Source organism: Allokutzneria sp. A3M-2-11 16 (assembly GCF_024213555.1).
Lineage (GTDB): Bacteria > Actinomycetota > Actinomycetes > Mycobacteriales > Pseudonocardiaceae > Allokutzneria.
On sequence record NZ_JANAVO010000005.1, the window covers coordinates 110,300 to 165,369 of the forward strand.

The following is a 55,070-nucleotide window of genomic DNA, read 5'->3' on the forward strand; positions in this document are numbered from 1 at the left end:
TGATCACGTCTCCGGTCCGGAGGTCGGGGCGGCGGTCGGGCGCAGGCTGCTGGACGAGCTGGGCTGCGCCGATGCCGAAGCCGCCCGCGCGCTCCCGGCCGACGAGGTGGTCGCCGCGCAGGAGCGGATCCAGTCCGGGATGGAAGCGCTGTGGTTGTGGCGGCCGACCATCCACCCCGACGTGCTGCCCGCGGTCCCGATCGAGCTGATCGCGGCGGGCAGCGCGGCCGGAGTGCCGTTGCTGGTGGGCAACAACGGCAACGAGGCGGGGCTGTACGCCGCGATGTACGGGGCGGAGGAGGTGACCGCGCCCGCGGCGGCGGTGATCGGGTCGATCCTCGGCGCGGACGGGTACGAGGCGCTGCTCAAGGCGTATCGGCGCACTCGCGGCCTGACCAGCGACGTTGCCGCGATGGTCGCGGCGATGGGGGATGAGCGTTACGGCATCCCGACGCAGCGCCTCGCCGACGCGCAGTCGCGGTTCGCCACCGTCCACCGCTACCGGGTCGACGTGGCCGCGCCCGGCCTGACGCGCGAGCTCGACGGCGGTCACGGCACGGAGACGGCGATGGCGTGGGGTGTCCCGGAGCCGCTGCCGGGGATGCGCGCGCCGCGTTCGCCCAAGCCGGAGCGCGTCGAGCTCGGCGAGCAGATGCACCGGGCGTGGGTGTCGTTCATCCGCGATGGCGATCCGGGCTGGCGGGCCTACGACGCCGAGAAGCGCGCGGTGCTGGTCCTCGGCGAGGCCGGTCCCCGGCTGGAGTTCGACCCGCGACGCGAAGAGCGGCTGGCGTGGGGCGACGCGACCTGGCCTTCGAGCACCTGGTTTACCTAAACCTTCCCTATCGCTCCCTATCTGTCCCTCAATGAGGTACGTTGGGGAACATGACGGAAGAAATGTACTCGGTTGAGCAGGTCGCTGAGCGGCTCAACCTGCACGTGCGGACGGTGCGCAACTACGTCCGCGAGGGGCGCTTGAAGGCCGTCCGGATCGGCAAGCAGTACCGCATCAGCCGCTCCGACCTGGAGGAACTGACCGGGGGCGGGGTGCCCGCGACGCCACGGGAGTCCGCGCGGCGCACCCGGCACGTGGAGGTCTCCGCCGTCGTCCAGGTCGACGCGATCGGCCAGGCCGAGGCGAGCCGGGTGAGCATGGGCATCACCGGCTCGCTCAACGGCCGCGGCCCCGGTGGCGGGATGCTGCGGGTGCAGACGATCTACGACGAGCAGCGGGCCAGCCTCAAGATCGTCGTGATCGGCGAGCCCGAGCTGACCGCGGACGTGATCAAGCTGATCGGCGAGTTCCTGGAGGGGAACCGATGATGATCTACCGCACCACCGGCGGTGGCGAGCAGGTCGAGAGCAAGTACCAGGAGGTCCTGGACCGCTGGCCGGTCCCGGCGGAGCGCGTGCTGCTGCCGACCAGCGAGGGCGAGACCTTCGTGCTGGTCTTCGGCAAGGCCGACGCGCCGCCGCTGGTGGCCCTGCACGGCTCCGGGGCCAACGCCACGAACTGGCTGGCGAACGCCGTCGAGATGGCCGAGCACCACCGCGTCTACGCCGTCGACGTGATCGGAGAGCCCGGGCTGAGCGCGCCGAACCGCCCGCCGCTGGACAGCGAGGCGTACGCGCGGTGGCTGGACGACGTGCTCACCGGCCTCGGCCTGAAGAACCCGGTGCCGGTGATGGGGATGTCCCTCGGGGGGTGGTTCGCCATCGACTACGCGTCGCGGCGGCCGGAGCGGGTGTCCCGGCTCGCGCTGCTCACGCCCGCCGGGGTGGGCAGGCGGCCCAGGGGCCTGTTGCTCAAGCTCGTCGCGATGAGCCTCGCGGGTGAGCGGGGGCTGCGGAAGTCCGTGAAGACGGCCATGGGCGGCGAGGTGGACCCGAAGGTGGTGGACGCCGTCGTGCTGATCTTCAAGCACTTCAAGCCGCGCATGCGGATTCCCACGTTCTCCGACGAGGTGCTGCGGCGGCTGACCATGCCGGTCGACGTGATCGTCGGCGAGCACGACCCGATGCTCGACTCGGCCGACACCGCCCGGCGGTTCCAGGAGGTCCTGCCGCACGCGTCCGTCCACGTGGTCGACGCCGGTCACGACCTGTCAGCGCACGTCCCGGCCTCGATCGGGTTCACAGCTTCCGGTACATGATGTGCAGCCCGACGTAACCGTGCGCGGAGGACCGGAAGCCCTCCGGCACGGTGCCGATGACCTCGAAGCCCAGTGACCGCCACAGCGACACCGCGCGCGTGTTGCTCTCCGCCACGGCGTTGAACTGGATGCCCCGGAAGCCCGCGGTCCCGGCCCAGTCGATGACGTGCTCGCCGAGCGCCCGCCCGACGCCCCGGCCGGAGTGGGCGGCATCGACCATGAAACTCGCGCTGGCGATGTGCGAGGCGGGCCCCATGTGGTTGGCGTACATGCGCGCGGAGCCGAGCACGGTGCCGTCGGGGTCCACCGCGACGGCGGTGCGGCTCTTGGCGTCGGGCATCCACATCTCCCGCGCGGTGACCTCGTCCACGTCGGTCGGCCAGCTGTAGGTCTCCCCGGCCGCGACGATCTCGTGCAGGAACGGCCAGATCGACGGCCAGTCACCGTCGACTGCTTCTCTGATCAACACGGTGCCGAGTCTCTGCGAGGGGCGCCGCGCCCGCGACAGATTTTCGGGAGGTCGGAGTGTGGAGCGGCTACGACGGCAACCACTGAGCGGACAACTACGCCCGCTACGACGCCGTGCTCGCGACCGTCGCAACCCGCGACCGGGTGCTCGACATCGGCTGCGCTGCTGAGCGTGCGCAGGCTGGGAGCCCGCCTGAGTTCCCGGATGTGGGCGAATTGCTTTGAGGCCAAGACCGGAATCGAACCGGCGTGGACCGCTTTGCAGGCGGCTCCCTAACCACTCGGGCACTTGGCCGAAAAAAGGTACGACAAAGAAAAACCGCCGGTGTCGACTAGTCGACCGGCGGCTCCCAGGCATGACCGAACACTGAGGTCACGGCGGAGAGCCGGGACGACAACAGAGGAGGTCGATGCGCTGCATGCCGACCACTATGCCCTTTATCGCGGGGCGCGTCAACAATTCTCTTCTACGGTTTACGGGGCGGCTTTCCTAGGCGGTGCTTATGCGGTGCTTAACCGCACTGCGTGATGCTGTGCATCGATCGACCACCTACCCCCTGCACATCGAGGTGGACCCATGAGAACAGCAAGCATCGCCGGCGCGCTGGTGGCGTGCCTGGCGCTCGGCGCCGCCGTCCCAGCGGTGGCGCTGGCCGACCCCGCCGGGACCGCCCGGGACCTCAGCGGCGAGATCGGCGGGATCGGCCCCGAAGGGCCGGAGGCCATCCCGCACGAGGAGACCCTGGAACCCGGGGCCGAGGCCGAGCGGATCGCCAGGGCGCAGGTCATCCAGCGCGCCAAGGTGTGGCTCACCGCCAACGGCGGCCGCAAGGTCCCCTACAGCCAGGCCCGCAAGTGGCGGGACGGCTACCGGCAGGACTGCTCCGGCTACGTGTCGATGGCGTGGAAGCTGCCGAAGGGCAGGTACGGCGGCACCAACACCGTCGGCCTCGCGCAGAGCTACACCACGAAGATCACCAAGGCCGAGCTGCGGACCGGCGACATCATGATCGACTGGCACGGCACCAACCGCACCCGGCACGTGATCCTGTTCGAGAAGTGGGCCAACGCCAACCGGACGCACTACTGGGCCTACGACCAGTCGAGCAGCCAGGGCGGCACCGCCTACCGCAAGATCCCCTACCCGTTCTTCACCAACAAGGGGCAGTGGGAGCCGCGCCGCTACAAGCACATCAGCTAGCGGTTGCGTTGAACCGCGGTTCAACTGAGAGTGTCGAGCCATGGCAGTGAACCCCGACCGGATCTTCGACGGCCTCCTCGGCCGGATCTCGGCACTGATCATGGCTGGTGGCAACCGGGCCGCGGAGGCGGAGGCCGTCGCCGAGCTGGACCCACGACCGCACCACCGGGTGCTGGTCGTCGGGTTCGGTCCCGGCGTCGGTCTCCGCCTGCTCGCCGAGCGGCTCCCCGAGGGCCACATCGCCGGGATCGACCCGTCCGCGGTGATGCTCCGCGCGGCGACCAGGCGCAACAGGCGCGCGGTCGCCGACGGCCGGATCGAGCTGCACCGCGGCAAGGCCGACGCGCTCCCGTTCCCCGACAGCGACTTCGACGCGGCGATCACCGTCAACACCATCCAGTTCTGGGAGCCGCTGGAGACATCTCTGCGCGAGGTCGCCAGGGTGCTGCGGCCGGGCGGCCGGTTGGTCTCCTACACCCACGACTGGGCCATCACCCGCACCACCGGCCAGGACGTCGAGTCCTGGGTGCGGGACACGACCGAGGTGTGCCACCGCGCGGGACTCGGCTCGGCCCGGCACTGGCGGGCGCGGGCGGAGAAGGGCAAGTCCGTCGCGTTCACCGCGCGCACACCGGAATAGGGACACGATGATCCGCTCCTCCCAGGTGCTGACGATCGCCGAGGTCGTCGCGGCGACGAAGCTGCCGACCTCGACCCTGCGCTTCTACGAGCGGGAGGGCCTGATCACCTCCGTTGCCAGGGACGGCGCCGGGCGGCGCGTCTACGCCCCGGACATCCTTGCTCGGCTGGCAGTGGTCGAGCTGGCCAAACAGGCCGGGTTCACCATCGCCGAGGTGTCTGGCTGCGTGGACGCCGAGACCGGGATGCCCGGCCGGGGCTGGCGCGAGCTGGCCGAGGCGAAGCTGGTGGAGCTGGAGGCGCGGATCGCCGAGGCCGAGCGGGCCAGGGCCGTGCTCACCCACGCGCTGGAGTGCCCCGATCCGTCGTTCGGGGAGTGCCCGGTGTTCCGCGGCAGCGTGCGGGCCCAGATCAGCGCGATGCGCGGTCGAACGACCCCACCCGGTGATTCATCCGTCCGACCACTGTCTCCCGGCGTGCGCAAGACACAGAATTGACGCATGTCCGGAGCCCGGGTCCGTCCCGACGCCCAGCGAGTGCACCCGGCCGCCGAGGCGATCGGTGCCGGGCTCGACGCGTGGCTGGACAAGTTCGCGCTCGGGGACGAGCGGCTGCGGGGCGCCCGCTTCCACCGGCTGGCGGCCAGAATCCTGCCCGACGGGGCCCGGGTGAACGTCGAACTGCTCGCGCAGTGGGCGGCGTGGCTGGCCGTCCAGCCCAGCTCGGCCGCCTACGCCGAGATCGCCTCCGTCATCGAGGGCACCGTGCCCGCAGACGAGGCCGCGCCGACCGTGCTCGCCCTGGCCGACCTGTGGCCGCGCACGGCGGTCGGCATGTCGCTGTCCTGGCGGCGCCGGTGCCTCCAGCACGTCCGCGACGACAGCGGCCTGATCGTCTACGACATCGTCGAGTCGGTGCGCCGCACGGAGATCCCGATCGGCATCGCGCACTCCACGGCGTGGAAGACCATCTGCGGCACGGTCGGCGAACTCACCGAATGGTGTGAGAACGATCCTCCGATGGAGCAGGTCCAGGAGCGCCTCGACCGGCTGGCCGCGGCCCAGCTGGAGCTGCTCGGCCACCTCAGGACCTGCCACCCGGCGATCTACGCCCCGGTACTGGAGGTGGCCGAGACGATCTGCGCGATCCCCGGCGCCCGGCTGGCCTGGCGGCAGGAGATCGGGCCCTGATCCGCGAGCCGCCGGTGGGGTTGGCAGGATCGTGGTCATGACCAACGTCAAGCTGCACACCACCCACGGCGAGATCGTCCTCGAACTGGACGCCGAGAAGGCGCCCAAGTCGGTGGCGAACTTCGTCGACTACGTGAACAAGGGCCACTACGACGGCACGATCTTCCACCGCGTGATCAAGAACTTCATGATCCAGGGCGGCGGCTTCGAGCCGGGCATGTCGCAGAAGCCGACCGGGGCCCAGGTGGAGAACGAGGCCACCAACGGCCTGAAGAACAACCACTACACGGTGGCCATGGCCCGCACGCCGAACCCGCACTCGGCCACCGCGCAGTTCTTCATCAACACCTCGGACAACGACTTCCTCAACCACAGCGCGCCGACGCCGCAGGGCTGGGGCTACGCGGTGTTCGGCAAGGTGGTCGACGGGCAGTCCACTGTGGACAGCATCGCGGGCGTGCGGACCGGCAACTCCGGCGGCCACCAGGACGTTCCGGTCGAGGACGTCGTCATCACCAAGGCCGAGGTGTTCTAGCTCCCCACACGGGGAACGGCGGAGTTGGGGTCGAACCCGGAGAACGCCAGCCCGATCACGAATCCGGCGGCCTCCTCCAGCTGCCGAGCGCGGCTCAGCGGTCCCAACACCGCCGGATTCCCCCCGGCGTCGCGCACCAGGCCGCAGGCCACCCGCACCGCCTCCGGGGCGTCGCCGCACATCGCGACGGTCACCGGCGAGGCGTCGGGCCTGGTCCACTGGTCGGCGGCGAACAGGTGGAACGCCTTCACCACGTGCGCGCCCGGCGCCAGTTCGGCGACGCGCTCGGCGGCGGAGGTCTCGGCCAGCAGCACGCCGACCCCGTGCTCGACGGCGTTCGTCGGGTCGATCACCGGAGTGCCGCGCAGCGCCCCTTCGGTCGCTCCCGCGCTCCGGAGCATGTCCTCGATCCCGCTCCACGACACGGCCAGCAGCACAGAGTCCTTGTCCCGCACCACTTCTCGCGGGTGCGCCGCGTGGCCGCCGACCTTCTCGGCGATCGCCAGCGCCTTCTCCGGCGACCGGCCGCCGACCTCGATGTCGTGCCCGGCCCGCGCCCAGCTCTCCGCGAGAGCCGCCGCGAGCGTTCCAGTTCCCAGGATTCCAATTCGCATACCGGGAACGGTAGGCAGGCCGATACGTACCAATCGGTGCGTTGGTCAGCGCCGGAGGTGCCCGCGCGCGGCGACGCCGAAGGCGGAGACCAGCTCACCGCGGTCCTTCGCGCGGGTGGCGAGCACGACGTGGCACGGCTCGACGCCGTCGAGCGGCACGGTGGTGACGTCCTCGCGGATGTAGGTGGCCGCCGCGCCCGCCGGGAGGATGCCGACCGCCTGTCCGCCAGCGACGAGTTCGAGTTTGTCCTCAATGGACTCCGCGAGCGGTCCTTCCGGGGCGCGGCGTCCGTCCGGCCGGGGGTCGATGCGCCAGAAGGCGTCCCATTCCTCGTTGTGGTGCCGGGGAATCGGCTCGTTGACGATGTCGTCGAGGGTCACCATCTCCTTACCGGCGAGGCAGTGGTCGAGCGGGACCAGGAGCACGCGCGGCTCGTCGTAGAGCACGGTGACCTGGAGCCGGTCGGTGGCGAACGGCAGCCGCGCCACGGCAGCGTCCACGCGGTGCTCCAGCAATGCCTCACGTGGTTCGTGCCAGGCCAGGAACGTCGTGCGGACCTCCGCGTGCGGGTGGCGGCGTCGGAGCGCGCTCACCGCGGGCGTGACGCTGATCCCGGCGGTGAAGCCGATCGTGATGATCCGGGGTTCGGCGACCGACCTCGCCCGTGCCGCGGCCGCCTTGGCGTCGCTGAGCAACGCTGTCGCCAGCGGCAGGAAGGCGGTTCCGGCTTCGGTGAGTTCGGTGCCCCGCGGCGTGCGGTCGAGCAGCCGGGCGCCGACGCACTCCTCAAGGCGCCTGATCTGGCGGCTCAGCGAGGGCTGGGCGATGCGCAGCGACTCCGCCGCGCGCCCGAAGTGCCGGTGTTCGGCGACCACCGTGAAGTACCGGACGAGCCGCAGATCGAGATCGTGCTCCACGGGCTGACCTTATGTGATGCCTGAAACGCATGACCACATCTGAAACAGGTCTTGGACGCGCGGCGCGCCTCGGCCACAGGCTTGCGGGGCCTTGATCGTCCAGACCCGTGAAGGGGACACACCGTGTTCGTAGTCGCAGGCGCCAATGGCAGCACCGGTGGAGCCGTGGCCCGCGCTCTGCTCGCCGAGGGACACCCCGTCCGAGTGCTGTTGCGCTCGGACCGCAACGCCGAGCAGTGGCGAGCCGCCGGAGCCGAGGTGGCCGTCGCCGACGTGCGGGACGCGTCGTCGCTGACCGACGCTTTCCTTGGCGCACATGGGGTTTACGTGCTCAACCCGCCCCCGTACACCATCGATGACATGTTCGCCGAGACTCGCATGGTCACCGCGGCCTACCGCGGCGCCTTGGCGGCGACGGGCGCGCGTGCGGTGGTGCTTTCCTCGATCGGCGCACAGCTGCCCAAGGGAACCGGGAACATCTTCACCGCCCACATCATGGAGTCCGAGCTGGCCGAACTCGATGCCACTTTCGTGCGGCCCGGGAACTTCATGACGAACTGGCTGGGCGACACGGAGGCGCTGGGCAACGGGGTGCTGCCCAGCTTCCTCGATCTCGATCGGCCCATTCCGAACGTCGCGCCGGAGGACATCGCGGCCATTGTGGTGCGCGAACTGCTCAGCACAGGCACTCGCGTCGTCGAGCTGGCCGGGCCTGTGGACTACACCGCGCGCCAGATCGCTGATGGATTCGGCAGCGCTCTCGGCCACCCGGTGAAGGCGGAGGCCATTCCCAGGGAGCAGTGGTCCACCGCGCTCAGGACCGGTTTCGGTATCCCCGCGGCGGCCGTCGCCACGTGGGAGGAGCTGTGGGACGGCATGAACAGCGGCCACATCCGCTTCGAAGGCACTCCTGAACGTGGCCGGGTCACCATCGAGGAGTTCGCGGCTCGGACTATCGGCCGTTCGACGTTGACAGCGATTGAGCCTGGTCGGCTTGACCCGTAGCGACACCTCATTGAAGCTCAACACTGAAGCTCAAACGCACATTCTGCCAGCTAAGTACTGGCAGCGCGGTGGAATCTCCGCCAACTTCGAAGAGATCCGAGGAAGCGTCGCGATGCGCGAGAGGAATGTGGTTTCCGAAGACGGGACGAATATTCGCTTTTTGGTGCACGGACAGGGTCGGCCGTTGGTGGTGGTGCCCGGGACGCTGGCACCACTTGAGATGTACCTGCCGCTTGTTCGACTGCTCATCGACCAGTACACGGTCGTGCTGGTCGGCCGCCGCGGCTACGGGATGACCGAACCGGGACCGCGGCCTGCGAGGTTCGAGCGCCAGGTCGAGGACCTCGTCGCCGTGCTGAGAGAACTTCCAGGACCCGCACTGCTGTTCGGACATTCCTTCGGCGGCTTGGTCGGTTTGTCCGCCGCCCTCGCCGATCCGGCGCGAATCGCGGGGATTGCGCTGTACGAGCCGCCAATAGTCCTGCTCGGCAAGGTGCTGGGCCCTATGCTCCGGCGCTGTCGGAGCGCCGTCGCCGGGGACAGACCGCAGGACGCGGTGCGCCTCGCCCTCGCGCTGAGCGGTTCTCCCACTGTGCGCGACGCGGGCCCCGCTGACACGACCCTCGCCCAGCTGGCGCATCTCGTACCTGGCCTCATCGTCGACCTGGAGTGCACGACCGGGATGACGATGCCCGTTCGGCACTGGGCGGGGATGGCGACGCCGATGACGCTGCTGCGGGGCGAACGCAGTACCGCCGAATACGTGCGCAGCGTCGAGGCGTTGCGCACGCTCTACCCGGACGCGCGGTACGAGGTCGTACCCGGCCAGGCCCACTTCCCGAAGGACATGGACCGGGTCGCAAGAGTCTTCACCGCATGACCACGTGGGAGAAGTGTGCGATATGTTGCCTTTAGCAGCGGGAAGCCTGCCCGAGGCATTGCGGGCCTGCGCGGATTCCTGGCCCGACGTTCCCGTGGTGTTTCCCGAACAGGGAATACACATGACCATCGGCCGGCTCGCGACCGAAGTGGACCGGTTCGCCTGCGTGCTGGTCGCTGAAGGTGTCGGACGAGGAGACCTCGTCGGGTTCCTTTCCTCAACAGGTCCGCAGGTGCTCGTGGGCATCGTCGGGGTAACGGCCGCCGGCGCCGCGGTGAGCGTGATCCCGACGCCTGCCGCGATGCGGGACTCCGATCAGCTGGCCGACCGGCTCGTCACCCTGGTCGATGCGGGCCAGATGCGGTTTCTGCTCACCGACCAGGCGCAGCGGCCGCTCGCCGAGCTGATCCGTTCCCGCCGTCCCGCTCTCGTCGTGCTGGAGACGCCATCGGAATCGGGTCAAGCACGGGATCTGGATATCGCGTTGCCGCGGGCGTCACCCGAAGACATCGCCGTCGTCCAGTACACCTCGGGCAGCACCTCAGCGCCCAAGGGCGTGGTGCTGCGCCATTCCACGGTGCTCGCCGGGCTGCGGTCCATCTCCGTCTCCGCCGGGCTGAACCCCGACGACGTGTTCATCCACTGGGTGCCCCATTTCCACGACATGGGGTTGTTCGGCTGGCTGGCGTCGATGATGTCCGGCGCCGCGACGCACACGTTCAGCCCGGTCGGCTTCATCCGGCGTCCCGCCGCTTTCCTCACGTACTTCGCCGAGCAGGGCGGCACCTTGATGACCGGTCCGAACTTCGGCTACGACCTCCTGCTCGACGCCGTGGGCGAAGAACTCGTCAGCGGCATGGATCTCAGCCGCTGGCGGATCGCCTTCAACGGTGCGGAGCCGGTTTCGGCGGCCACGGTGGCTGCCTTCGCGGAACGGTTCGCGCCCGCGGGCGCCGATCGGTCGGTCATGTACCCGGTGTACGGGATGGCCGAGGCGACCTTGGCGGTCACCTTCCCGCAGCCGGGAACGCCGCCCAGGGTCCTGCACGTCGACCGCGACCGGTTGGCAGGCGCCGGGCAGGTCGTGGTGGTGCCGCGAGATCACCGCAACGCGAAGGCGGTGGTCTCGGTGGGTCGTCCCGTCGCGGGCATCGCCGTGCGCTTGGTCGACGGACCCGGTGAACCCCTGGGCGAACTGGCGCTGGGTGAGGTGCAGATCCGCGGCGCCGGTGTCACCGAGGGCTATCGAGACGACGCCGCGAATCGGGTCGCTTTTCAGGACGGCTGGTTCCGCACCGGGGACCTGGCCTTCTGGCACCTCGGTGAGCTGTACGTCGCGGGCAGGCTGAAGGACATGGTCATCGTCAAGGGGCAGAACTACTTCGCCGCCGACGTCGAAGCCGTGGTGCGCGACGTTCCCGGCGTCGACCGGCGGCGCTGCGTCGCCGTGCCCGATGACAGCGAGCACCTGACGATCGTCGTCGAGGCCAAGAACCCGGATGACGCGGTGGCCGAAGGGGTGCCGGCGCGCATCAGGGAGCGGATCTCCGAAGTCCTCGGCCTCACCGCGGTGCGCGTGCACGTGGTCGGCAGAGGAACGCTGCCGAGGACGACCAGTGGGAAGTGGCAGCGCGGGTTGGTGCGCGGAATGATCGGGACGTCGCCGTGAGCGGGGCGCACCCGATGCCCCTGCGGAACGCCAGCTGGTTCCGCTGCTTCGGCTGTGCTCCCGACAACCCCAGGGGGCTGCGGTTGGACCCGCGGCGAGTCGACGGCGGCGGTGCCGAATGCCACGTCCGCTTCGACGAGGACTTCTGTTCCTACCCGGGAATCGTGCACGGCGGGATCATCGGCGCGGCCGCCGACGACCTGATGGCGAACCTGATCCTGATGGAGTGCCGGGTGCTGGCGCTGTCCACCTCGCTCAGGACCCGGTTCGTCCGGCCGGTCCTCGTCGACAAGCCCTACCGGATCGTCGCTCGCCTCACCGGCTCGTGGGCCGGTGGTTACGCCGCCGAAGCCGATGTCTGCGACGAGACCGGTGACGCGTGCGCACTGGTGGCCGGCACGTTCGCCACGGCGAGGCCGGAACAGATGCGGGCGTTGGTCACGGTTGATCCGCAAGAACAAGAACAGCTCTCGGCCTATTTGGTCGGAGTGGACAGGTAGGGAACGCTATGACGACCGCACGAGAGAAGCTGCTGGACACCGTGGTCGGTCACCTGCGTGCGGAGCTACCGCTGGACGGGCACCAGATCGCGGAGTCCGATGTGCTGGCGGACCTGCCGGATGCCGACTCGGTCCACATGTTCCGGATCGCGGCGAGGTTGGAGCGGCAGTTCCACGTCGAGTTCGACGACGGAAGCCTGTTCGCCGTGCGCACCGTCGGTCAGCTCGTCGACCTGCTCGCCTCGGTGACGTCGTGAACGGGATCGTCGAGCCGGACAGCGCCGTCACCGCGACCAACGACCACTACGAACTCCCGGTCGAGGTGTTCGAGAGCTTTCTCGGCAGGAGGATGAAGTACAGCTGCGGTCTCTACGACACCCCGGCGACCACCCTGGACGAGGCGCAGGAGGCCAAGCTCCAGTGGGTTCTCGACCGCAACCTGCGGATGACACCGGGGCAGCGGCTGCTGGACGTCGGGTGCGGTTGGGGCAGCCTCGCGCTGTACGCGGCCGAGCGCGGCTGCCACGTCGTGGGCATCACGCCGTCCCGGCCGCAGCGCGAGTACATCCTGCGCCAGGCCCGGGAAAGCGGCGTCGACCACCTCGTTGACGTGCGCCTCGGCCGGTTCACCACCGTCGACCTGGACGGCGAGGACTTCGACGCGGCGAGCATGATCGGGTCCATCGTGCACATGCCCGACCGCGAGGACGTCCTGGCCCTGACGCGCCGCCGCCTGAAGACCGGAGGGCGGCTGTACCTGTCGGAGAGCTGTTTCCGCAACCGGAGGATCTTCGACGAGTACCGCACCAGCCCCGGGTTCCGCTTCGTCAGCGAGGACGTCTTCGGGTTCGGCGAGATGGTGCCGCTGGCGGAGTTGATCGCCGCGGCCGAGAACGCCGGGTTCAGCATCGTGCGGCTGGCCGACCTGACCGCCCACTACCCCCGCACGTTGGAGGACTGGGCCGAGCGCGTGCGGAACGCACGGACCAGGATCGACGCCGTGCGGCCAGGGGCCACCGCGCGACTGCTGCGCTACTTCGAGATCGGTGCGACGGCGTTCGGCTACACCACCAAGCACTACGCCTTCGTCGCGGAGAAATCGCGCATGGGGAGGTGGGAGAGATGACGCAGTCCGAGTTCACCGTGATGCGCACGTCGGCGGAGGCCGCCGCGCGGTCGTCGGCCGCCCACGCGTGGTCGGTCGACGAGCTGGATTGGCAGGGGCTTCGGCCCGAGCACCTCACCGATGACGACCGGACCATCGTCCGGTTCCTCACCTTCGTCGAGGACCACATCCCCGCGTACCTGACGTTCGCGCTGTCGGCGTTTCCCACGACCGGCGACATGGATGCCAGCACCTATCGGCGCAACCGCGAGTACTTCCGGTTCTTGCTCGCTTGGGGCAACGACGAGGAGAAACACGCTTCCGCGCTCGTCCAGTACCAGATTCGCGCGGAGATCGCGGACGGACACCGCTTGGCCGAGGAGCTCGCGGACGTCGGCCGCACACCGTGGTCGCTGCCGTACGAAGATCCGCTTGAGCTGTTCGTCTACACGTTCCTGCAAGAGAAGGCGACGCAGCTGTTCTACCAGCGGTACCAGCACGTCGTCGGCGAGCCGGTGCTGAAAGAACTGCTGGCGCGCCTGGCTCGGGACGAGGCACGGCACTTCGCCTTCTACTCCAGGCTGGTCGAGAGCTCGCTCCGGTCCACAGGCAGGCAGGCGCTCGACGGGGTGCGCAACGTCCTGTCCACGTTCCGCATGCCGTTGGACGGTTCCCTCGACGGCTACTGGAGGATGGGGCTGGCCGCTGTCGACGCGGTCGGGCACGACCACACGGAAGCCTATGACGCGATCGGCAAACTCGTTCGCCGTTTCGCCGACCAGTTGGGGGCGCCGGAGGTCGAGGACCTGGACCGGCTGATCCGTTCCGCCCAGCGAATGCCGTGAAGTCCACGCGCCGGGCGGGGCATGATGGCCCCATGGCCGACTGCTACGAGCTGGTCGCGGACTGCCGGCTCCGCGCGGCGACCGACCTGTTCGCCCACACCTGGAACCCGGTGGTGCTGGCCGCGCTGAGCCAGGCGCCGCGGCGGCGGGTGGAGCTGCGCGCCTCGATCGGCGGGATCAGCGACAAGGTGCTCAGCGAGACGCTGCGCCGCCTGCTGGACCACGGCCTGATCGAGCGCCGCTCCTACGCCGAGGCGCCGCCGCGGGTGGAGTACGCGTTGACCGCGCTCGGGCGGAGCCTGGTCGACGGGCCGATGCGGGCGCTCGCGGACTGGACGCTGGAGCACGGCGACGACCTCACCCCGTGAGGCGCGCCAGCACGATCCCGCCGGTGATCATCAAGCCCAGCGGTGAAGACGGCGTAGGCGGTTCCGACCGGGATCGAAGTTCTGCGTCGGCTTGGTGCTCTGGGACCAGGCCACTTCGACCAGGCCCGCTGCCACGAGGATCACCCAGTTCACAGCGCGACCGCCGCGTGCGGTCGTCACCACGAACATCCGGCCCGCGAGGGACATCTTCGGGAAGGCAGGGGCGATGTTCCCGGCTACCTGCGGGTCTTCTTCTGGTTCTACGCTTTCGCGCCCAACACGGTGCAGCGCCTGATGGCCTTGGGAGGCAACTCGCGGCGCGACTACTCCGTGCCCCACGACGGTCGTTGACGGACGTCCTCGGCGACATCGCGCAGCAACGCCAGAAAGACGTCGACCAGTGGCGTGAGCGCGGTGTCGGCCCGGGTCACCGCGTGGAGCCCGCGATGCATCCGGGGCCGGACCTCGCGGTGCACGGTGCCGGGCACGCCGGACAACGCCAACCGCGACACGAGCGCGACGCCGATCCCCGTGCCGACCAGGGCCTGGGCCACGTCGTAGGAGGCGGTCTGGAAGCGGATCTTGGGCGTGAACCCGGCCGCCCGCGCCGCGCGGTCGAACTGCTCGCGGGCGGCGTGACCGGCCAGGATCGTCACCCATGACTCGTCGCGGAGGTCGGCAAGGCGCAGCGGTTCGTCGGTGGCGAGGGGGTGGTCGTCGGGGAGGACCACCACCAAGGGATCGATCAGCAGCGGGTGCACGGCGATGTGCGGGGGCGGAACGGGCGGCGCTCCCCAGGAGGCGATGACGGCGAGGTCGAGCCGGTCCTCGCTGACCTCCTCGATTCCCCGGTCGGAGGCCACGTCCTGGACCGACACGTCGGCGTCCGGATGCCGGTGCCGGAGTGCGGTCAGGGCTGGTGGGAGCAGGTGCAGGGCGGCGGCCTGGAAGGCTCCCACCCGCAGGCGCAGCGAAAGGTGGCCGAGGAGCGCGGCCAGCCGGGCGCCCGCCTCCTCCGCCTGCTCGTCGATGACCCGGCCGTGCCCCGCGAGCAGCGCACCGGCGGCGGTGAGGCTCGCTCCACGCGGGCCACGCAGGACCAAGGGCACCTTGAAGTCCCGCTCCGCGCGGGCGACCTGTTGGGTCACGGCGGCGGGCGTGAGCCCGAGGACGTGCGCGGCCGCGGCGAGGGAGCCGTGGTCCTCGATCAGGGCGAGCAACCGGAGCTGCCCGGGATCAGCCATTCACCGATCTTAATGCTGCCCTCTTTTTCCTTTGCTTCTCTGAAGTCTGCTGTCGCGACAACCTGGGCGCCATGCCCACCCACGTGCCCGTTTTCGTGCTCACCACCTGGCTGCTGGCCATGCTGCCGGGAGCCGGACAAGCGCTGATCATCCGACAGTCCCTGACCGGTGGCCCCGCTCGTGCGCGAGCCACCATCGCGGGCTCCGCCACCGGGCTGCTGGTGTGGTCCACCGCCGCGGCGGCCGGGTTGTCGGCGGTCCTGCTCGCCGCCCCCGGCGCGTACCAGGCGGTGCGCGTCGGGGGCGGGATCGTGCTGGTCGTGCTGGGTATCAACACACTCCGGGCCGCTCGCAGGCCCGTCGACGCGCCCGTGGACGAGGGTGGCTGGACGGCTTATTTCGCCGGGCTGGCAACGACCCTCGGCAATCCGAAGGCCGGGGTGTTCGCCGTGTCGGTGCTGCCGCAGTTCGTCACCACCGATGGCCCCGTCCTGATGTCGAGCATCGCCCTGGGCGTGGTGTGGGCGCTGGTCAACACGTGTTGGTACCTGCTGTTCACCTGGGCGCTCGGGCGCGGCAGAGCGCTGGTGTCCAGGCCGGTCGTGCGCCGGGGGTTGAGCATCGCGACCGGTGTCGTGCTGGTGACCCTCGGCGTGGCCGTGGTGAGCGGGGTCTGATCAGGCGGCGCCGAACCACGTGGGCAGCTGCTCGAGGAGATCCTGCTGGTCCTCACCGACCCACGCGACGTGCCCGTCCGGCCGCAACAGCACGGCGGGCACGTCCAGTTCCTCGCTGACGTCGACCACGTGATCGACCCGATCCGCCCAGCCCGCCACGGAAAGCCGCCCGGTCTGGTCGAGCAGCAGCCCGCGGCCGCCGTGCGTCAGCTCGTAGAGCCGCCCCTGCTTCAGCTCCAGGTCACGCAGCCGCCGTCCGAGCAGCTGGTGCCCCTCGCCGAAGTCGTAGCGAATCCCGATCCCGACGAGCTTCTCGGTGAGATACCGGGTCACCTCCTCGAAGTCCATCAGTTCCGACACCAGCCGGCGCATGGCCTGGGAGTCCGGATCGGTGGACATCAGCGCGCCCTGTGCGCGGGTGTTGTCCAGCACGTCGGCGGCCACCGGGTGCCGTTCGGCGTGGTAGCTGTCCAGCAGCCCGTCCGGCGCCCAGCCGTTGACCTCGGCGGCCAGCTTCCAGCCCAGGTTGAACGCGTCCTGGATGCCGAGGTTGAGGCCCTGCCCGCCCAGCGGTGGGTGGACGTGGGCGGCGTCGCCCGCCAGCAGCACCCTGCCGACCCGGTAGCGCTCGGCCAGCCGCGTGGCGTCACCGAAGCGCGAGAGCCAGCGTGGTGAGTGCACGCCGAAGTCGGTGCCCGCGTACACGTGCAGCTGGCGCTTGAAGTCCTCCAAGGTCGGCTGGACGGAACGGTCCTCGGTCACCCCTTCGGCGGGCACGACGACGCGGTACACCCCCGGACCGGAGGGCCCGAGGCCGAACCACTTGTGGGTCTTGCGGACCTCGGTCACCACGGCGGTGATCGTCTCCGGCTCGGCGGTCACCTCCATCTCGCCCAGCAGTGCCTCCCTCTTGGCGGACTCGCCGGGAAATCCAACGCCGAGCAACTTGCGCACGGTGCTGCGGCCGCCATCGCAGCCGACGAGGTAGCGCGAGCGCAGCCGCGTGCCGTCGGCGAGTTCGACGGTCACCCCGTCCTCGTCCTGGCTCAGCCCGACCACCTCGCAGCCGCGGCGGACTTCGGCGCCGAGTTCGGCGGCGCGCTCGCCGAGCAGGCGATCGGTGGTCGGCTGCGGAATGGCGAGGGTGTAGGCGTGCGCGGAGTCCAGCCTGCCCGGCCAGGGCTTGTAGATGGCGGCGAAGAAACCACCCGTCTGGTGTTGCTGCCCGTGCGCGAGAAAGCGATCCAGCAAACCCCGCTGGGCCATCACCTCGATACTGCGCGCGTGCAGGCCGAGCGCCCGAACGTGCTTGTGCGGCTCCGGTGACTTCTCCAGTACGAGCACGTGCACGCCGTGCAGCCGCAGCTCTCCGGCCAGCATCATTCCGGTAGGGCCGCCACCAGCAACGATCACGTCGAACATGAACCGTCCATTCACCGAGGATGTGCTTCGGCCGGTGAGTGTGCGGGAGGACCGGGGTCTTGCCGCAAGACCCCCTGTGCGCTATATGTTGACAATGGCAGGGAAGCGATGAGCTCCCTGTCTTTCTTTTTTCGCCGCCGTTTTCGGGGCGGGACCCCTCCCGGTAGGCCGCTCTTACCGTGCGCGCATGCGTTGGTTGGCTGTTTCGACGGTGGTGCTGGTTCTCGCCGGGTGCTCGGTGCCGGGCGAGCCGGTGGACGTTCCGGCCCCGCCCGCGGTCCGGGCGCTGGTGGTCTGGTCGGACACCATGTGCGACAAGGTGAAGTCAGTCGACGGGCTGCGCAAGCAGATCGATCCGGTCGACGAGCACTTGCGCGCGATGCACTACCTCGACCGGATCACCGACTCGGTGGACGACCTGGTTCGCGAGCTGAAGGACGTTCCGCCCACGCGGGTGGCCGCGGCGGACGGCTACATCGGCGGCCTGGTCAAGACGCTGGAGTCGCTCCGGCAGCGCCTGCCCGCGCCGAACGATCCGGCGGTGCGGAAGCTGCCCGCTGACCAGGTGCTGGCCAAGGCCCGGCAGGTCGCCGCGATGGTCGCCGAGGTCGCGCCGCAGGCCCCCGCGCTCGCGGGCGTCGCGGGGGCGAGCCCGGAGCTCGACACCTCCTACGACCTCGCCCCGAGGTGCACGCCGGTCGGTCCTGAGCCGTCCACCAGGGCTTTCGTGATGTGGACCGACAGCATGTGCGGGAACGCCAAGGCGGTGGAGAACTTGCCGTCCGCGATGCCGGACGTGTCGCCGGGGGAGCTGTTCGGGGGTATCGAGCTGTCGACGTTCATCAGCTCGGGTCGCTCCCGCCTGGGTTCCATCGCCGAGCAGGCCGCCGGGCTCAAGCCGACCGGGGTGAAGGCCGCCGACGAGTACCGCGAGCGGATGCTGACGGCGCTCAAGACCGCGTCCGCGAAGATGCCCGAGCACAAGAACTCGCTCGACGCCTTCAACACCCCGGCCGAGGTGCTGAAGCCGCAGGCCGGGCAGGTCGTCGAGGTTTTCGGCACGGTGCGGCCCGTTGCGGCGGGTCTGGACGCCGCGGTGAAGACCGACGCGGGGCTCAACGCCGCCTACGACCTCGCCCCGCGCTGCACTCCGATCGGTGCCCCCGCGCCACCTCCGCTGCCGACCGCTCGCAACGGGACCGATCTGACGTCGTGCGCGAGCGGCACGTGTCAGGTCCAGGTGTCCGGTCGCGCGGAGATCTCCACGGACGAACGGGTGTTCGTGGTGACTGTGGACAGCGGGGGAGTGTCCGTCTCCAGCGGTACCGGGGTGACGCAGATGCAAAGCGTTGGCGGTGCCGCCTCGTTCGGCCGCGCGGGCGGGAAAACCGTCCGGTTCCGCGTACTGGGCCTGACCTCGACGGCGGCAGTCCTGGACGTCACCACAAACTGATTTCGTTCCGTTTGTGCCAACGTAACGCAAACCAAACTGAAGCAGGCCCTGTTGAAGGCTGACCGCCGATAATGTTCCCTTATCGGTGGTCAGGACCTGCGGTGATCCGACCCGTTTCTTTCGTGTTCTGTTACGTATGGTGACGCAACGAAACACGGTATTCCTGCTAGGTTGAGCCGGTGACGAACGCGGAGCCGACTCAGCGCCCCGCCGGGGAGTGCAACTACCCCGGCTGCACCCGCCCGGCCTTCCGGGGAGGCGGGCCCGGTCGTCCCTCGGAGTACTGCGACCTGCCGGAACACACCCGCTGGCGGGCCTGGAAAGAGCGTCAGCGCCTGCAACAGGAGGGAGCTGACACCCCGGCGACATCCGTCACGGTGACGAAAAACCAGGGCCCGGTAACCGCCGCGAAGGCCCGCGCCGACGAACTCCTGGTCGAGTTCCGGACGCTGGCCAAGCGCCTCGGTGAGACGCTGAACTCGGCGGTCTCGGAGCTGTCCACGCTGGCCGATCCGAGCGCCGCCGAGGCCCAGGTGCAGGCCGCGCAGGCCGAGGCCGCCCGCCGCATCGCCGAAGCGGAAGCCGCCACCGTCTCCGCGCAGCAGCGCGCCCGCCAGGCCGAGAAGGACAAGCTCCTCGCCGACGAGGCCGCCGAAGACGCCGGCGCCGAGGCGGAGCGATTCGAACGCGAAGCCACCGAGGCGCTGGCCGCACGCGATCACGCGGTCACCGAACTGGAGCGCGTGCGCAGGAAAGCCGAAGAAGACGTCACCGCCGCGCGCAACGAGGCCGAAGTCGCCATCGAAGGCGTTCGCCGTGAAGCCGCCGCGACCGTCGAGCAAGCTCGCGCCGACGCCGTCAACCAGGCCGAACAGGCCCGCAGGCTGGCCTCGAAGGAGGTCGAGCAGATCCGCGCCGTCGCCACGGAGCAGATCAAGGAAGCTCGCGCCGAACAGGAGGAAACCCGTCAGCGCGCCGAACGCGCCGAGCGCACGGCGGAACGCTCCGAGCAGTCCGCGACCGACGCTCGCGCCGAGCTGGAGCGGGCCAGGGCGGAACTCCAGCAGCAGCGCGAGGAGCTCGCCGAGGCCCGCCGCCAGGCCGCCGCCGACGTCGCCGCCGAACGAGTACGGGCGACGGCCGCGATCGAGGACGCGCGCAAGGCCGCGACCGAGCGGATCACCGCGCTGGACGAGGCCCGCGCCCAGACCCTGGCCCGCGCCGAGCGCGCCGAACAACAGCTCGACGAACTGATGGCCGAGGTCCGGCGGCTCCGCGCGAGCGATCGCAAATGAGTCTGTAAGCCACGCTGTGGCGACACTGACCACGGAGTCGAGACATACGAAGCAGGCTGGCTGGCTACGTGAATGTGCCATCTGGCACGAGGGCACGCCCGTTCCAGAGCCACCTTGGAATTCCGACGTAACACGGGGGAAGCGAGCCACGTGGGGGTTGCCATTGTGATCGGCCCACGATGACCTCAATGACGAGGTCGGACAGGCTGATCGCTGGCACTTGGCCGGGAAAGATCTCGGTATCGCCCCAGCAGATTCGCCACTCACGCTCTGCGAGCCAGTCTGTCTGCCCAGGGTTATACGTGACCCGGCGGTCGCGGATGTGCGTCGGAAGGTACTCCGTCGCGGATAGTTCGACGTCGCTCATGTACCAGACCGGCCGAAATTCCCGATAGATTGCCATGTCGCGCCTGAGCACTACTGCCCACGGCGCATAAGGCCCGCGCCACGTGACCCCAGTGCTGAATAGTGTCTGTAGCCCGGCCGGTGAGACCTCGGAGGTGCACACCACCGGTCGAGCGGTGCCGAAAGTGGTGAACCCTTGGATGTAGCCCAAGGACAGGATGTTGGCCAGGCGATCTTCGGGTTCCGCAGGAACACCCATGGGTGGTGGATACTGCCCTCGCGGCCGCCCGGCGAAGTGCACCAAGTACGGTGGAAGATCCGGATGCTGGCCCACGCCGAACTGTTGAATCATGGCTGCCAGCTCCTTACCTCTCACATTGCCCCGAACGCAATTCACTCTTGAGGTGTAGATCGCGGCGCCCCGCTCGAAGGTTTCGGTGCCAGTTGTGCCGTTACCGAACCGCGAGCAGCAGGTCACCGCGAAGTAGCGGTGGCGTCAGGAAATCGCGCATGGCGGCCAGCCATTCCGCAGGGTGCTCGGCGCAGGGGACGTGGCCGGAGGTGATCATGGTGAACTGGTCTCAAAGCTGCGTCGAGGGCGTCCATAGTTGGGCCAATGCCCTCACCGGTGCCGTAGGCGAGCAGTGGGCCGGGGCCGCGGACGATGCGGCCAAGGTTTAGGTCAGCTCTTGACCTAGATGCCTGTGAAGGTGATGGCGTGACCGTTCTCGACACCCGCGCGCTCAACCGCGCCACGCTCGCCCGCCAGCTGCTGCTCGATCGCGCCGACATGCCGGTGATCGACGCGGTCGCGCACCTCGGTGGCCTGCAAGCACAAGAGCCGCAGGAGCCGTTCGTCGGCCTGTGGTCACGGCTGCGCGCGTTCGACCCCGCGGTGCTCTCGGACCTGCTGACCGGGCGGCAGGTGGTGCGCACGCACCTCATGCGCCGCACGGTCCACCTCGTCACCTCGGCGGACGTCTTGGCGTGGCGATCGCGCCACGACGCGATGTTGCAGCAAAAGGTGCTCGGGGTTTACCGCGACGAGCTCGCCGGAGTCGATCTCGACGAACTCGCGGCGGCAGGGCGCGCGGTGCTGGCCGATGGTCAGGCGCGGTCGATGAGCGAACTCGCGCGGGCCGTGGAGGAGCGTTGGCCGGAGCCGGGAAAGCGGGCGCTGGGCGAGATGTTGGTCGCCGGTCTGATCCCGATGGTGCAGATGCCGCCGCGCGGGTTGTGGCGGACGAAGGGAGGCGTGCAGAACGTCCCGGTCTCCTCGTGGCTGGGGCGCGAGGTCGATCCGTTGGCGCAGAACGGAACCGACCCGGTCGGCGAAGCGCTGGTCCGTCGCTACCTGGCCGCGTTCGGTCCTGCTGCGACGGCCGACCTGCGTGCGTGGAGCGGGCTCGCCGGACTGCCCGCCGCGGTGGCGGCGGTGCGCGAGGAGCTGGTGAGCTACCGCGACGAGCGGGGCCGGGAGCTGCTCGATCTTCCCGACGCGCCGCGCCCCGACGCTGACACGCCCGCGCCTGTTCGGTTCTTGCCGGCGTTCGACAACGCGATCCTCGGTTACCACGACCGCAGCCGGATCATCGACGACGAGCACCGCGGCCTGTCGGTCGCGGGCACGCGCGTCGTCCTGGTCAACGGCCGGGTGTCCGCCACCTGGACCGTCGAGGCCGACACGGTGATCGTGACGCCGCTGCGCCGCTTCTCGCGGGCTGACCGCACCGCTGTCGCCGAAGAAGGCGCGGAGATGGCATTGTTCTTGTCCGACAACGACAACGTGCAGTTCGTTGACTAGAGCGTGTCCTGTAAGCCCGCCCGCTCACCCCATCCCCGGCGGGTGCCGTCTAGAGAACCCCGTTTCGTACTCATAACGGGAAAAAGAGCGCTCCAAAATCCCGACAAGAGTACGAAACGGGAATTTGGGTTGCCCAGCTGATGTTGGGGGTCGCTTGTGGGATGTGGGCTAGAGGTGTCGGCGGAACCAGGCGGTGAGTCCGGCGTCCACTGCGCGGGCCTGCGGCAGTTGTGGGGCGGGTTCGATGCCGGGCTCGTCGGCTAGCGGGTGCGCGAGCCCTGGGATCGAGAGCAGTTCGGATCGTTCGCCCAAGGCGTCGGCGAGGCGGAGCGCGTCGGCGCGCAGCCCTGGGTGATCTTGTTCGCCGCTGACGACCAGCAGTGGCGCGTGCGCGGCGATGGCGTCGGCCTTGGGGAGGAAGTCCAGGCTGTCGACGGCTTCCTCGGACTCCGCGTCGTACGGGTAGTCACCCGGGAAGAGGTCGACGACGGACCGCATCCGGATGGCCGCGTTGACGACCGCGCCCGCGAAGATCGGCGCGTCGGTCTCGGCGAGGACGCGCAGCGCGACGGCTCCGCCCAGGGACCCGCCGAGCACGCCGATCGGGCCGTCATCGACGGGCAGCTGTTCGCGGATCGACGCCAGCGCGGCGGGGAACTCCTCGAACGCCTGCTTGACGAACGGGTACAGGTAGGCCATCAGCACGTCCTTGCGCACCAACTCCAGGCCCGCGTCCATGGTGCCGTTGACCATGCGCGCCCCGCACATCGGCATGCCCAGGTGCACCCGCCACGCGGGCACGTCGTGCATCGGCAGCGCGGCGGCGAACGCGGGGTCCGACCTCGGTGCGTCCAGCATGTGCCAGGTGAGGATCAGCGGCGCGGGCCCGCCGTCAGCCGGAGGCAGGGCGGTGAACGGCACGCCTGCGGCCGTGCCCGTGATCGGTGAGTCCATGCGCCCACGGTAGGACCACGGGCGCGCGCCGGGGATCGGTTATGCCACCAGCGGAACTACGCTCCGCCCGTGAACACGCACCGGTGGGTCGAGCGGAATCTCGCTCCCGGAGATCGCATCCGTGGCGTCGCGGCGTTGCGGGGCGGCTGGACCTCGCGCATGTGGCGGCTGGACATCGAGGGCCGGGGGAGTCCGTACTCGTTGGTGCTGCGGTCTTTCGTGAAGCCCTTCTACGTGCGGCACGCGCTCGGGCTGCTCACGCGCGAAGCCGACATCCTGCGGCTCCTCGCGGACACGGGCGTGCCGGCCGCGCGGCTGCACGGTGTCGACGCGTCGGCTGAGCACTGCGATCACCCGTCCCTGCTGATGTCGTTGCTGCCGGGGAGCATCCGGTTGGACGAGGACGACGTCGACCGCAAGATCACACTCCTCGCCCGTCAGCTCGTCGCCATCCACCGGCTACACGTGCCTGAGGCGGCGCGGCCGCGCGTCTACCAGGCGTGGACGGGGCCGGATCGGGTGCGGGTTCCCGAGAACACGACGCGGCCGGAACTGTGGCGGCGCGCGGTGGAGGTCATCCGAGGCGACCCTCCCGCCTATCGGCCGTGCTTCCTGCACCGCGACTTCCATCCCGGCAACGTGCTCTTCACCGGGCACGGCGCCGACCTGGCGATCACCGGCGTCGTGGACTGGGTGGAGACGTCCTGGGGACCGGCGGACCTGGATGTGGCGCACTGCTCCACCGCGGTCGCACTGCTGCACGGTGTGCCCGCCGGGATGCGGGTCGCCGAGCAGTACCTCGCGGCGGGCGGGACGCTCGGCGATGATCACCTGTACTGGCGTGTGCTGGACGCGCTGGCCTTCGCACCGGACGCGGAGAAGGTGGCCGTGCCCTGGCGGGAGGTCGGCCGGACCGATCTGACGCCGTCCGTTCTCACCCGGCGGCTCGAGGACTACCTCGAAGCGCTCTTCTCGATCCGGTACTGCTCCACCAGCCCCTCGTAGCACGAGGGATCACCCTCGCTGAGCTCAACCGGGCCGAACACGCGCACCCGGTCGGCGATCTCCTCGGCTTTGCGCTGGTCGGCGCAGATGCCGAGCACCACGTCACCGTCGTAGGCGGCCAGGCTCCACGGCACCTCGCACGGGCCGTCGTGCTCCTCGACCGGGCACAGCAGGCGAGCGATGGCCTCGGTGCCGCCGGTGTAGCCGGAGATCCGGATTTCGTGGATCTTCATGCGCGGAGTCCGTCGATCATGAAGCCAAGGTAGCGCTCGACGTCCTGCGGGGTGAGCGGGGTGGGCAGGTCGGGGATCGGCCGCAACAGCAGCGCGAGCATCATCGTCAGGTCCTCGACCGTGATGTCCGCGCGGAGCGCGCCGTCGTGCTGGGCCCCTCGCACGAGGCGGTCGAGGATCTTGAGCAGGCTCGCGCGCATGCGCTGGTTGTCCTCGTCGACGCGCAGGCGGGCCCACGTCTCGGCGAACCAGATCGACATCCAGGACGCGAGCCGCAGGTCGGCGGCGGCTTCCCGGAGGAACCGGGTCAGCCCGCGCCACGCGTCGGGCTCCTCGTCCTCCGCGGTGCGGGCGCGCTCGACGACGCGGGCGAAGCTGTCCAGCGCCACGCCCCTGATCAGCTCTTCCCGGTCGGGGAAGCGGCGGTAGAGCGTGCCGGAGCCGACCCCGGCCGCACGGGCGACGTCGTCCATCCGCACGGCGGCGCCGCGCTCGGCGATGAGGGCGCGGGCGGCGTCGATGATCTGCTCGCGCTTGCGGCGGGCGTCCGCCCGGAGTTCACGACCGGTCATGCCGACACTCTATCTGGACACAGCGTCTCCGGTTACCTACCTTAAGTGGCGAGGATATCCCCACTTAAGGAGGCGACGTGCTCGATCGCATCGGCAACCCCGACCCCGCGGACCTGACCGCGGTCCACCGCGCGTGGCGGCGGTCGGTTCCCTACGAGAACATCGACATCCAGCTGGGCCGCACGATCGACCTGGCGCCGGAGGTCCTGCGGGACAAGTTCGGCCGCCGTCGCCGCGGTGGCACGTGCTTCGAGGCCAACGGCGCGCTCGGGCTGCTGCTGGCCGACATCGGCTTCACCGTGACCGTGCACGAGGCGGCCGTGAAAGGCAGGTGGGGCAACCACATCGCCCTGCTGGTGACGACCGGCGACGGGGTGTGGCTGGCGGACGCGGGGATCGCGGACGGCTTCGTCGAGCCCCTGCCGCTGCGCGCCGGTGAGCACCGGCAGGGTGAGCTGACCTACCGGCTCGAACGGCTGGACGCCGACACCTGGCGCTGGCACCACCACGAGCGCGGCTTGATCGACTTCTACGACTTCCGCCTCGCGCCGCGGCCGCTGACCGACTTCGCCGAGCGGGCCCGGGTACGCCCGGCGGACTCCCCGTTCGAGCGGTTGCTCCTCGCCTACCACGGTGAATGGGGCCTGCGCGCGCGAACGCTGATCCGCACCGGCGAGGCCAGGACGCTGAGCACGATCGCGGAGTTCGCGTCAGTGCTCGCCGAGAAGTTCGCCGTGCCCTTGGACGATCTGGGCGTGGACGGGCTGAACCGGTTGTGGGCCAGGACGGGCGAGCAGCACGAGGCGTGGCTGGCTCAGAGCACCAGCGCCAGTGTGGCTCCGGCGCAGGCGACGGCGCGGACGGTGTTCCACAGCGTCCAGTTCCGCACGTAGTGCTTCCAGACCTGCTCGTCACGGGCGTCGGCGGCGTCGAGCGCGTTGTTCAGCGGCACGTTGACCAGCATCGTCAGCAGCAGGCTCGGCACGACGTGCAACACGGCCGCGGTGATCACCAACGGGGTCGGCGCGAGGATGGCCAGCGCGATGCCGCCCAGCGGCGCTCCGAAGAAGATCAGCATGAACGCGGGGTTGAGGATCGCGGCGTTGGCCGCGCGCATGGCCGCGATCCCCTGCGCCGCGGGCAGCCGCCGCAGTCCGGGCATGACGCTGGCGGAGAACGCGAAGTACACGCCCCCGAGCAGGCCGCCGGTCAGGACGACCAGGGTGTGCACGATGGTGACCAGGGTCGGCCCGGTGGTGATCACTACGGCCTCCGATGAGCCTCGGCCAGCTCCGCGGCGAAGTCCTCGAACCTCGTCGGAGTGGTGTTGACGGGTGTCCTGCCCCGCGGTGAGACGACCCTGCCCTCGTTCATCGCTCGCGTCATCGCCACGTGCTGGTTCGCGACATTCTGCGAGAAGCCCACCGCGGTGAGAGCACGCGTCATCGCCTCGTAATCGAACTGGATGTACGGCAGTTCCTCGTGGCCGAGGGCGGCGCCGAGGATGCTCGTCGCCTCGCGGTAGCTGAGGTCGCGGCTGCCGAGCAGTTCCCGCACGACGGTCCCGGTCCAGTCCCGTGCGGCGAGGGCGGTGGCGGCGACCTCGGCGATGTCGCGCGCGGCGATCATCGGGATCGGCAGGTCGGGTGCGAGCGAGTCGGCGATGACCCCCTCGGCCTCGATCATGCCCAGCGCGGCGTGGAAGCTCTCGAAGAACAGGCCCGGCCGCAGCAGCAGGACGTTGGTCTCCGACAGGGCGCTCCACCGCTGTTCCTGGTCGTGCAGGCTGCGCAGGAAGCCGGTTCCGGTGGGCAGGTCCGCGCCGAGCGAGCTGAGCGCGACGACGTGGCTGACCCCGGCGACGCGGACGGCCTCGACGATCACCGAGCCGAGGGCGCCGACCTCGGCGTGGTAGTCCGCCCAGGTCACGTCGGTGGGCAGCAGGGTGTAGACGGCGGCGGAGCCGCGGAACGCCTCGGTGAGGAAGGTCTTGTCGGTGGCGTCCCCGGCGGCCGTCTCGGCACCGGAGGTCGCCAGTTCGGCGAGCTTGTCCTGGGAGCGGCCCAGTGCGCGGACGCGGTGCCCGGCGGCGAGCAGCCGCTTGGTGATCTCGGAGCCGGTGTTGCCGGTCGCGCCCATGACGGTGATCAGTTCGTTCTGCATGTCATCCACTCTGCGGGTGCGCTGGCGGATTCTCTATGGCTATAGATCGCTGATTCATGCTCGATCGTCCAGCTTGACTGGACGGTGCACACTGGAGCGGTGAAGGCCGACGTCGTGCCAGACCCGTTCGCCGAGGCGCTGCACTTCCTGCGGATGACCGGCACCTTCTACTGCCGCGGGGAGCTGACCGCGCCGTGGGGCATGACGTTGCCCGCGGTCCCGGACTGCCTGTGGTTCCACGTCGTGATCTCGGGCCGGTGCGTGCTGGAGGTCGAGGGAGCCGAGCCGCGCACGCTGCTGCCGGGCGATCTCGCGCTCGTGCCGCACGGGGAGGGCCACCGCCTGCTGGCCGAGCCCGGTGCCCCGGCGCCCGCGGTCGAGGGGCTGCCCCACGACTACGTCAGCGACCGGTACGCGGTGTTGCGGCACGGCGGGGGCGGGGCCGAGACGATCAAGGTGTGCGGGGCGGTCCGGTTCGACAACCCGACCGCGCGGCACCTGGTGGACCTGCTCCCGAAGATCATCCACGTCGAGCCCGCGGGCTCACCGCAGGCGGAGTGGACGCAGAGCACGCTCCGGCTGATCGCCGCGGAGGCGGGCGCGCTGCGCCCCGGTGGCGAGGCGGTGATCACCAGGCTCTCCGACATCCTGGTGATCCACGGCATCCGGTCCTGGCTGGAGCACGATCCCTCGGCGCGGTCCGGCTGGCTGGGGGCGTTGCGGGACAAGCAGATCGGCCGCGCGCTCGCGCTGGTGCACCGGCAGCCCGAGCGCGAGTGGACGGTGGGCTCGCTCGCCGCCGAGCTGGCGATGTCGCGCTCGGCGTTCGCGGCCCGGTTCACCGAACTGGTCGGGGAACCGGCGATGCAGTACGTGACGCGGTGGCGGATGCTCGTGGCGCTGGACGTCCTGCGCACCGAGGGGGCGCCGGTCGCGGCGTTGGCCGGGCGCCTGGGTTACCAGTCGGAGGCGGCGTTCAGCCGGGCGTTCAAGCGCGTGGTCGGTGTGTCGCCGGGCTCGGTGAAGCGGCTCAGTCCCGTCCCTGCCATGTGGTGACGCAGGCTTCGTTGCCCTCGGGGTCGGCGAGCACCCAGAACGCCGGGGCGGCTTCGTCGTCGATCAGCGTTCCGCCCGCTTCGAGCGCTGCCGCGATCCGCGCCTTGGCCTCGTCGTGCGGCACGGCGACGTCGAAGTGGATGCGGTTGCGCTGCGGGCGGGGTTCGGTCATGCGTTGGAACCACACCGAGGGGCCTTGGCCGAGCGGGTCGACCACGCCGTCTTCGGGGCCCGCGCCCGGTTCGTCGGTGTAGGCCAGGATCGCGCGCCAGAACGAGCGCACGCGGGCGATGTCCATGGCGTCGATGGCGATCTCCACGACCTGCTCCGAGCGGCCCGCGCTGCCCAGTTCGACGAGGTCGGCGATGCGCTTGGCCTGGTCGACGTCGTCGGCGCTGACCCAGCCGTCGGACTGGATGGTCAGCGCCACGCGGTCACGGCGCAGGTCCAGCGCGAGGCTGTCGCCGGTGGGAGCCAGGCGCGCGGCGACCTCGGCCGCTTCGGTCAAGGAGGTCACCGCCACCGAGGCGCGCAGCGAACCGAGGACGAACCGCCACCGCGTGTCGGCGAGCGCGGCGGAGATTTCGGTTCTGCGCAACCGGATCTGCGTCATCGCGCCAGGCTACGCTGCCTGATCGCGGTGGACCGGGCGCGCGCGTCCGGAGTCGATTTCACGACGATGGCCGAGGTGGATGACCGCCTCGCGCTCTACGCGCCCCCCATCCATCCTGTGTTGAGGTCGCCAAAGACCCCGTTTCGTACTCTTGTCGGGATTTTGGAGCGCTCTTTTTCCCGTTATGAGTACGAAACGGGGTTCTCTAGGTTGAGGCCGCCTCACGTTGGGTCTGGGGGCGGGTGGAGGGCATGGGGTCAGTTTACTTGGTGGGCGGAGTGCGTGGGGCGGCTTAGGGTTCTGGGGTGACTGAGCCGGACTTCCTGCGCGACACGCGTGCCTCCTACAACGCCATGGCCATCGACTACGCCGAGCACTTCAAGGCCGGGATCGACGACAAGCCCGTGGACCGCGCGGTGCTTTCGCTGTTCGCCGAACTGGTGCGCGCCAACGGGAACACCGACGCCGTGGACATCGGTTCCGGGCCAGGGCATGTCACCGAGTACCTGAAGTCCTTGGGGCTCAACATCTACGGCGTCGACCTGTCCTCGGAGATGGTCGCGCTGGCGCGGCGCACGCGGCCGGGCGTCCGATTCGAGGAGGGCTCGATGACCGCCCTGGACCTGCCGGAGGGCGGCCTGGGCGGGATCTGCGCCTGGTACTCCACCATCCACGTTCCGCTGGAGCGGCTGTCCGGGGTGTTCGCCGACTTCCGGCGCGCGCTGGCGCCCGGCGGGCATCTCGTGCTGGGCTTCCAGTCCGGCGACGAGCTCAAGCACTACGACGAGGGCTTCGGCCACAAGCTGTCGCTGGACTTCTACCGCAGGAGCCCCGAACTCGTGGCCGGTCTGCTGAACGAGGCGGGCTTCGAGGTGTACGCGCGGGCGGAGCGCGAACCGGACCCGGAGGAGAAGACGCGGCAGGCGTACCTGATCGCCCGCGTGCTCGCCTAGGGCAGGAAGTCCAGGAGGGCGGCGGTGAGCTCGGCGGGGGCGTCCTCCTGGACCAGGTGCCCGGCGCCCGCGATGGGTTCGAGGCAGGCCCCGGGGATCAGCCCGGCCAGCTCGTGGCCCTTCTCGATCGGGATCCAGGAGTCCTGTTCACCCCAGCAGATGAGCACCGGGAGGTCGATCTCCGGGTAGCGGACCTGCACCTCGTCGGTGAAACGCTGGTCGGACTGGGCGATCTGGCGGTAGAAGGCGCTCTGGCCGGGCTCGCCGAGCCACGGCTGGACGAGCTGGTCGAGGACGTCGGGGTGCAGGCCCTTGGCACTGGCCGACCCGACGTACTCGCGCACCAGGGCGCGGTGCAGCGCGGGCGGCAGCTGCTCGAAGACCGGCGCGTGCTCGCCGACGAGCCGGAAGAACGGCGATCCCCACGGTGCCAGCGCGACCGGGTCGACCAGGGCGAGCGCGCGGTAGCGGGCGCCGTGCAGCAGGTGCGCGCGCAGGGACACCGCTCCGCCGAAGTCGTGCGCGACGACCAGCGGCTCGTCCAGACCCCAGTGGTCGAGCAGGTCGGCGAACACGCGGCCCTGCGCGGCGAGGGAGACGTCCTGGCCGTCGAACATCGCCGAGCTGCCGTAGCCCGGCATGTCCCACAGGTATACCTCGTAGTGCCGCGCCAGCACGCGAGCGACCGCGCGCCACACATAGGAGGAGAAGGGGGTGCCGTGGCAGAGCACAACAGGTGGCCTGCCCGGTTCCCCGAGCCGTCGCCACCGAACGTCGCCGTGGGAGTGCGTCATGGCGCCCAAGCTAACCCCAGTCGGGTTCCTTGGCTCCGGAAGCGATGGCGCAGACGATTTTGAAGCACTTCATCGCTTCGGTCATGTCCGTAGCGTCGAAGCCGACGCGCAGCACGTCCACCTGCTCGACGGTGGGGATCACCGCGGCGGCCATCGCCAGGTGCGCGGCGTCGAACTCCACCTCGATGCGGTGCGGCGCGGGGGCGGGCGCGACACGCCCGGCCAGCGCCATGGACTTCTCGGCGCCGGTGCGGATCAGCTCCCACGCCTTCACCGGGGGCAGGCAGATCGCGGCGTAGCGGCTGACGCACTCCTTGACCGCTACGCGCTCGGCGTCGGGGATGTAGGACTCGGCGTCCACGCAGCAGCGGTCGTCGCCGGTGATCATCAGCACCGGGACGCCGTGCTCGGCGGCCAGTGCGGCGTTGAGCCTGCCCTCGCTGGCGAGCACGCCGTCGAGGTAGACCCCGGTCACCGTGTTCTCCAGGTAGGTGTGCGCCAGGACGCCGTTCTGCCCGGCCGCCGCGTGGTAGCCGATGAAGACCACGCCGTCCACGCCGGAGTCCACGCCCTGCATCATCGACAGCGGCTTGTGCTTTCCGGTGAGCATCCGCGCCCTGGCGTCGAGCTCCTCGATCAGCAGGTTGCGTTGCGAGCTGTGCGCCTCGTTCACGATCACCTCGGTGGCGCCGCCCGCGTAGAGTCCCTCGACGCAGGCGTTGACGTCACCGGTGAACACCGGGCGGAAGCGCTGCCAGCCGGGGCTGCCTGGGAGTACGTCACCGCCGTAGGTGACCCCGGTGACGCCCTCCATGTCCGCTGAGATCAAGATCCGCACGGCGACCACGTTACGGCTTGGCCGCCGTTTTAGGTACTCGTTGACTTCCTGGTCGCGCGAGTGGTTATTTTCTCGCACCCAGCGAGAAGGGTGAGGTGAACAATGTCGGCAGGTCGCCGGTTGGCAGGTTTTCTCAGCGCCTTGGTGTGTGGCGCTTTACTGGCGGCTCCCGTAGCCGTTCCCGCGCACGCCCAGCAGGAACAACAGCCTGGGCCGGTGCTGCGGGTGGGACTGCTGCAGAACATCGACTCGCTGAACCCGTTCCTCGCGGTGTTCCAGTCCTCGACCGAGCTCGGCCGGTTGATGTACGACTTCCTCAACAGCAACGCCGCCAAGGACAACGCCCCGGCGCCGGGGCTGGCTGAGAAGTGGGAGTCCTCGCCGGACAAGCTGACCTGGACCTACACCATCCGGTCCGGCGCGAAGTGGAGCGACGGCACGTCGATCACGGCGAAGGACGTCGCGTTCACCTACAACCTGATGATGACCAACGACGCGGCCGCCACCGCCAACGGCAGCTTCGTCAGCACCTTCGAGTCGGTCACCGCGAAGGACGAGCGGACGCTGGTCATCAAGACCAAGACGCCGCAGGCGACCATGCTCTCCCTCGACGTGCCGATCGTGCCGGAGCACCTGTGGTCCAAGGTCTCCGACATCGGCAAGTTCGGCAACGACCAGATGCCGGTCGTGGGTTCCGGGCCGTTCGTCCTGACCGAGCACAAGCCGGACCAGTTCATCCGGCTCAAGGCCAACAAGGACTACTGGCGCGGCGCCCCGAAGATCGACGAGCTGCAGTTCATCTACTTCAAGAACAGCGACGCCGCGGTGCAGGCCCTGCGCAAGGGCGAGGTCGACCTGATCAACCGGCTGACCCCGACCCAGTACCAGGCGCTGGGCGGCGACGCCAACATCACGCTGAACAAGGCGCAGGGCCGCCGCTTCAGCGAGCTGCTGATCAACCCGGGCGCGGCCACCCGCGACAACGTGGCGATCGGCGACGGCAACGCCGCGCTCAAGGACGTGCGGGTGCGCAAGGCGATCAGCCAGGGCATCGACACCAAGGCTCTGGTCGACCGCGTGCTCAAGGGCTTCGGCGAGCAGGGCAAGGGCATCATCCCGCCGGTGTTCACCGACTTCCACTGGGAGCCGACCGCCGCCGAGGCGAACAAGTTCGACCCGGCCGCGGCGAACAAGGCGCTGGATGACCTCGGGTACCGCAAGGGCGCAGACGGCGTGCGGATCAGCACCGACGGCAAGCCGCTGAAGCTGCGCCTGTACGCCCGCAACGACCGCCCGAACGACGTCACCTCGGGTGAGTACATCAAGCAGTGGATGCTCGACATCGGCATCGCCGTGGACTACACGACCATCTCCGGCAACCAGATGAACGAGCAGACCAACACCGGCAACTACGACCTGGCGTTCTCCGGCTGGGGCACCAACCCCGACCCGGACTACATCCTGTCGCTGAACACCTGCTCGCAGCGCCCCGGCGCCGACGGCAAGGGCGGCACCACCGCCTCGTACATGTGCGACAGGACCTACGACGAGCTCTACGCCAAGCAGCTCGCCGAGTTCGACCGCGCCAAGCGGGCCGAGCTGGTCAAGCAGGCGCAGGCCCGCTACAACGAGGTCCGGCCGTCCCTGGTGCTCTACTACGAGAACGCGCTGGAGGCCTACCGCTCCGACAAGTTCTCCGGGTTCGCCAAGCAGCCCGAGGGCAACGGCGTGATCCGCGAGCAGAACGGCGTGTGGGGTTACTACGGCGCGGTGCCCGCGGGCGCCTCGGAGTCCGGCGGCTCCTCGAACACCGGGGTGCTGATCGGCGTCGTGATCGCCATCGTCGTCATCGGCGGCATCGCCATCGTCGTGCTCTCCAGGCGCCGCAAGGCGGCTTCGGACGACCGGGAGTAAGTGTTGTGACTGACCTGCTCACCCCGGGTGAGCAGACGGAGCCGCCGGCCAGCACTGGCCGGCGGTCCTCGTCTGGCACCCTCCGTTTCGTCCTCGGCAAGCTCGGCGGCGCGGTCATCAGCGTCGCCTTCGTCGCGGCGCTGGGCTTCCTGCTCTTCCGCGTGCTGCCGGGTGATCCCGTCCTGACCATGACCCGAGGCCGTCCCACCACCCCGGAGGCGCTGGCCGAGCTGCGCCTGCGCTTCGGCCTCGACGACCCGCTGTGGAAGCAGTTCCTCGACTACGTCGGCGGCCTGTTCCGCGGCGACTTCGGCACCTCCTACGCCTACAGCCGCCCGGTCGGCGAGATGATCCTGGAGCGCGTCGGCCCGACGCTGCTGCTGGTCGGCACGGGCACGGTCCTCGCGGTGATCCTCGGCATGTGGATCGGCATCCGCGGCGCGTGGGAGCACGGCAGCCGCTTCGACCGCACCACCACCAGCCTCGCGCTGACCCTGTGGTCGGTGCCGACGTTCTGGCTCGGTCTGCTGCTGCTGATGGTGACCGGCAACCTGTTCCCCTCCGGCGGCATGGTCGACCCGAGCACGCCGAAGGAGTTCCTGCCGCAGCTGCTCGACATCGGCCACCACCTGGTGCTGCCGTGCATCACCTTCGTCGCGGTGGTCTACGCGCAGTACCAGCTGGTGATGCGGTCCTCGCTGCTGGAGGAGATGGGCGCGGACTACCTCAACACCGCGCGCGCCAAGGGCATGCGGGAGGACATGGTGCGCCGCAAGCACGCCGTGCCCAACGCGATGCTGCCCGCGATCACGCTGGTGTTCCTGCACCTCGGGCTCGTGGTGCAGGGCGCGATCACGGTGGAGACGGTGTTCTCCTGGCCGGGGCTGGGCCTGCTCCTCTACGAGGCGCTGAGCTACCCCGACCTGCCGCTGTTGCAGGGCGTGTTCACCGTCCTCGCGGGGAGCGTGGTGGCGATGAACGTGGTCGCCGATCTGCTCTACCGGGTGTTCGACCCCAGGGTGCGTGCCGTATGAGCCAGACTCCCAGCAAGCAGACCCCCGGCGCGCTCGCGTGGGCGCGCCGCAAGGAAGCCGCCTCGCGGGCGTGGAAGCAGTTCCGCGTCCAGCGCAGCGGCCTGGCCGGGTTGATCGCGCTCGGTGTGATCGCGGCGCTGGCGATCCTGGCGCCGGTGCTGACCGACTCCGACCAGCTCGACGTCACCAAGGTCGACGGCCCGTCGCTGGGCGCGCCGAGCGGGGACTACCTGCTCGGCACCGACGAGAACGGCCGGTCGGTGCTGTTGCTGACGTGGTGGGGCGCGCGCGTCTCGCTGACCGTCGGCCTGTCCGCGGCGCTGCTGTCGGTGGTCATCGGCACGGTGATCGGTGTGCTCTCGGCGCACTTCGGCGGGTGGGTGTCGGCGGTGCTGATGCGCTTCACCGACTTCTTCCTGGTGCTGCCGTCGCTGGTGCTGGCGATCGCGTTGTCCACGGTCCTGGACCGCGGGCTGTTCACGATCATCCTGGCGATCGGCCTGACCTCGTGGCCGAGCACCGCGCGCCTGGTGCGGGCGCAGACGCTGTCGGTGGAGGCCCGCCCGTACATCGAGCGGGCCCGGGCGCTGGGCGGCGGGCACACGCACGTGATCACCAAGCACGTGCTGCCGTCGGTGCTGCCGCTGGTCTTCGCGAACACCACGCTCGCGGTGGCCAGCGCGATCATCGCCGAGTCCACCCTGTCGTTCCTCGGCCTGGGCGATCCGACCCAGGTGACGTGGGGATCGATGCTGAAGTCGGCGGCGAGCAACGGCGCGGTGACCACCGGCGCGTGGTGGTACCTGTTGCCGCCCGGCCTGGGCATCGTGGCCGTGGTGCTCGCCTTCACCCTGTGCGGAAGGGCCCTGGAGACCGTGCTCAACCCGAGGCTGCGAGGGGAGCGCTGATGTCGGCACTGCTGGAACTGCGCGACCTGACCATCGACTACCGCTCGCGCCGCGGCCTGGTGCCCGCCGTGCGCGGGGTCAACCTCACCCTGGAGGCCGGGCAGACCCTCGGCATGGCGGGGGAGTCCGGCTGCGGCAAATCGACCCTGGCCATGTCGGTGCTGCGGTTGCTGCCCAAGACCGCGGTGATCGGCGGCGAGGTGCTGCTGGACGGCGAGGACGTGCGCACGATGTCCTGGGGCAGGCTGCGCGCGGTCCGCTGGGCGGGCGCGTCGGTGGTGTTCCAGGGCGCGATGCACGCGCTGAACCCGGTGCTGCGCGTCGGCGACCAGCTGGCGGAGCCGATCACGCTGCACGGCGGGGCGGGCGCGAAGTCGAGCTCGCCCGCGGACGTGGAGCGCGCGGTCGGTGAGCTGCTGGAGCGGGTCGGCCTGCCCCGGCGGCACGCGAAGGCCTATCCGCACGAACTGTCCGGTGGGCAGAAGCAGCGGGTGATGATCGCGATGGCGCTGGCCTGCGGGCCGCGGCTGGTGATCGCCGACGAGCCGACCACCGCGCTGGACGTGATGGTGCAGGCGCAGGTGCTGAAGCTGCTGGCGGAGCTGGTCAGCGAGTCCGGCATCGGGTTGATGATGATCAGCCACGACCTGTCGGTGCTGGCGCAGACCTGTCAGCGGCTGGCGGTGATGTACGCGGGCCGGATGGTGGAGCTGGGGCCGAGCGCCCAGGTGATGCACGAGCCCGCGCACCCCTACAGCAAGGCGCTGGCGGCGGCGTTCCCGACGGTCGGCGATCCGGCCTCGCGGATGGCGCCGCAGGGCCTGCCCGGTGATCCGCCCGATCCGACGAACCTGCCGGGCGGGTGTCCGTTCCACCCGCGCTGTCCAGTGTCCACTGTGGAGTGTGAGAGCACGGATGTGCTTCTGCGCCAAGCAGATCCGGGACACCAGGCCGCATGTATCCGGATCGAAGAGGTCGCGGGGGAGCCGGTATGAGCGAGCTGATCAGGGCCGAGGACCTGTCGGTGCGGTTCAAGGCGCGCGGTGGTGCGACGGCGCGCGCGGTGGACGGTGTCGAGCTGACGGTGCGCAAGGGCGAGATCGTGGCGCTGGTCGGCGAGTCCGGCTGCGGCAAGACCTCGTTGGCGCGGTCGTTGCTGGGTCTGGTGCAGCCCGCGCAGGGCGTGATCCGGTTCGAGGGCGAGCCGTTGCCGACCACGGCGAAGGGCCTCAAGGCGTATCGCAGGCAGGCGCAGCTGGTGTTGCAGGACCCCACGGGCGCGCTCAACCCCAGGCACAGCGTCTACGAGGCGGTGGCCGAGGGGCTGCGCATCCACAAGGTGCCCGGTGATGAGCGCGAGCTGGTCGCGGATGCCTTGTCGCGCGCGGGTTTGCGGCCGCCGGAGCGGTACTTCCTGGCGTTCCCGCACGAGCTCTCCGGTGGGCAGCGGCAGCGCGTGGTGATCGCGGGCGCGTTGGCGTTGCAGCCGAAGTTGCTGATCGCCGACGAGCCGGTGGCGTCGCTGGACGCGTCGGTGCGCGGGGAGATCTTGGCTCTGCTGCTGAAGTTGCGGCAGGACCTGGATCTGGCGGCCCTGGTGGTCACGCACGACCTGGGCCTGGCGTGGAACATCGCCGACCGGGTCGCGGTGATGTACCTGGGCAGGCTCGTGGAGGTGGGCCCGGTCGAGGAGGTCCTGACCGCGCCGAAGCACCCGTACACGCAGGCGTTGTTGTCGGTGCTGTCGGAGACTCCCGAAGAACCGCTCGCGGGTTCGAGCATCAGCACCGGACCGATCGTGCTCTCCGGGGAGCCGCCGGACCCGACGCGCATCCCCAGTGGCTGCCGTTTCCACCCCCGCTGCCCCCTGGTGGCGGCCGGGCTGCCCGAGGAGATGGAACGCCGCTGCCGCACCGAGGACGTCCCGATCCTCTCCGGCGGCCAGGACACCCAGGTGGCCTGCCACGTCGCAGCCGCCCGCCAACCCACCTCCTGACCCAGCCGGGGTCGGGGCGTCTTCAAGTACCCCGAACCCCCTCCCCAGCGGTCTCCAACTGCAGCTAACCCCCGTCGCTCCGGCGGGGGTTAGCTGCAGTTGGCGGTGGTTTCAGGCGGGGTTGGTGGTACTTGAAGACGCCCCGACCTGCGGGGCGGAGCGGGCGCGGAGTTTGCTTCCGGTGAGCAGGCCCGCGATGCAGACCGCGGTCAGGGGGAGGCCGATCATGAAGACCAGGCCCGCGCCGATGTTGGCGCCGATGCCGCCCGCGGTGAGGACCCGCCCGCAGATGCCGAGCACGGCGCCAAGGAGGAACGCTCCGGCGTAGGGCAGGCGCCACACCCCCTTCGCGCGCACGACCAGGGCGACGCCGATGACCACACCGATGACACCGATCGCGATGTCGACCGCGGGGCTGTAGGCGGGCAGCCGCACGTAGTAGTCGAGCTGCGTTCCCGGTGGCACCTGCGACGATTGGTCGCCGACTGCCCACCACGCGGTGAGCGCTCCGGCTCCGACCAGCACGACCTCCGACCACACGGGCGCTTTCGGTACCTGGGTAGTCATCCGTTCACCATCCCGAGCGTGGCGCGGCGCCGCCATCCGGCAGGCGCGCTGTGGTCGAATCCAGCGAGTCCCCGTGGAACCAAGGAGCACCTGTGTACGACGACATACCGCCGTACGAGCTTTTCGAAACCGATCCGGCCGAGATCACCGAGATGGTGTCGAAGTACGGCGTCGCGATCCTCGTCGAGCAGGTGAACAGCTCCGGCGGGCTCAGCATGTTCCGCGAGGCGCGGAAGCTGGCCAACGACCGCAACGACCGCGGTGAGAACGGCGACCACATCGTGCTGAACCGGGAGCGCGACGCCGACGAGGCCCCGCGCATGTGGGAGATCTTCAGCCAGCCGTGGATGCACACGGTCGCCGAGGCGCACTTCGGCGCTGAGCCCTTCGTGTTCAACCCGGAGATCACGCTGGTGACGGTGCGGCCCGGCGGCCGGGACCCGGTGCCGCAGGTCGAGGACGGACCTGGGCTGACGTTTCTGTTGTACGTCACCGAAATCGGCGCTGGCAACGGCGTGATGCGCTGCATCCTGGGCTCGCACCACGGTGGGAAGCGGCTGCCGTCCGCGGAGCCGACGGATCGGCTGGTGCGGCTGGACGCGGCGATGGGCAGCATCCTCGTGCTCGACGGCGACCTCACCCTGCGCAACGCGATCCTCCGCGAGCACCCGCGGATCACCGCCTCCGCGCGCTGCTACCGCGCCTGAACGATCATCGGCAGCGCCCGCGGGTGCGGAACCCCGGCGAAGACTTCCCGGACTCGGTGTCCCGCAACGGGTTCCAGGTGCACGCGCCGCAGGACGGTGGCGAGAACGGTCATCATCTCGGTCCAGGCGAAGGTGTCGCCGATGCACTTGCGGGACCCGGCGCCGAAGGGGATGAACGCGGCGGCCCGCGGGCGGTCGGGGTCGAAGCGCGACGGGTCGGGGTACCACCGCGGGTCGCGGTGCAGCGCGTACGGGCTGATCACCAGCTCCGCACCCGCCGGAAGATCGTGCCCGCCCAGTCGCACGGGCACCAGCGCGCGCCGCATCACCAACGGCACCGAGTGCAGGCGCATCGCCTCGGTGAGCACGCGGTCGGTGTAGGTGAGCTCCGCCAGGTCGTCGGTCCCGGCGACTTCCGCGTGGACCCGCCCGGAGATCTCCGGGTGCTGGCCGAGGTGGTGGAAGGCCCAGGTCAGCGCGGCGGCCGAGGTCTCGGTTCCGGCGGTGAGGATGGTGACCAGCTCGTCGCGGACCTGGACGTCCTCCATTGGGGTGGCCAGCAGCAGCGAGAGCAGGTCGCCGTGGTCGATGCGGTGGTCGTGGTAGTGGCCGATGATCTCGTCGAGCACCGCGCGCAGCCGCCGGGCCGCGGTGTCGAAGCGGCGGTGCGCCGGGATGGGCAGGCGGTCGAGGGCTTTCGGGGTGAGCGCGCGGATCGCGGTGTTGCGGGAGATCACCGGCAGGGAGCGGTGGATCTCGGCGATGGCGGCGTCGGTGGGCTCGGTGGAGAACATCGTCTCGGTGACCGTGGCGAGGGTCAGCTCGTGCATGGCCTTGTCCACGGCGACGATCTGCCCGGGCCGCCAGGAGTCCACCAGCGCCTGGGCGCGGCGGCGCATGACCTCGGCGTAGCCGGGGAGGCGGGAGCGGTGGAAGGCGGGCTGGATGAGCCGACGCTGGCGCTGGTGGGTCTCGCGGTCGGCGGTGACCAGGCCGGAACCCAGCAGCGGCCGGACGCGGTCGAAGAGCCTGCCCTTGGCGTAGTCGCGGGCGTCGGTGACCAGGACCTGGTGGATGAGCTCCGGGCTGGTCAGGGCGTACACGGGCAGCGTCCCGACGTCCACGCGCACGAGGTCACCGCGCCCGCTCAGCGAGCAGAGGAACGCGAAGGGGCCGCGGGCGAGGGCGGGCAGGTGCCCGAGCAGCGGCCAGCTGATCACCGGTCCCACCACCACGCGATGCTCGGCGGAATCGCCGTCCAGGAGCTGACCAGCGGTTTCTCGGTCCAGGTGAGGGGCGCGGGGTCGCGGTAGCGGGCGACGTGGGCGCCCCATTCGATATTGCCGCGGATGCCGTGGCCGAGGTCGGCGAGGTATCTGCGCAGGGGCTCGCTGGCGGTGCGCGTGGCGTGCTCGCGGACCTGCAAGAAGCGGTCGAGGATGCGGTCGCGCAGGCTCACCGCGAGCTCGACGGCTTCTCGCGGGCCGCATTTCTCCTGGTGGCGGAGCACGGTGAAGATGTTCTGGTCGGTCTGACCGCGTCCGGCCTCCTTGGCGTGGGACACCCGGTCGTTGTCGAGGGCGGCGACGGCGATGGCCATCTCGGTGAGCGCGCGGACCCGCGGCGAGTCCATCTCGCGCTCGGGGATGTCGTCGAGCCCGTTGGCCAGCTCCAGCATCGCGAAGGCCGGTTCGCCGCCCGCGGAGTGCAGTCGCATCGTCAGGTACTCGTCGAGGCCGGGCAGGTGGTCGCGGGCGCGGTTGCCGATCTGCCAGAGCACTCCGAACAGCCACGCGCGGTGGGCGTCGACGAAACGCCGCACCTGCACGGCCGATCCGGTGGCACGGAACCGTGAACCGATGTCGGCGACGGCGGCGGCGAAAGGGTCCTCGCTGTCAATGGAGTCGGTGTCGTGCGGGGTCTCCAGCGACCGCTGCACGCGGCCCGCGAGCGAGGCGAACGCGGCGGGGTCGGCGCTGAGCTCGCCCTCGTCGCAGCACGCGTCGTCGAAGGCGAACCCCCAGTACACCCACAGCACCGCAGTGAGCAGGCCCTCGACGTGCGCGTGCGGGGCGAAGCGGGCGTAGAAGTCCGCGCTGGAGGACGCCAGCGCGGTCGTCCGCGCGGCGGGGTCGCGGCAGAACCCGGCTTGGTCGAGCCATTCGACGGCGCGGCGCTGCACCGAGGAGACCTCGGGATGCCGGGCACCGTCGAGCGGGCAGTACACCGCAGGCAGCTCAAGCATGGGCAACTCCCTGCCAACGACCTCCGAACGGCGGATACCGTAGCCGCTCAGACCAGGGGGAGCAGCACCCGGAAAGTCGCGCCGCCGCCCGGCGTCGGCACGTGCTCGACGGTCCCGTCGTGGGCGTCGACGATGGCCGCCACGATGGACAGGCCCAGCCCCGAACCGCCGGTGCTGCGGGTGCGCGAGGGGTCGCCGCGGTAGAACCGCTCGAAGGCGTGCTCGACCTGGTCCGCGGTGAGACCGGGGCCGTGGTCGATCACCTCCAGCAGGCCGTGCGCCCCGTCCGGCGCGATCCCGGCGCGCACGGTGACCGGCGTGCCGGGCGGGGTGTGCGCGAAGGCGTTGCCCAGCAGGTTCGCCGCGACCTGGTGCAACCGTTGCTCATCACCCAGGACGAGCGGCGGTGGAATGTCCTCTGTGGACTGTTCAGGCAGGATCACCAGGCTGACCGGCCGCTCGGGGTCCAGGGCGCGGACGGACTCGATCGCCTCGGCCGCCACCGGGATCAGGTCCACCGGCTGCCGGTCCGCGGGCCGCTCCTCGTCCAGCCGCGCCAGCAGCAGCAGGTCGTCGACGAGCACGCTCATCCGCCGCGACTCCGCCTCGACCCGGCCCAGCAGATGTGTCACCTCATCTGGGGACACCGCTCCCTGCCGGTGCAGCTCCGCCAGCCCGCGGATACCGGCGAGCGGGGTGCGCAGCTCGTGGGAGGCGTCGGCGACGAAGCGCCGCAGCCGCGACTCGGACTCCGCGCGCTGCTGGAATGCTCCGTCGATCTGGGTGAGCATCGTGTTCAGCGTCATGGCCAGGCGACCGATCTCGGTGCCCGGCGCGCTGCGCACCGGCACGCGCCGGGACAGGTCACCACCGGCGATGATCGACTCCGCGGTCCGCTCGACGTCCTCCAGCGGCTTCAGTCCCACGCGCACCGCGGCGATACCCAGCATCGTGAGCACGAGCAGCACCACGACCGCGACACCGAGCTCGATCAGCGCCAGGCTGCCCTGCGTCTCCGCGCGGCTGGTGGTGTCGAAGGCGACGACCGCGACGCCCTCGTCATCGCGCATCACCCGGACCCGGACGCGGTAGCCCTGGTGACGCTCCCCGCCGAGCGCCTTGACGTCGAAGGGCTGGTCGCCGCGCGCCCGCGCCGACTCCAGGTCCAGCGACGGCAGGTCCGGCAGCGTGCGCGGACGCTCCTCGGCGGCGAAACGCCTCGACAGCGAACCGTCCGGCTTGCGATACTCGATCACGTACTCGTGCGGGATGCCCTCGACCCGCTCGGAGTTCCCCGGCGGGTTGAACGGATCGTTGCGCTCTTCCAGCTGCTCCAGCGCCTTGTGCACCACCGACAGCTGCTCGTCGATGCGCGCCGTCAGGTAGGTGCCGAGCAGGCTCGCCGCCGCGGCCGCCGCGATGAGCAACCCGAACGCCGACACCACGAGCGTGCCGATGAGCAGCCGCGCGCGCAGCGACAGCCTGCTGAGCTTGGTCCGCAGCCTCATGCCTGGGGCAACCGGAGGCTGTAGCCGAAGCCGCGCAGCGTGTGGATCAGCGACGGCTCGACGATGTCGATCTTGCGGCGGAGCAGGCTGATGTAGGACTCCACGATCCGCGCGTCCCCGGTGAAGTCGTAGCGCCAGACGTGGTCGAGGATCTGCGCCTTGCTGACCACCTTGCCCGCGTTGTGCAGCAGGTAGTGCAGCAGCTTGTACTCCGTCGGCGAGAGCTTCACGAACCGCCCGGCCCGGCGCACGTCGCAGGTCTCCTCGTCCAGTTCCAGATCGGCGAAGCGCAGCACCGGCCGCGGCTGGTCGGCCTCGGCGGCGTGCCCGCCGAGGCGGCGCAGCACCACCCGGATGCGTGCCACGACCTCCTCCAGGCTGAACGGTTTGGTGACGTAGTCGTCGCCGCCGATGGTCAGCCCGGTGATCTTGTCGTCGGTGGTGTCGCGGGCGGTCAGGAAGATCACCGGCGCCCGCACGCCGCGCGCCCGCAGCAGCCGGGTGACCTCGAAACCGTCCAGGTCGGGCAGCATCACGTCGAGCACGAGCAGCTCCGGCCGGAAGTCCATGGCCACCGACAGCGCCTCGGTGCCGGAGGCGGCGGTGCGGACGTCGAAGCCGACGAAGCGCAGGCTGGTGCTCAGCAACGCGGTGATGGTCGGCTCGTCGTCCACGACGAGCAACCGCGTCTTCTCCTGGGCGCTCACCCTGCTCCTCTCCTCACGTGTGGCCCGCAGCTTGGCCCACCCGCCTGCAAGCAGCCTGACCGAATCCTGAATATCACCTCAAAGCGAACCGTGATCGATGTCGCAGCGAGCTTTCAGCGGACTTCCAGCTTCGTTGGAGCTGCTCTTCGGGCTGGGGTGCTGGGCTTATAACGACCAGCCCCTGCGATGAGGAGACGAACCGAGATGTCCTTCCTGGCCCGGTTCAGCCTCGCCAACCGCGGGCTCATCGCGCTGATCGCCCTCGCGATCACCGGCTTCGGCGCGTGGGCCGTGCCCGCGCTCAAACAGCAGATGCTGCCCGACCTGGAGCTGCCGACGATCTCCGTGGTCGCGCCCTACCCGGGCTCCGCGCCGGCGATCGTGGAGTCGCAGGTGACCATCCCGATCGAACGCGCCGTGCGCAACGTCGCCGGGGTGACCGAGACGACCGCGTTCTCCCGCTCCGGCTCGGCCACGGTGCAGATCACCTTCGAGTACGGCACCGCGGTCTCGGCGATCACCGGCGAGGTAGAGCGCGCGGTCACCCGCATCGCCACGCAGCTGCCGGAGAACGTCACCCCGCGCGTGGTGGCGGGCAGCACCAGCGACCTCCCGGTGGTGCAACTGGCCGCCAGCGGCGGTTCCGACGAACAGGCACTGGCCACAGCACTGCGGCAGAACGTCCTGCCCGAACTCCAGGGCATCGAGGGCGTGCGCGAGGCCGCGCTGACCGGCGCCCGCGACCCGCGGATCACCATCACCCCGGACACCGCGAAGATGCTGCGCGCCGGGCTGACCTCGCCGTCGGTGAGCAACGCGCTCAAGGCCAACGGCATCACGGTCCCCGGCGGCACGCTCACCGAGAACGGCAAGTCCTCCTCGGTGTCGGTGGGCGGGGCGTTCTCCTCCGTTGACGACCTGGAGAACCTGCCCCTCACCCCGGCCCAGGCCACCGGCCGCCCCGGCACGGCGGTCAAGCTCGGCGACGTGGCCACCGTGGAGCAGGGCCTGGCCGACTCGACCACCCTGACCAGGACCAACGGCCGCGCCAGCCTCGGTGTCGGAGTCACCGCGGGCCCCGACGGCAACGCCGTGGCGATCTCCCACGCGGTCAACGACAAGCTGCCGCAACTGCGCGCCGCACTGGGCCAGGGCGCCGCGCTGACCGTCGTCTTCGACCAGGCCCCGTTCGTCGAGCGCTCCATCGAGGGCCTGACCACCGAGGGCCTGCTCGGGCTGGTCTTCGCGGTCCTGGTGATCCTGGTGTTCCTGTTCTCCGTGCGCTCCACCCTGGTCACCGCCGTGTCCATCCCGCTGTCGGTGCTGATCGCGTTGATCGCGCTGTGGATGGGGGAGTACTCGCTGAACATGCTGACCCTCGGCGCGCTGACCATCGCGGTCGGCCGCGTGGTCGACGACTCCATCGTGGTGCTGGAGAACATCAAACGACACCTCGGCTACGGCGAGGCCAAGGGCGCCGCGATCACCACCGCGGTCGGCGAGGTCGCGGGCGCGGTCACCTCATCCACGCTCACCACGGTCGCGGTGTTCGCCCCGATCGCGGTGGTCGGCGGCATGGTCGGCCAGCTGTTCGCGCCGTTCGCGCTGACCGTCACGGTGGCGCTGCTCGCCTCGCTCGTGGTGTCGCTGACGATCGTGCCGGTGCTGGCGTACTGGTTCCTCAAGCCCGCCACTGGTGACCGCGAGGAGGCGGAGGAGAAGGAGCGCAACGGCGTCCTGCAGCGCAGCTACGTGCCGGTGCTGCGCTGGTCGGTCACCCACCGCGCCACGGTGCTGCTCATCGCGGGCGGGATCTTCGTCGGCACGCTGGCCCTGGTGCCCGGCCTGAAGACGAACTTCATCGGCGGCGACGGCCAGAACACGCTGTCGATCAAGCAGGAGATGCCGGTCGGCACCAGCCTGGCGACCACCGACGCCGCGGCGAAGAAGATCGAGGGCGTGCTCGGCCAGGTCAAGGGCGTGCAGTCCTACCAGGCCACGATCGGCGGTGGCGGTGGCGGCCTGCCCGGCTTCGGCGGTCCCGGCGGGTCGACCTCGGCGACGTTCTCGGTCACCACGGACGTGGCGGCCGACCAGGCGGCGATCGAGAAGGACCTGCGCACCCGGATCTCGGCGTTGATGGAGGTGGGCAAGGTCAGCGTGGGGGCCGCGGGCGGCGGCTTCGACGGCTCCAAGCTGGAGGTCGTCGTGCAGGGCCCGGACGACGCCGCGCTGGCCAGGGCCACCGAGCAGGTCCGCGGGACCGTCGCCGAGACCCCGGGCACCACGGATGTGGCGAGCAACCTGACCGCCGACGCCCCGCTGGTGGACGTCCGGGTGGACCGGCAGGCCGCGGCGCGCGCCGGGCTGACCGAGGCGGCCGTGGGCCAGGTCGTGGGGGAGGCGCTGCGCGGGACCACGCTGAGCAAGGTCGTGGTCAACGGCACCGAGCAGGAGGTGGTGCTGCGCGGCTCGGCGACTCCGTCCAGTGTGGACAGTCTGAAGGCGTTGCAGGTGCCGACCCTGGCGGGTCCGGTGCGCCTCGACAGCCTGGCCGAGGTGGAGACGGCGACCGGCCCGACGCAGCTGAGCCGGGTCGACGGCACCCGCAGCGCCACCGTGACCGCGACGGCCACCGGCTCCGACCTGGGCGCGACCAGCGCGGAGCTGGCCAAGCGGCTGGAGGCGCTGAAGCTGCCCGCGGGCTCCTCGTTCGAGATCGGCGGCGCCACCTCGCAGCAGCAGGACGCCTTCGCCGACCTCGGGGTGGCCCTGGTGGCCGCGGTGGTGCTGGTGTTCCTGGTGATGGTGGCGACCTTCCACAGCCTGGTGCAGCCGCTGATCCTGCTGGTGTCGGTGCCCTTCGCCGCGACCGGCGCGCTGGGCCTGCTGCTGGTCACCGGCACGCCGCTGGGGGTGCCCGCGCTGATCGGCCTGCTGATGCTGGTCGGGATCGTGGTGACCAACGCGATCGTGCTGATCGACCTGATCAACCACTACCGCGCGCAGGGCCTGGGCGCGACGGAGGCGATCGTGGAGGGCGGGCGGCACCGGCTGCGCCCGATCCTGATGACCGCGCTGGCCACGATCGGCGCGCTGACGCCGATGGCGCTGGGGCTGACCGGCGGCGGGGGCTTCATCTCGCAGCCGCTGGCGGTGGTGGTGATCGGCGGCCTGGTCAGCTCGACGCTGCTGACGCTCGTGGTGGTGCCCGTGCTGTACGCGGTGGTGGACAAGCTGACCAGCCGCACCCCGGAGGAGATCGACCCGGTGACGGAGCCGATGCCCAAGCATCGAGCGCGAACGCACTGAGCACAACGGCCCCACCCCCCGGGTGGGGCCGTTTTCGCATGTCAACTCACTTATGCAACCGAAAGGTTGACAACATTGGGGCACACCCGTACGGTCTTATTCAACCGAGAGGTTGCAAACAGGGAGGTGACTGGATATGGCGGAGCCACTACCCGTGCCAATGCTCGACCCCGCAAGCGGGTCTTCGGTCGACCGGCTCAACCGGGTCTTCGCGGCACTGGCGGACCCGATCCGCCGCGACATCGTCGCCCGGCTCTCCGCCGCGGACGCGACCGTGGGGGAGCTGGCAGAGCCCTACGAGGTGTCCACCCAGGCGGTCTCCAAGCACCTCAAGGTGCTCGAAGACGCCGGTCTGGTCAGCCGCAGCCGCGACGCCCAGAAGCGGCCGTGCCACCTCGAAGCGGAGGTGTTCGACCTGATGACCAAGTGGATAGAGCGCTACCGCCGCCAGGCCGAGGAGAGGTTCAGCCGCCTCGACGCGGTCCTGGCGGCCATGGACGACGAGAACGAGAACGAAGACCAACGAGGAGCAGCGTCATGAGCACCAAGACCACCAACGAGACCACCATCGAGGCCGACCCCGACCTGCCCACCATCCGCATCACCCGCGAGTTCGACGCCCCCGTCGAGAAGGTCTTCCGCGCCTACACCGAGCGCGACCTGTTCATCAAGTGGATCGGCCCGGACAGCATCGACAGCAAGATCCACACCTGGGACATGCGCACCGGCGGCAACTACCGCTACACCTCCAGCCGCGACGGCGAGGAGATCGCCGCCTTCTACGGCTCCTTCCACGAGGTCCGCGCCAACGAGCGCCTCGTCCAGACCTTCACCTACGAGGGCTTCCCGGACGGTGTCTGCCTGGAGACCATGACCTTCGAAGACCTCGGCAACGGCCGCAGCCGCGTCGTCGGCCTGTCGGTCATCGACAGCATGGAAGCCCGCGACGGCATGATCGCCAGCGGCATGGAGACCGGCGTCGTCGAGGGCTACAACAAGCTCGACGCGCTGCTGACCGGGCTCTGATCGCACGAGCGGGGTGGTGCCCCGGACGCGGGGCACCCCCGGACACCCCCGTGAACGAGTGGGAACACACCACCGGCCGCCTGCGCCTAGAATCCTCTCCGTGACCCCCTTCGCCCCCAACCCCCTCAACGCGGGCTGAGGTAGCTGGAGAACTCCCGTTTCGTACTCATAGCGGGATTTGGGAGCGCTCTCTTTCCGGCCAAGAGTACGAAACGGGACAAACGGCGCTGGGGCTAGAGACGGCGGCGGAGCTCCCGGCGCAGCAGCTTGCCCGCGAAACTGCGGGGGAGCGCGTCGACGAACTCGAACCGCTCCGGCACCTCCGCGCGGCGCTCCCGCAGATGCTCCGCCAGGTCCTCACCGCTCACCGCGCCCACCGCCACCACGAACGCGCAAGCCTTCCCGTCGGCATCACCGACCACAGCCGCTTCGGCGACACCGGAATGCGCGGCGAGCACCGACTCGATCTCCGCGGGCGCGACGCGCACCCCCTCCCGCACGATCACATCCCGCACCCGATCCACGTACCGCAGATACCGCCCACCCGCACCGGCGAACTCGAACAGATCACCCGTGCGCAGAAAACCCAGGTCGTCGAACGGATCGTCACCGGTACCCAACAAATAACCCGGGAACACCGTCGGCCCCGCGACACGCAACTCCCCGGGACGCCCCGGCTCGGTGATCTCCCGCTCGGAGACCGGATCGACCAGCCGCATCCGCATCGGCCCCACCGCACGCGGGAAAAACCGCGCCCGCGCCTCCGGATCCGGGACGTCCACGGGAGAACTCAACAACACCGTGCCCTCGCACGCCGCGAAGAAATTGACCACCGGAACCGCGCAGTCCCGCACCGCGGCCGGACCCAACGGCCCCGAACCCGCCACGACCGTCCGCAACGACGGCACATCCCGCCGCGCCAGCAACGCCAACACCGCCGGCGGCACCACCGCGCACGTCACGTGCTCCTCGGACAACTGCCGCACGAACGTCGGCGGAGCGAACGGCTGGTGCAACACCAACCGACACCCCGACAACAACCACGGCAACACCGAACCCGCGATCCCCGCCACGTTCACCAGCGGAAACGGACTCAAGATCACATCATCCGCGGTCAACGCCACCGCATCCGCGCACGCCCTCGCGATCGCCAGCCAGTCGTAGTGCGCACGCGGAACCGCCTTCGGGGTGCCCTCCGTCCCCGACGTCCAACAGATCGACACACAGTGGTTCGGATCAGCCTCGTACGAACGAACCGGCACCTCGTGCTCCGCGGCATCCACCTGAACCACCCGCCGCGGAACACCCGCGCCGAACGCCAGCACCGTCACCGCGTCACCACACACCTGCCGCGCGAACTCGGCATACCTGCGCCCATTGATCCGCGTCGCCGTCACCAACGTGCGCGCCCCGGCCAACGGCAACAATGCCCGCAGCTCGTACTCGCGGTACTGCACCGGAATCGGGCACACCACACCGCCCAACCGCACCACCGCGAGGAACGGACTGCTCCGACGACCGCACGTACACGGTCGTCTTCGCCACGCCACCCAACGACGAACCCGCCGCGCTCAGCGCCACCTCCAAGTTCGCCATCACGCGCCGCGCCTGACCCACGTAGTCGCCGACCGCGACCGTCCGCCCCTCCTCGTCCAACGGGCACGCACCCGCCGTGAACACCACACCGCGCGCCACCGAGGCGTACGCGTACTCGGCGACATCGCTCAACTCCACGACGCGAACCAACTCAACACCCATGCGTCGATCCTGCGCACAGGCTCAAGCGGTTTACTCGCCGACCATCCCGTCAGCGAACTCCCGCAACACATCCAGGTGCCCCACGTGGCGAGCCGTCTCCTGCGTGACATGCGCCAGCACCCACCGCACCGTCCGATCCCCACCGACCTCGCGCAACGCCAGATCGTCCGCGCCCAGCCCCTCCAGCGCCTTCTCCGAACGCACCCACTCCTCCTGGTACGCCGCCAGCACAGCCTCCGGAGTGTCAGCGGGGGAGAGCCGGAACTCCGCGGTCTCGTCCTCCGAATCCCACAGCAACGGCACGTCCAGCCCACCGCCGACGCGAGACAACCAGAACCGCTCGACGGCGGTCAGGTGCTTCACCACGCCCAGCAAACTCATCAACGGCGACGTCGGCCACGGCGTCGCCGCGGCCTGCTCCGGGCTCACTCCAAGCACCTTGTTCACCGCCGTGGCCCGCAAGAACGCCAGGAACTCCCACTGCAACCGCAGCTCGTCCCTGGCCAGCTCCTTCGGCCACGATCGGGCAACACCGTCGAGCCCCCACACCTCATTCGCCATTCCCGGACCCTAGTCACGCCTACAGTCGGTGGTATGACAGATGACCTGGCCGACCGGCTCGACCGCGTCGAGAGCGAGCTGGCCATCCAGCGGCTCGTCCACGAGTACTGCCACGGCGCCGACAAGCAGGACCTCCAGCGCTTCACCGCCATCTGGCACTCCGACGCCGTCTGGGCACCGAACCTCGGACACCAGCTCAACGGCATCGACGCCATCCGCGCGGGCATCAAAGCCGAATGGCAGAAGTACCAGCAGATGCACCACTGGACCGCCAACCACGTCATCACCCTCGACGGCGACCGCGCCAGCGGCGAGGCCGACACCGAGTTCTCCGTCCAGTTCCCCGACGGCTCCTGGGTCCGCGGCGGCGGCACCTACCGCGACGTCTACACCCGCCGCGACGGCATCTGGCGCATCACCTACCGCGAGGTGTCCACGTCCTTCGACATCGACCGCCTCCCGGCAGGCGCCAGCTCACCCGCCTGACGCCCGCAACCCGGCGCTGAGCACCGCGAACAACCGCTCGGCCCGCTCCGGGGTCACCTCGCCCAGCGACGCGTCGTGCAACCCGGCGAGCACCCCCTTCACCAGCACCACCACATCCGCCGTCTCAAGCTCGGCACGCACCGCGCCCGCCCGCTGAGCGCTCCGCAGGAGCTCACCCAGCACCGCGTACAGCTCCTCGCGCACCGCGCTCGGCACCGCGATCGCGTCCGAGAGGTCCCGCTTGGCGACGGCCTGCGCTCCGAGCCGCGCCAGGAACCCGAAGAAGGCGGCGCCGGGATCCGCCGCCCCGGCCCGCTCCCGGGGGAGCGCCCGCAACGAGCCGTACACGTTCACCGCGCTGGGCTTCCTGCGCATCCGCGACGGCAAGATCGTCCGCTACGACGACTACATGGACCCCATCGCGCTGGCCCGCCTCCTCGGCCGCACCGACGACCTGATCGCGGCGTTGTCCGCTGCCTAGGACCCATGTTCTGACGAAACACCAGGACGACGCCTGGCGCTGACAGGTGAGCCCAGGTGGGGAAGTGGTTCCCGCAAGGGCGTCCGCAACGACACGCATGAATTTCTTCGCAACACTCCCTGCCTCCGTGAAAGCGCTCGGCGTATCGAGGCTTGACGATTCGCTCGACGACTGCCGTTCACGGTGTTCTAGCAGGTCCTGACATGGTTTCGCCCAATAACCATCAACCCCGGTTTGGTGGATAATTACTGTTATCCACCAAACTCGGATGGGGCTTGGCCGATTCTGGCACTCCACTCGGGGAGCGGGCAATGCGATTACCCGTTCCCATTGGACAGCGAAGGCATGGCCTAACCAGGCACACATGCGTCACTGTGACGAAAAGAGGGAAGGTGGCTGGACGCCGGAAGACGACCCTTCGGGGGCCTCCCTGTGCGCTTGGGGACGACTCGACGCACCAGTGAGCACTTGAAGATGCGCGTCGTCGCGCAACGCGCACATGGAACGCCGCCCGGCGCAGTGTGCGCATTGCGCGAACACCGCCTTGAAGCTCCTCTTGATCAGCAACGAAGCAGCTCGGCAAAACGCCGATAATCTACATTATGTCAACCTGGCGCTCGGGACACTCCCCTCCGCAGGTATCCGCACACGGAGTGCGGGCCGTGGCTGCTGGCGATCTTCCGTGCGCTCCTCGACCGCCCCAGGTGGCGGCGACCCGACGAGTCGAGCCCGGGGTGAACGCCCGCTCCCCGTGATCTGCTTGATCAACAAGTCGCCGGAGGCGCGGGTCTCCCCCCGCGTACTGAGCGGGCGAGAACGTTCCCAACCGTGATCGGAACGAACCTGGACGCTGATCATGGTTCGGGATGATCGATGGTCCGGGGCACCACGATTTGGTCGGAGGCGATCACCGTGGACGAGGACGAGTACGTGGAGCGGGTCGGCGCGGTGGGGCGGGCGTTCAGCCCGGCGGCCCCGATCACCGACCGGGATCTGTTCGCGGGCCGGAAGTCACAGTTGCGCACGTTGACCAGTGTCGCGGCACAGCGGGGGCAGCACGCGTTGATCTACGGGGAGCGCGGGGTCGGCAAGACGTCGCTGGCGCGGGTGACGCAGAACCTGCTACCGGATTCGGTGGTGGCGCCGTACTACGTGTGCAATTCCGAGGACAGCTTCAAGTCGATCTGGACCGGGGTGTTCGAGCAGATCCCGATCCTGACGCAGGAGGCGCGGATGGGCTTCGGCCGGTCGGCGCGGCACGTGTTGCAGTCGGGGACGGAGTTGTTGCCGGGGCGGGTAACGCCGCACTCGGTGGTGCGAGTGCTGGCGATGCTGTGCGAGAGCGTGTCGATCGTGGTGCTGATCGACGAGTTCGACCGGCCGACGGACCAGCGGGTGCGGACGTTGATCGCGGACACGATCAAGATCCTGGCGGATCGGTCGATCGGGGCGACGGTGGTGCTGGTGGGTGTCGCGGACACGGTGGACGAGTTGGTCAGTGAGCACGCGTCGATCCAGCGGTCGCTGGTGCAGGTGCAGATGCCGCGGATGACCGACGAGGAGCTGCGGGAGATCGTGCGGCGAGGCGTGCGGGCGGTGTCGATGGAGGCGCAGCCGAAGTTCGTGGACGCGGTGGCGGAGATGTCGCAGGGGCTGCCGCACTACACGCATCTGCTCGGGCAGTACGGGACAACGCGGGCGTTGGAGGCGGGCCGGTCGGTGGTGAAGCGGGCGGACTTCGAGGACGCGCTGACCGATGCGTTGGACGCGGCGTCGCAGAGCGTCCGGGAGCGGTACCACCGGGCGACGCAGAGCAATCGGGAGACGTTGTACAAGGAAGTGCTGTTGGCGTGCGCGGTGGCGGACAAGGACGATCTGGGGTCTTTCGGGGCACCTGATGTGCGGGAGAAGCTGCGGCAGATCACCGGGAAGGCGTATGACATCCCGGCGTTCGCGGTGCATTTGAAGAACTTCTCGTCGGAGGGGGCGCGGGGTGGGATCCTGCAGCGGATCGGCTCGTCGCGGCGTTTCCGCTACAGGTTCCGCGATCCCCTGTTGCCGCCCTACATCGTGATCAAGGGGCGGATCGAGCGATTGGTCTAGCGCGGTGGCCGGGTTCGGCCGTCTTCAAGTACGCCGAACCCCCGCTCCCACGGTCTCAAACGGCCCCCAACCCCGTCACCGCCCGAGGGTTGGGGGCGGTTTGAGACGTTTTGGGTGGGGGTTGGGTGTACTTGAAGACGCCCCAACTGCGGTCAGGGGTGGATGGGGCGGGCGAGGTTCATCTCGTGCCGACCACGACGGTGGCGTCGAGGTCTTCGCTGTGGTGGATCTGGGGGTGGAATCCGTTGGTGGCGAAGGCTTTCGCGGTGTGGGATGCCTGGCGTTCGCTGGTTTCGATGAGCAGGTGTCCGCCGGGGGTGAGCCAGTCGGGTGCTTCGGCGGCGATGCGGCGGTGGAGGTCGAGGCCGTCGGTGCCGCCGTCGAGTGCGACGCGGGGTTCGTGGTCGCGGGCTTCGGGGGGCATGAGGGCGACGGCGTCGGTGGGCACGTAGGGGGCGTTGGCGACGATCACGTGGACGCGGCCGCGGAGCGCGGTGGGGAGGGCGTCGTAGAGGTCGCCTTCGTGGACCTCTCCCCCGTGCTGGGTGATGTTGCGGTGGGCGCATTTCACGGCGGCGGGTTCGATGTCCGCGGCGTGGAGTTCGATGCGGGGTTCGATGGTGGCGAGTGCGGCTCCGACCGCGCCTGAGCCGCAGCAGAGGTCGACGACGACGGAGTGCGGGCGCAGCAGCGGTGCGGCGTGCTGGACGAGGAGTTCGGTGCGGCGGCGGGGTACGAAGACGCCGGGTTCGACGGCGACGCGCAGGCCCTGGAACTCGGCCCAGCCGAGGATGTGTTCGAGCGGGAGCCCTTCGACGCGCCGGTCGACCATGGCGTGGAGTTCGGTGTGGTCGCGCGCGGCGGTGCTGAGGAGTCGGGCTTCGTCTTCGGCGAAGACGCAGCCTGCGGCGCGGAGCCGGGTGATGATCGCGTGGAGTGACATGCGGAGTGCCTTTCGCGGGTGACCCACGGGCGCTCTTTGGAGTCCCCTAGGCAGTGGTGGGGACGAAGGTGAGCGCCCGGCCTGCACGTGCGGACATGGGTTCCCACCTCCCTCGCGGGTTCCGGCGATCGGACGGCGTCACCCTACCCGGGGCCGCCCCGAACGTGAGCGGGCACCGTCGTTTTCCCGTTTCGTACTCATAGCGGGTTTCGGGGCCGCTATGAGTACGAAACGGGGTTGGGCGGCTTCGCGGATGTTCGGGGTGGCGGAGTGGAGTGCCTGGTCAGGGCGCGCGGAGTGCGGTGAGCATGCGGGTGAGGGCGGCCATGGTGGCGTCGCGGTCGGCTTCGGTGTCGTCGGACTGGGCGAGCCAGAGCGCGGCCTCGTTCATGGCGCCGGAGAGCAGGCGGGCCAGGGGTTCGACGGGTTGGCGCGGGATGGTGCCGGTGTCGACGAGGGTGTGCAGGGCGTCGGCGAGGTGGCGGGCGGAGGACTGGTCGTCGAGGGTGCGCCACTCGTTCCAGCCGAGGACGGCGGGGCCGTCGATGAGCATGATCTGCTGGACTTCGGGGTCGGTGCCCGCGTCGAGGAAGGCGCGGCAGCCTTCGACGAGCTGGGTCCAGGGGTCGGGGTGGGCGTCGGCGGCCTGGTGGACGCGCTCCCCCACCTCGTCCTGGATGCGGGCGAGGACGTGCCGGAAGAGGGCGGCTTTGCTGCTGAAGTGGTGGTAGAGGGCTCCTTTGGTGACGCCCGCGGCCTGGGCGATGGTCTCCAGGCCGACGTTGGGGTAGCCGTGTTCGGCGAACAGGCGCCGGGCGGTGGTGTGCAGGGCCGCGGTGGTCTGTTCGCGTTGCTGCTGTTTGGTGGCCATGGTGGGCGCCCCCGTTGACATACCGTCGGTCGGTTTCCTAGGGTCCACAATACATACCGACGGTCGGTATCCTCAACAGGAGGCGCACGCCATGGCTCTGACCAGCATGTATCCCGTGATCATGACGACGAAGGTGGCCGAGACGCGGGACTTCTACGTGACCAACTTCGGGTTCGACGTGACCTTCGAGGCGGACTGGTACGTCAGCCTCCGGCTCGGCGCGTACGAGCTGGCGGTGCTCGACCCGACGCACCCGACGATCCCCGCGGGCTACGGCGCACCGGTGGCGGGACTGCTGCTGAACTTCGAGGTCGATGACGTGGACGCGGAGTACGAACGCCTGGTCGCCGGCGCGGGCCTGCCGGTGGCGTTGCCGTTGCGCAGCGAGGAGTTCGGGCAGCGGCACTTCATCGTCGCCGACCCCAACGGCGT

60 protein-coding genes, 1 tRNA gene and 1 pseudogene (2 of these 62 running past the window's edge) are annotated in these 55,070 nt (G+C 69.8%); 37 read left to right on the forward strand and 25 right to left on the reverse strand.

The genetic code is table 11. The annotated features are described in order from the left end of the window. The 3 genes in view from NLX83_RS26860 to NLX83_RS26870 are tightly spaced (at most 50 nt apart) and all read left to right on the forward strand, a layout consistent with a single transcriptional unit that may run on beyond the window. Positions 1-835, forward strand: partial view of a carboxylesterase/lipase family protein gene (locus tag NLX83_RS26860; protein WP_254237958.1) — the 3' portion only. The gene continues 620 nt to the left of window position 1, outside the view; the window shows 835 of its 1,455 coding nt (coding positions 621-1,455); its start codon lies beyond the left edge, outside the window; its stop codon occupies positions 833-835. 50 nt (positions 836-885) lie between these two features. After that, positions 886-1,323, forward strand: coding sequence for a helix-turn-helix domain-containing protein (locus NLX83_RS26865; protein ID WP_254237959.1), 438 nt, complete (start codon positions 886-888; stop codon positions 1,321-1,323). Beyond that, positions 1,320-2,153 (forward strand): alpha/beta fold hydrolase, encoded by an 834-nt coding sequence (locus NLX83_RS26870; protein WP_254237960.1) that lies wholly within the window; start codon positions 1,320-1,322, stop codon positions 2,151-2,153. Before NLX83_RS26865 ends, NLX83_RS26870 begins: the two co-directional genes overlap by 4 nt. Here the strand turns inward: NLX83_RS26870 and NLX83_RS26875 are convergent. Both NLX83_RS26875 and NLX83_RS26880 read right to left on the reverse strand, forming a co-directional pair. Further along, complete coding sequence (locus tag NLX83_RS26875) at positions 2,134-2,622, reverse strand: GNAT family N-acetyltransferase (protein ID WP_254237961.1); 489 nt, start codon at positions 2,620-2,622, stop codon at positions 2,134-2,136. The two genes, NLX83_RS26870 and NLX83_RS26875, sit on opposite strands and share 20 nt — an antisense overlap. 223 nt (positions 2,623-2,845) lie before the next feature. Continuing rightward, positions 2,846-2,916 (reverse strand) — tRNA-Cys (locus tag NLX83_RS26880). 282 nt (positions 2,917-3,198) lie between these two features. On the opposite strand from NLX83_RS26880, the gene NLX83_RS26885 reads away from it, so the two are divergent. Genes NLX83_RS26885 through NLX83_RS26905 form a run of 5 tightly spaced genes read left to right on the forward strand, consistent with a single transcriptional unit; the run spans position 3,199 to position 6,186 of the window. Then, on the forward strand, positions 3,199-3,822 hold the full coding sequence (locus tag NLX83_RS26885) for a hypothetical protein (protein WP_254237962.1): 624 nt from the start codon (positions 3,199-3,201) through the stop codon (positions 3,820-3,822). A 40-nt stretch (positions 3,823-3,862) separates the two neighbouring features. Continuing rightward, complete coding sequence (locus tag NLX83_RS26890) at positions 3,863-4,462, forward strand: class I SAM-dependent methyltransferase (protein WP_254237963.1); 600 nt, start codon at positions 3,863-3,865, stop codon at positions 4,460-4,462. A 7-nt stretch (positions 4,463-4,469) separates the two neighbouring features. Next, positions 4,470-4,958: a MerR family transcriptional regulator gene (locus tag NLX83_RS26895; protein ID WP_254237964.1), complete on the forward strand. Its 489-nt coding sequence runs from the start codon at positions 4,470-4,472 to the stop codon at positions 4,956-4,958. Positions 4,959-4,961: 3 nt separating this feature from the next. After that, entirely contained in the window at positions 4,962-5,651 is a 690-nt protein-coding gene (locus tag NLX83_RS26900) for a hypothetical protein (protein WP_254237965.1), read from the forward strand. Positions 5,652-5,688: 37 nt separating this feature from the next. Next, positions 5,689-6,186, forward strand: a complete 498-nt coding sequence (locus NLX83_RS26905; RefSeq protein WP_254237966.1) for a peptidylprolyl isomerase — start codon at positions 5,689-5,691, stop codon at positions 6,184-6,186. On the opposite strand, the gene NLX83_RS26910 is transcribed toward NLX83_RS26905, so the two are convergent. Both NLX83_RS26910 and NLX83_RS26915 read right to left on the reverse strand, forming a co-directional pair. Next, complete coding sequence (locus NLX83_RS26910) at positions 6,183-6,800, reverse strand: NADPH-dependent F420 reductase (RefSeq protein WP_254237967.1); 618 nt, start codon at positions 6,798-6,800, stop codon at positions 6,183-6,185. The genes NLX83_RS26905 and NLX83_RS26910 overlap by 4 nt on opposite strands. A 45-nt stretch (positions 6,801-6,845) precedes the next feature. Next, entirely contained in the window at positions 6,846-7,718 is an 873-nt protein-coding gene (locus NLX83_RS26915; protein ID WP_254237968.1) for a LysR family transcriptional regulator, read from the reverse strand. Positions 7,719-7,841: 123 nt separating this feature from the next. On the opposite strand from NLX83_RS26915, the gene NLX83_RS26920 reads away from it, so the two are divergent. From NLX83_RS26920 to NLX83_RS26955, 8 genes are all read left to right on the forward strand, one after another. Then, entirely contained in the window at positions 7,842-8,723 is an 882-nt protein-coding gene (locus NLX83_RS26920) for an NmrA family NAD(P)-binding protein (RefSeq protein ID WP_254237969.1), read from the forward strand. Between the two features lie 163 nt (positions 8,724-8,886). Beyond that, on the forward strand, positions 8,887-9,603 hold the full coding sequence (locus NLX83_RS26925; protein ID WP_254237970.1) for an alpha/beta fold hydrolase: 717 nt from the start codon (positions 8,887-8,889) through the stop codon (positions 9,601-9,603). A gap of 22 nt (positions 9,604-9,625) precedes the next feature. Further along, positions 9,626-11,272 carry an AMP-binding protein gene (locus tag NLX83_RS26930; RefSeq protein ID WP_256564465.1) on the forward strand — a complete coding sequence of 549 codons (1,647 nt, stop codon included), beginning with the start codon at positions 9,626-9,628 and terminating at the stop codon, positions 11,270-11,272. A gap of 14 nt (positions 11,273-11,286) precedes the next feature. Then, positions 11,287-11,772 (forward strand): PaaI family thioesterase, encoded by a 486-nt coding sequence (locus NLX83_RS26935; protein ID WP_254237972.1) that lies wholly within the window; start codon positions 11,287-11,289, stop codon positions 11,770-11,772. Positions 11,773-11,780: 8 nt separating this feature from the next. Beyond that, the gene (locus NLX83_RS26940) at positions 11,781-12,029 is read left to right on the forward strand and encodes an acyl carrier protein (protein WP_254237973.1); all 249 of its coding nucleotides are present in this window, start codon (positions 11,781-11,783) and stop codon (positions 12,027-12,029) included. Beyond that, positions 12,026-12,898, forward strand: a complete 873-nt coding sequence (locus NLX83_RS26945) for an SAM-dependent methyltransferase (RefSeq protein ID WP_254237974.1) — start codon at positions 12,026-12,028, stop codon at positions 12,896-12,898. Before NLX83_RS26940 ends, NLX83_RS26945 begins: the two co-directional genes overlap by 4 nt. Then, a complete protein-coding gene (locus tag NLX83_RS26950; protein WP_254237975.1) occupies positions 12,895-13,722 on the forward strand; it encodes an acyl-ACP desaturase in 828 nt (275 codons plus the stop codon). The genes NLX83_RS26945 and NLX83_RS26950 overlap by 4 nt, the downstream gene beginning before the upstream one ends. 32 nt (positions 13,723-13,754) lie before the next feature. Beyond that, complete coding sequence (locus NLX83_RS26955) at positions 13,755-14,090, forward strand: winged helix-turn-helix transcriptional regulator (protein WP_254237976.1); 336 nt, start codon at positions 13,755-13,757, stop codon at positions 14,088-14,090. Between the two features lie 323 nt (positions 14,091-14,413). Here the strand turns inward: NLX83_RS26955 and NLX83_RS26960 are convergent, their stop codons facing one another. Then, positions 14,414-15,334, reverse strand: a complete 921-nt coding sequence (locus tag NLX83_RS26960; protein WP_254237977.1) for a LysR family transcriptional regulator — start codon at positions 15,332-15,334, stop codon at positions 14,414-14,416. A gap of 71 nt (positions 15,335-15,405) precedes the next feature. Here NLX83_RS26960 and NLX83_RS26965 point away from each other — a divergent pair, with 71 nt between their 5' ends. After that, positions 15,406-16,011: a LysE family translocator gene (locus NLX83_RS26965; RefSeq protein WP_254237978.1), complete on the forward strand. Its 606-nt coding sequence runs from the start codon at positions 15,406-15,408 to the stop codon at positions 16,009-16,011. Here NLX83_RS26965 and rox read toward each other — a convergent pair whose 3' ends face one another. Continuing rightward, on the reverse strand, positions 16,012-17,433 hold the full coding sequence (gene rox / locus NLX83_RS26970) for a rifampin monooxygenase (protein ID WP_254237979.1): 1,422 nt from the start codon (positions 17,431-17,433) through the stop codon (positions 16,012-16,014). A gap of 187 nt (positions 17,434-17,620) precedes the next feature. Here rox and NLX83_RS26975 point away from each other — a divergent pair, with 187 nt between their 5' ends. From NLX83_RS26975 to NLX83_RS26985, 3 genes are all read left to right on the forward strand, one after another. Continuing rightward, complete coding sequence (locus NLX83_RS26975; RefSeq protein ID WP_254237980.1) at positions 17,621-18,886, forward strand: hypothetical protein; 1,266 nt, start codon at positions 17,621-17,623, stop codon at positions 18,884-18,886. A gap of 179 nt (positions 18,887-19,065) precedes the next feature. Beyond that, entirely contained in the window at positions 19,066-20,181 is a 1,116-nt protein-coding gene (locus tag NLX83_RS26980) for a hypothetical protein (RefSeq protein WP_254237981.1), read from the forward strand. A gap of 1,063 nt (positions 20,182-21,244) precedes the next feature. Next, positions 21,245-22,330 (forward strand): winged helix DNA-binding domain-containing protein, encoded by a 1,086-nt coding sequence (locus tag NLX83_RS26985; RefSeq protein WP_254237982.1) that lies wholly within the window; start codon positions 21,245-21,247, stop codon positions 22,328-22,330. A 168-nt stretch (positions 22,331-22,498) separates the two neighbouring features. Here the strand turns inward: NLX83_RS26985 and NLX83_RS26990 are convergent, their stop codons facing one another. Further along, positions 22,499-23,284 (reverse strand): alpha/beta hydrolase family protein, encoded by a 786-nt coding sequence (locus NLX83_RS26990; protein ID WP_254237983.1) that lies wholly within the window; start codon positions 23,282-23,284, stop codon positions 22,499-22,501. A 69-nt stretch (positions 23,285-23,353) separates the two neighbouring features. Here NLX83_RS26990 and NLX83_RS26995 point away from each other — a divergent pair, with 69 nt between their 5' ends. After that, on the forward strand, positions 23,354-24,289 hold the full coding sequence (locus NLX83_RS26995) for a phosphotransferase family protein (RefSeq protein ID WP_254237984.1): 936 nt from the start codon (positions 23,354-23,356) through the stop codon (positions 24,287-24,289). On the opposite strand, the gene NLX83_RS27000 is transcribed toward NLX83_RS26995, so the two are convergent. Both NLX83_RS27000 and NLX83_RS27005 read right to left on the reverse strand, forming a co-directional pair. Next, the gene (locus tag NLX83_RS27000) at positions 24,238-24,522 is read right to left on the reverse strand and encodes a hypothetical protein (RefSeq protein ID WP_254237985.1); all 285 of its coding nucleotides are present in this window, start codon (positions 24,520-24,522) and stop codon (positions 24,238-24,240) included. The genes NLX83_RS26995 and NLX83_RS27000 overlap by 52 nt on opposite strands. Beyond that, positions 24,519-25,094, reverse strand: coding sequence for a TetR/AcrR family transcriptional regulator (locus tag NLX83_RS27005; protein WP_254237986.1), 576 nt, complete (start codon positions 25,092-25,094; stop codon positions 24,519-24,521). Before NLX83_RS27005 ends, NLX83_RS27000 begins: the two co-directional genes overlap by 4 nt. Before the next feature lie 77 nt (positions 25,095-25,171). On the opposite strand from NLX83_RS27005, the gene NLX83_RS27010 reads away from it, so the two are divergent. Next, positions 25,172-25,987: an arylamine N-acetyltransferase family protein gene (locus NLX83_RS27010; RefSeq protein WP_254237987.1), complete on the forward strand. Its 816-nt coding sequence runs from the start codon at positions 25,172-25,174 to the stop codon at positions 25,985-25,987. Here NLX83_RS27010 and NLX83_RS27015 read toward each other — a convergent pair. Both NLX83_RS27015 and NLX83_RS27020 read right to left on the reverse strand, forming a co-directional pair. Beyond that, the gene (locus NLX83_RS27015) at positions 25,909-26,358 is read right to left on the reverse strand and encodes an anthrone oxygenase family protein (protein ID WP_254237988.1); all 450 of its coding nucleotides are present in this window, start codon (positions 26,356-26,358) and stop codon (positions 25,909-25,911) included. The two genes, NLX83_RS27010 and NLX83_RS27015, sit on opposite strands and share 79 nt — an antisense overlap. Further along, positions 26,358-27,257 carry an NmrA family NAD(P)-binding protein gene (locus NLX83_RS27020; protein ID WP_254237989.1) on the reverse strand — a complete coding sequence of 300 codons (900 nt, stop codon included), beginning with the start codon at positions 27,255-27,257 and terminating at the stop codon, positions 26,358-26,360. The genes NLX83_RS27015 and NLX83_RS27020 overlap by 1 nt, the downstream gene beginning before the upstream one ends. Positions 27,258-27,356: 99 nt before the next feature. Between NLX83_RS27020 and NLX83_RS41995 the strand changes: the two genes are divergently transcribed. Beyond that, a complete protein-coding gene (locus NLX83_RS41995) occupies positions 27,357-28,313 on the forward strand; it encodes an AraC family transcriptional regulator (protein ID WP_254237990.1) in 957 nt (318 codons plus the stop codon). Here NLX83_RS41995 and NLX83_RS27030 read toward each other — a convergent pair. Further along, entirely contained in the window at positions 28,288-28,926 is a 639-nt protein-coding gene (locus NLX83_RS27030) for a VOC family protein (RefSeq protein WP_254237991.1), read from the reverse strand. The genes NLX83_RS41995 and NLX83_RS27030 overlap by 26 nt on opposite strands. A gap of 305 nt (positions 28,927-29,231) precedes the next feature. Here NLX83_RS27030 and NLX83_RS27035 point away from each other — a divergent pair, with 305 nt between their 5' ends. After that, positions 29,232-29,879: a class I SAM-dependent DNA methyltransferase gene (locus tag NLX83_RS27035; protein ID WP_254237992.1), complete on the forward strand. Its 648-nt coding sequence runs from the start codon at positions 29,232-29,234 to the stop codon at positions 29,877-29,879. Here NLX83_RS27035 and NLX83_RS27040 read toward each other — a convergent pair. Further along, a complete protein-coding gene (locus tag NLX83_RS27040) occupies positions 29,876-30,673 on the reverse strand; it encodes an alpha/beta fold hydrolase (protein ID WP_254237993.1) in 798 nt (265 codons plus the stop codon). The genes NLX83_RS27035 and NLX83_RS27040 overlap by 4 nt on opposite strands. A 10-nt stretch (positions 30,674-30,683) precedes the next feature. Next, on the reverse strand, positions 30,684-31,511 hold the full coding sequence (locus NLX83_RS27045; RefSeq protein WP_254237994.1) for a M55 family metallopeptidase: 828 nt from the start codon (positions 31,509-31,511) through the stop codon (positions 30,684-30,686). Between the two features lie 216 nt (positions 31,512-31,727). Here NLX83_RS27045 and NLX83_RS27050 point away from each other — a divergent pair, with 216 nt between their 5' ends. From NLX83_RS27050 to NLX83_RS27070, 5 genes are read left to right on the forward strand one after another with little or no spacing between them, the layout of a single operon-like run. Beyond that, a complete protein-coding gene (locus NLX83_RS27050) occupies positions 31,728-33,425 on the forward strand; it encodes an ABC transporter substrate-binding protein (RefSeq protein ID WP_254237995.1) in 1,698 nt (565 codons plus the stop codon). A gap of 5 nt (positions 33,426-33,430) precedes the next feature. Further along, positions 33,431-34,459, forward strand: a complete 1,029-nt coding sequence (locus tag NLX83_RS27055) for an ABC transporter permease (protein ID WP_374118815.1) — start codon at positions 33,431-33,433, stop codon at positions 34,457-34,459. Beyond that, entirely contained in the window at positions 34,456-35,367 is a 912-nt protein-coding gene (locus NLX83_RS27060; RefSeq protein WP_254237996.1) for an ABC transporter permease, read from the forward strand. The genes NLX83_RS27055 and NLX83_RS27060 overlap by 4 nt, the downstream gene beginning before the upstream one ends. Beyond that, positions 35,367-36,362: an ABC transporter ATP-binding protein gene (locus NLX83_RS27065; RefSeq protein ID WP_254237997.1), complete on the forward strand. Its 996-nt coding sequence runs from the start codon at positions 35,367-35,369 to the stop codon at positions 36,360-36,362. The genes NLX83_RS27060 and NLX83_RS27065 overlap by 1 nt, the downstream gene beginning before the upstream one ends. Further along, entirely contained in the window at positions 36,359-37,363 is a 1,005-nt protein-coding gene (locus NLX83_RS27070) for an ABC transporter ATP-binding protein (RefSeq protein ID WP_374118816.1), read from the forward strand. The genes NLX83_RS27065 and NLX83_RS27070 overlap by 4 nt, the downstream gene beginning before the upstream one ends. 111 nt (positions 37,364-37,474) lie before the next feature. Here the strand turns inward: NLX83_RS27070 and NLX83_RS27075 are convergent, their stop codons facing one another. Continuing rightward, positions 37,475-37,930 carry a hypothetical protein gene (locus tag NLX83_RS27075; RefSeq protein WP_254237998.1) on the reverse strand — a complete coding sequence of 152 codons (456 nt, stop codon included), beginning with the start codon at positions 37,928-37,930 and terminating at the stop codon, positions 37,475-37,477. Between the two features lie 92 nt (positions 37,931-38,022). Between NLX83_RS27075 and NLX83_RS27080 the strand changes: the two genes are divergently transcribed. Further along, positions 38,023-38,637: a hypothetical protein gene (locus NLX83_RS27080; RefSeq protein WP_254237999.1), complete on the forward strand. Its 615-nt coding sequence runs from the start codon at positions 38,023-38,025 to the stop codon at positions 38,635-38,637. On the opposite strand, the gene NLX83_RS27085 is transcribed toward NLX83_RS27080, so the two are convergent. The 4 genes from NLX83_RS27085 to NLX83_RS27100 are packed head-to-tail and all read right to left on the reverse strand — an operon-like array spanning position 38,625 to position 43,097. Continuing rightward, positions 38,625-39,857 carry a cytochrome P450 gene (locus NLX83_RS27085; RefSeq protein WP_254238000.1) on the reverse strand — a complete coding sequence of 411 codons (1,233 nt, stop codon included), beginning with the start codon at positions 39,855-39,857 and terminating at the stop codon, positions 38,625-38,627. The two genes, NLX83_RS27080 and NLX83_RS27085, sit on opposite strands and share 13 nt — an antisense overlap. After that, the gene (locus NLX83_RS27090; protein ID WP_254238001.1) at positions 39,854-40,882 is read right to left on the reverse strand and encodes a terpene synthase family protein; all 1,029 of its coding nucleotides are present in this window, start codon (positions 40,880-40,882) and stop codon (positions 39,854-39,856) included. The genes NLX83_RS27085 and NLX83_RS27090 overlap by 4 nt, the downstream gene beginning before the upstream one ends. Before the next feature lie 47 nt (positions 40,883-40,929). Continuing rightward, on the reverse strand, positions 40,930-42,390 hold the full coding sequence (locus tag NLX83_RS27095; RefSeq protein ID WP_254238002.1) for a sensor histidine kinase: 1,461 nt from the start codon (positions 42,388-42,390) through the stop codon (positions 40,930-40,932). Next, positions 42,387-43,097, reverse strand: a complete 711-nt coding sequence (locus NLX83_RS27100) for a response regulator transcription factor (protein ID WP_254238003.1) — start codon at positions 43,095-43,097, stop codon at positions 42,387-42,389. The genes NLX83_RS27095 and NLX83_RS27100 overlap by 4 nt, the downstream gene beginning before the upstream one ends. Before the next feature lie 204 nt (positions 43,098-43,301). Here NLX83_RS27100 and NLX83_RS27105 point away from each other — a divergent pair, with 204 nt between their 5' ends. The 3 genes from NLX83_RS27105 to NLX83_RS27115 all read left to right on the forward strand — a co-directional run bounded on the left by NLX83_RS27105 (position 43,302) and on the right by NLX83_RS27115 (position 47,435). Then, positions 43,302-46,409, forward strand: a complete 3,108-nt coding sequence (locus tag NLX83_RS27105) for an efflux RND transporter permease subunit (RefSeq protein ID WP_254238004.1) — start codon at positions 43,302-43,304, stop codon at positions 46,407-46,409. A gap of 136 nt (positions 46,410-46,545) precedes the next feature. Beyond that, a complete protein-coding gene (locus NLX83_RS27110) occupies positions 46,546-46,950 on the forward strand; it encodes an ArsR/SmtB family transcription factor (RefSeq protein WP_254238005.1) in 405 nt (134 codons plus the stop codon). Further along, positions 46,947-47,435, forward strand: coding sequence for an SRPBCC family protein (locus NLX83_RS27115; RefSeq protein WP_254238006.1), 489 nt, complete (start codon positions 46,947-46,949; stop codon positions 47,433-47,435). Before NLX83_RS27110 ends, NLX83_RS27115 begins: the two co-directional genes overlap by 4 nt. Before the next feature lie 233 nt (positions 47,436-47,668). On the opposite strand, the gene NLX83_RS27120 is transcribed toward NLX83_RS27115, so the two are convergent. The 3 genes and pseudogenes from NLX83_RS27120 to NLX83_RS27130 form a co-directional block, all read right to left on the reverse strand. Further along, on the reverse strand, positions 47,669-48,928 hold the full coding sequence (locus tag NLX83_RS27120) for a class I adenylate-forming enzyme family protein (RefSeq protein ID WP_254238007.1): 1,260 nt from the start codon (positions 48,926-48,928) through the stop codon (positions 47,669-47,671). A gap of 25 nt (positions 48,929-48,953) precedes the next feature. After that, positions 48,954-49,193: pseudogene (locus NLX83_RS27125) on the reverse strand (RidA family protein); the annotation flags it as partial. Positions 49,194-49,223: 30 nt separating this feature from the next. Further along, positions 49,224-49,754 carry a DinB family protein gene (locus NLX83_RS27130; RefSeq protein WP_254238008.1) on the reverse strand — a complete coding sequence of 177 codons (531 nt, stop codon included), beginning with the start codon at positions 49,752-49,754 and terminating at the stop codon, positions 49,224-49,226. Between the two features lie 33 nt (positions 49,755-49,787). On the opposite strand from NLX83_RS27130, the gene NLX83_RS27135 reads away from it, so the two are divergent. After that, a complete protein-coding gene (locus NLX83_RS27135) occupies positions 49,788-50,240 on the forward strand; it encodes a nuclear transport factor 2 family protein (RefSeq protein WP_254238009.1) in 453 nt (150 codons plus the stop codon). On the opposite strand, the gene NLX83_RS42295 is transcribed toward NLX83_RS27135, so the two are convergent. Further along, entirely contained in the window at positions 50,229-50,594 is a 366-nt protein-coding gene (locus tag NLX83_RS42295) for an SbtR family transcriptional regulator (protein WP_374118819.1), read from the reverse strand. The two genes, NLX83_RS27135 and NLX83_RS42295, sit on opposite strands and share 12 nt — an antisense overlap. On the opposite strand from NLX83_RS42295, the gene NLX83_RS27145 reads away from it, so the two are divergent. Further along, positions 50,482-50,721, forward strand: a complete 240-nt coding sequence (locus NLX83_RS27145) for a nuclear transport factor 2 family protein (RefSeq protein WP_254238011.1) — start codon at positions 50,482-50,484, stop codon at positions 50,719-50,721. The two genes, NLX83_RS42295 and NLX83_RS27145, sit on opposite strands and share 113 nt — an antisense overlap. An 873-nt stretch (positions 50,722-51,594) precedes the next feature. Then, entirely contained in the window at positions 51,595-52,824 is a 1,230-nt protein-coding gene (locus tag NLX83_RS41645) for an ATP-binding protein (protein ID WP_305884205.1), read from the forward strand. Positions 52,825-53,002: 178 nt separating this feature from the next. On the opposite strand, the gene NLX83_RS27155 is transcribed toward NLX83_RS41645, so the two are convergent. Next, entirely contained in the window at positions 53,003-53,767 is a 765-nt protein-coding gene (locus NLX83_RS27155; RefSeq protein WP_254238012.1) for a putative protein N(5)-glutamine methyltransferase, read from the reverse strand. A gap of 283 nt (positions 53,768-54,050) precedes the next feature. Continuing rightward, positions 54,051-54,638, reverse strand: a complete 588-nt coding sequence (locus NLX83_RS27160; RefSeq protein ID WP_254238013.1) for a TetR/AcrR family transcriptional regulator — start codon at positions 54,636-54,638, stop codon at positions 54,051-54,053. Between the two features lie 91 nt (positions 54,639-54,729). Here NLX83_RS27160 and NLX83_RS27165 point away from each other — a divergent pair, with 91 nt between their 5' ends. Continuing rightward, positions 54,730-55,070, forward strand: the 5' portion of a protein-coding gene (locus tag NLX83_RS27165) for a VOC family protein (protein WP_254238014.1). 79 nt of this gene lie beyond the right edge of the window; only the first 341 of its 420 coding nucleotides appear in the window; its start codon is at positions 54,730-54,732; its stop codon lies beyond the right edge, outside the window.

Bases quoted from the DNA above. Each gene is read 5' to 3' on its own strand.
- NLX83_RS26865 (WP_254237959.1), top strand. From the start codon at position 886: ATGACGGAAGAAATGTACTCGGTTGAGCAGGTCGCTGAGCGGCTCAAC.
- NLX83_RS26870 (WP_254237960.1), top strand. From the start codon at position 1,320: ATGATGATCTACCGCACCACCGGCGGTGGCGAGCAGGTCGAGAGCAAG.
- NLX83_RS26885 (WP_254237962.1), top strand. From the start codon at position 3,199: ATGAGAACAGCAAGCATCGCCGGCGCGCTGGTGGCGTGCCTGGCGCTC.
- NLX83_RS26890 (WP_254237963.1), top strand. From the start codon at position 3,863: ATGGCAGTGAACCCCGACCGGATCTTCGACGGCCTCCTCGGCCGGATC.
- NLX83_RS26895 (WP_254237964.1), top strand. From the start codon at position 4,470: ATGATCCGCTCCTCCCAGGTGCTGACGATCGCCGAGGTCGTCGCGGCG.
- NLX83_RS26900 (WP_254237965.1), top strand. From the start codon at position 4,962: ATGTCCGGAGCCCGGGTCCGTCCCGACGCCCAGCGAGTGCACCCGGCC.
- NLX83_RS26905 (WP_254237966.1), top strand. From the start codon at position 5,689: ATGACCAACGTCAAGCTGCACACCACCCACGGCGAGATCGTCCTCGAA.
- NLX83_RS26910 (WP_254237967.1), bottom strand. From the start codon at position 6,800: ATGCGAATTGGAATCCTGGGAACTGGAACGCTCGCGGCGGCTCTCGCG.
- NLX83_RS26930 (WP_256564465.1), top strand. From the start codon at position 9,626: ATGTTGCCTTTAGCAGCGGGAAGCCTGCCCGAGGCATTGCGGGCCTGC.
- NLX83_RS26935 (WP_254237972.1), top strand. From the start codon at position 11,287: ATGCCCCTGCGGAACGCCAGCTGGTTCCGCTGCTTCGGCTGTGCTCCC.
- NLX83_RS26940 (WP_254237973.1), top strand. From the start codon at position 11,781: ATGACGACCGCACGAGAGAAGCTGCTGGACACCGTGGTCGGTCACCTG.
- NLX83_RS26950 (WP_254237975.1), top strand. From the start codon at position 12,895: ATGACGCAGTCCGAGTTCACCGTGATGCGCACGTCGGCGGAGGCCGCC.
- NLX83_RS26955 (WP_254237976.1), top strand. From the start codon at position 13,755: ATGGCCGACTGCTACGAGCTGGTCGCGGACTGCCGGCTCCGCGCGGCG.
- NLX83_RS26960 (WP_254237977.1), bottom strand. From the start codon at position 15,334: ATGGCTGATCCCGGGCAGCTCCGGTTGCTCGCCCTGATCGAGGACCAC.
- NLX83_RS26965 (WP_254237978.1), top strand. From the start codon at position 15,406: ATGCCCACCCACGTGCCCGTTTTCGTGCTCACCACCTGGCTGCTGGCC.
- rox (WP_254237979.1), bottom strand. From the start codon at position 17,433: ATGTTCGACGTGATCGTTGCTGGTGGCGGCCCTACCGGAATGATGCTG.
- NLX83_RS26975 (WP_254237980.1), top strand. From the start codon at position 17,621: ATGCGTTGGTTGGCTGTTTCGACGGTGGTGCTGGTTCTCGCCGGGTGC.
- NLX83_RS26990 (WP_254237983.1), bottom strand. From the start codon at position 23,284: ATGGACTCACCGATCACGGGCACGGCCGCAGGCGTGCCGTTCACCGCC.
- NLX83_RS27000 (WP_254237985.1), bottom strand. From the start codon at position 24,522: ATGAAGATCCACGAAATCCGGATCTCCGGCTACACCGGCGGCACCGAG.
- NLX83_RS27005 (WP_254237986.1), bottom strand. From the start codon at position 25,094: ATGACCGGTCGTGAACTCCGGGCGGACGCCCGCCGCAAGCGCGAGCAG.
- NLX83_RS27020 (WP_254237989.1), bottom strand. From the start codon at position 27,257: ATGCAGAACGAACTGATCACCGTCATGGGCGCGACCGGCAACACCGGC.
- NLX83_RS27030 (WP_254237991.1), bottom strand. From the start codon at position 28,926: ATGACGCAGATCCGGTTGCGCAGAACCGAAATCTCCGCCGCGCTCGCC.
- NLX83_RS27040 (WP_254237993.1), bottom strand. From the start codon at position 30,673: ATGACGCACTCCCACGGCGACGTTCGGTGGCGACGGCTCGGGGAACCG.
- NLX83_RS27060 (WP_254237996.1), top strand. From the start codon at position 34,456: ATGAGCCAGACTCCCAGCAAGCAGACCCCCGGCGCGCTCGCGTGGGCG.
- NLX83_RS27065 (WP_254237997.1), top strand. From the start codon at position 35,367: ATGTCGGCACTGCTGGAACTGCGCGACCTGACCATCGACTACCGCTCG.
- NLX83_RS27070 (WP_374118816.1), top strand. From the start codon at position 36,359: ATGAGCGAGCTGATCAGGGCCGAGGACCTGTCGGTGCGGTTCAAGGCG.
- NLX83_RS27075 (WP_254237998.1), bottom strand. From the start codon at position 37,930: ATGACTACCCAGGTACCGAAAGCGCCCGTGTGGTCGGAGGTCGTGCTG.
- NLX83_RS27090 (WP_254238001.1), bottom strand. From the start codon at position 40,882: ATGCTTGAGCTGCCTGCGGTGTACTGCCCGCTCGACGGTGCCCGGCAT.
- NLX83_RS27095 (WP_254238002.1), bottom strand. From the start codon at position 42,390: ATGAGGCTGCGGACCAAGCTCAGCAGGCTGTCGCTGCGCGCGCGGCTG.
- NLX83_RS27105 (WP_254238004.1), top strand. From the start codon at position 43,302: ATGTCCTTCCTGGCCCGGTTCAGCCTCGCCAACCGCGGGCTCATCGCG.
- NLX83_RS27110 (WP_254238005.1), top strand. From the start codon at position 46,546: ATGGCGGAGCCACTACCCGTGCCAATGCTCGACCCCGCAAGCGGGTCT.
- NLX83_RS27115 (WP_254238006.1), top strand. From the start codon at position 46,947: ATGAGCACCAAGACCACCAACGAGACCACCATCGAGGCCGACCCCGAC.
- NLX83_RS27130 (WP_254238008.1), bottom strand. From the start codon at position 49,754: ATGGCGAATGAGGTGTGGGGGCTCGACGGTGTTGCCCGATCGTGGCCG.
- NLX83_RS27135 (WP_254238009.1), top strand. From the start codon at position 49,788: ATGACAGATGACCTGGCCGACCGGCTCGACCGCGTCGAGAGCGAGCTG.
- NLX83_RS41645 (WP_305884205.1), top strand. From the start codon at position 51,595: ATGGTCCGGGGCACCACGATTTGGTCGGAGGCGATCACCGTGGACGAG.
- NLX83_RS27155 (WP_254238012.1), bottom strand. From the start codon at position 53,767: ATGTCACTCCACGCGATCATCACCCGGCTCCGCGCCGCAGGCTGCGTC.
- NLX83_RS27160 (WP_254238013.1), bottom strand. From the start codon at position 54,638: ATGGCCACCAAACAGCAGCAACGCGAACAGACCACCGCGGCCCTGCAC.